Here is a 57,671-nt window from a genome sequence, read left to right as displayed (position 1 = left end):
AGGCGTCCGAGGCCGGCCAGAGCCAGCCATAATTGAACAGTGCCACGCCTTCCACGTGGTGGAATGCCCCTTCGACCCGGCGCCCCTTCAGGTAGGCTACCTGCGCGCTGACCGGCCAGTGGCGACGCGGTGGTTGGACGCGCGGGGTACCGGGCTGCGGTTCGGCTGCCAGGGCCACAACCAGGGCCGGACGTCGCCCTGGCAGGGCAGCCAGATGGTCATCGACCGAGGCCAGTTCCTTGTCGATGGTGGAGCGAAGCTGGCTCGCGTCGACCGGATCCAGTTCTGGATCGAACGCATAGCACATCGGTGCGAGTTCATCGAACAGCGGCGTCCAGGCCAGGGCGTCCTGGGCGCGAACGTCGTGACCGCGCATGTAGCTGCTGGGATGAAACACCAGGCCGTACTTCACCGACGCCGGTAGGCGGGTCCGCAAGTTGGCGATCAGGTCCCGCAGTTCGTCACTCAAAAAGCCTCGCCAGGCCGTCAGCCAGCGCTGGCGGGTCTGTTCGCTCGGGGCATCACCATCGGTCAGGAAGTGTCGGAACTCAGCCGTGTCAAGGTCCTTGCGCTTGCTGCGTAACGCCGTCACCGTGGCTGGCGAGTACCCCCAGAAGTCTCTCGGATCCGGATGACCGGTGCGGGATTTGGCTGCCACCGGATAGCGCATATAATCCAGCCAGACCCCATCAAAATAGCCCAGCTGTCCCACTTCCTCCAGCAGCGCCCCCAGCCGCTCCCCCACCTGCGGGGACGAGGGCGAGACGAAGGCAGAACCGGGCCCTTCGGCGGCCAGAGGGGTGTCCCCATAACCGTTGGTCACGCCCTCGACCCAGCCGCTCTGAATCTGGTCTTCGCCCCAACGCAAGGCGTGCAGCCACGCGTAAATTTTCATGCCGCGGTGGTGAGCTTCGCGCGCATAGACCCGAGCCACATTCAGCTTGGGCCAGCGCGCTGGGAACACCTGGCTGCCGAGGTAGGACACGCGGCCGTGATAGAAGGTCTCGAGGTAGATCTCGGTGATGCCCATCGCTTGCGCGCGGTCCAGGACCTCCAGCACCCGCAGGTCGATCGCATCCGCTGCGTAGGGACGAACCCAGATGGCTTTCCGCCTGAAATAGGGGTCGCCCGGGTCCCCCACCTGCGCGGTCTGGGCCGTTTCCTTTACCAGCGTCTCATAGTCGGCCAGCGGCCCTTGCGGGGGGGCTTCCCAGAACCAGCGCGGGGCGCGATAGCGGGCCTCCCAGTCCTGAGCGCTGATCGGACGCGGCAGGCTGGCCAGGTACGATTCGCGTGCCTGCTCCAGCTTGCGGACCTGGGCAGGCGCGATCGAGGCGCCGAGCGCTGGGGCCGCGAGAAGGGTAAGTGCCACGGCGGCAATCAGAAGTCGCATGAGGCTATGCTACCCGATGACCGTCGCGGATGACGGTGACGGGGCCTACTTTGCCACGAAGGAGCAAACCGAGGAATGCGCCATCCCCATATCGGTTCGGGTTTCCACGCGAAAGTAGTAGCGGACACCAGAATCAAGGTTTTTCAGGGTCGTGCGCTGGGCGTCGGTCGGACTGGTCAGGATGGGCTGTTCCAGGCTCGCCTGGCGTGACACCCGAATCACGCTCTGCCCCTGCCAGGGTGAATACCAGGAGATCCGGGCCGTTTGGGGACGGCCAGGCTCCACCACGACGGGCCCGAGGCCGGGGCGCAACATTTTGGATGCGCCGCTGGCCTGACTGCCGCCTCCAGAGGCGTGGGAACCGAACCAGGAGCAACCCACCAGGAGTGCCCCCAGGATGGTTGCCCCCATCAGACGTCTGGCCCGGCGGATCATCCGTTTTCCTCGCTTGCTGAGCTTGCGTGGAACTGCGCGCGTCACGGCGCCTTGCGAGCGAGCCGCATCGACGAACCGTGACGTTCTTCGTTGAGACAGATGGACGGACTGCACTGCCACAAGGATCCCCTGTTGTCGACTTACCCGGGGCTTGGAGGCGACAAACGTGAGAGTGGACAGTTGCCAGGAGTCCATTCCAAGCGGCGTGGTGCGCCATACGCTTCGTCAAGGACGACGGTGAGGAGCCTCCCGCGGGTGAGATGCAGGCTGAAAGCGAGAAGTTTTAACCAACTTTAACCCCGATTCTCCCTTTTTGACGCCACCTGAGGCCGAACATGGCCGATAGTATGCGCAGGATCCCCTTCGACCCGCCGCGGGAGAGATGGCTTGCGCGCCCCGTTTTTGATCCCCCTATCCCTGCTGGCCAGTCTGCTGCTCTCCGCCTGTGGGCGTGTGGCGAACCTGGAGGCCGGCATTCCGCCAATCGACTCGGTGCTCGTCAGGACGCCAGCGCGCCATGCGATCGCTGACGCCAGGCATCAGGACCAGCAACGGCGCGACCAGGAATCGGACGGGCCGGAACAGAGCCGCGTGAGTGTCCCCGTGCCAGAGCGGAAATCCCCGTGAGCGCAGCGGCTGACGCGCTGCAGGAAGCGGTCGCGGCCCTCAAATCGGCCATCGCCTCGGCTCCTAGGGCCCAGATCCCCCTGATGGAAGCAGTGGATGCGGTTTATGACCAGCTCGATACCTGGGGTGAACACCTCAGCGACGATCAGGTGCTGGAGGCCCAGTTGATGATCGGGCATGCCGAGAGCATTCTGACACGTTACTTCGGGATGTGAGACGCGAGGCCCGAAAGGGCCTCAGCCCCTCTGTTTGGCCTCGCCCCGAGGCGTCGGTGGCGTGCCCTACATGCCCACGTAGACCGGGCCACCGCCCCCTTCCGGCGCGACCCAGGTGATCAGCTGGTAGGGGTCTGCGATGTCGCAGGTCTTGCAGTGGACACAGTTGCTCGGGTTGAGTTTCAACTCGGTCTGCCCGTTACCCTTGAGGTCGACCATCTCGTAGACGGCGGCGGGGCAGAAGTGCTGGCAGGGATTGCCGTATTCCTCTTTGCAGCGGGTGTTGCAGATGTTCCAATCGGCGATGCGCAGGTGAGGGGGCTGGTTTTCCTCGTGCTTGGTGCCGCTGCGGTAGACATCATCCAGTTTCGAGAAGGTCAGCTTGCCGTCGGGCTTGAAGTCACTCTGGGGCTTGCGGCCATCAGGAAACTTGTCCTTCAGCTTGCGCATGCGGCGGTAGCCAGGCACCGCGGCGTAGCGATCGTGCAAGCCACGCCCACCGGTCACCATCTGCAGGGGAATATGGAAGAACATGGCCGGGTAGAGGCCGTCTTCGAACGATTGGTGGAAGTTGCGGGCGGCGTAGAGTTCCTTGCCGACCTCGCCATTGAGGATGCGCTGCTCGTAACCGGCCAGCAGGCTGGCGGGCATGGGAGCAGGGTCCTGCCCGGCTTGGGCCAGCAGGCCTTCGAAAATGGTCTCAGCAGCTTGGATCCCGGATTCGATCGCCGTGTGAATGCCTTTCAGGCGCATCGGGTTGAGCAGGCTGCCCGAATCACCCACCAGCACCACGCCGTCGTCATACAGTCTCGGAATCGACCAGTAGCCGCCCTCCGGGATGGTCTTGGCGCCATATCGCACCAGTTCGGCGCCGTCGAGCAGTTCGGCGATCGCCGGGTGGGTTTTCAAGCGCTGCAGCTGCAGGTGTGGGTCAAAGGTCGGATCGTGGGTATCGAGCCCGCCGACCTGTCCCACGTAAACCAGGTTGTGGTCGAGGTGGTAGATGAAGCCGCCGCCGAATTCATCGGCTTTCAGGGGGAAGCCCATGGTGTGGATCACGCGACCCTTCTTGAACTTCTCGGGCTTGACCTTCCAGAGTTCCTTGACGCCGCAAGCCCAGACCTGGGGGTTCTTGCCGGCGTCGAGTTGCTTCTTCTGAATCAGCGCCTTGGTCAGCGTGCCGCGCGTGCCCTCGCCCAGCACCACGCAGCGGGCCAGGAAGTCCATGCCCGGCTGGAAGTTTCCTTTGGGTTGACCGTGGTGGTCGAGCCCCTGGTCCGTCGTGCGCACCCCGGTCACGCGGTCCTGGTCATCGTAAAGCAGCTCAGCGGCCGGGTAACCAGGTGCGACCGTCACGCCTTCTTCTTCCGCTTTCTGCGCCAGCCAGGCCACCAGTTTCTGCAGCGAAACGACGAAGTTTCCGTGGTTTTGCAGTGGTGGCGGCGTGATCGGCAGCTTGAGCTTGCGGCTGGCCGTCATGAACCAGACTTCGTCCTCGGTGACGGGGCTCTCGACCGGCACGCCGGCGGCGTCGAAATCCGGGAAGAGCTTGCGCAGGCTCTTGGGGTCCATGACCGCGCCGGAGAATCCGTGATACCCCACCTCGGCGCTCTTTTCGAGCACCGCGATCATGGGATCGTCCAGCTTTGCGGCAGGATTCTTGGCGTTGTGGGCCTTGACCAGACGCGCCAGGTGGATCGCCCCGGCCAGGCTGGCCGGACCGGCGCCGACGAACAGGACGTCGACTGGATTTTGCTCGCGCGCGATGGTCATGGCGACATATCTCCGAGGGGGCGTCCGCGTGGTTCAGGCACCGGTCGGACCGCCGTGGGGCTGGAAAACGCGTTCTTTAGATAACACATGGCCCCCCTGGCTGTCATTGCACCGGGTTGGCGGCCGTGCTACACTGGGCTTTGGTTAAAATAAAATTAAGTCGCTTAACCTTTTGGCATACCCCCGAGGCGCCCTGACCGAGCAACGAGACGTGAGCGAACCCCTCATGCGAGTGAAATCCAAGTCGTGGATGGCCTTGCTGGCCTTGTTGTTGGCGACCGCGTGCGCCCGGACCCCGGGGACGCTGGGAAGCCTGCCGGGCAACTCTGGCTCCAAGCCCGTGCAGGCCCGAGGCATGTCGTCGACGGCCTCTCTGCCGAAGGGCTTCCTGTGGGGCGTTTCCACCGCCGGTTACCAGTGGGAGGGGTACGACAAGTCCTCGCAGTGGGCCGCCTTCGACGCGGCCGGCAAGACCGCTGAACGCAACCTGTACGGGGCCGACGGGCTCAATCGCTACGCCGAAGACCTGGACCTCACCAAAGGAATGGGCTGCAACGCCTTTCGCACGAGCCTGGAGTGGGCGCGCCTGGAACCCCAGGAGGGCCGCTATGACCCTCAGGCGATCGCCCACTACCATCGCCTGCTCGACGCGATGCGCGCGCGCGGCCTCGAGCCGATGGTCACCTTGATGCACTTTTCCTATCCCGCCTGGCTCGACCGCTACGGCGGCTGGGAGAGCCCCGAGGCCCCCAAGGCGTTTGCTCGCTTTGCGGCGTTTGTCGCGAAGGAGTTCGGCAGCCAGATCAAATGGTACATGACCTTCAATGAGCCCAACATCTTCCTCATGGGAGGTTGGCTCACGCCGATGACCCCGCCTGGCAAGGTCGACCCCGTGGCTGGCTTGAGGGCCATGCGCCGCATGATCCAGGGTCACGCCGCTGCCTACGAGGCGCTGCATGCCAACGACGCCGATGCCCAGGTGGGCTTCAATATGTACACCGCCCAGTGGGCCCTGGGGGCTCCCACGGCGCCCCTCTCGGCCAAAGATGCCTCGGACGTCGAGAAATTCGCGGAGCACGAGGTGTGTTCCGACACGGCCTTCCTCGATGAACTGCAGAAGCGGGGCAAGACGCTCGACTACGCGGCGCTCGACTACTACTGCAAGTTTTACCTCTACCTGCCGTTCGTGTTTCCGCGTTCGGACACCTGGGAGGTTTATCCTGAGGGCCTCTACAACGCCATCAAACGCTATCATGCGCGCTACAAGCTGCCCGTCCTGGTGGCCGAGAACGGTCTGGCGACCTACGATCTGGCGCCTCGCAAGGACCGTTGGACGCGCGGTGCTTACCTGGTCTCCCACGTGCAACAGGTCCAGCGGGCGGCGGCAGAGGGGATCCCGGTGCTGGGTTACGTGCACTGGTCGATCACCGATAATTACGAGTGGGGATCGTTCTCCCCTCGCTTCGGTTTGTTCAGTGTCGATTGCCGCAACCAGAACTTCCGGCGGGTGCGCACGGAAGGCGCCTACGCCTACGAAGAGGTGATTCGCGCGCGGGGCGTGAACGAGGCGATCGCCATGCGCTACGCGCCGCCGCGGCAGCTCGACCTGCCAAAGCCCTGGTTGGGCGGGGGCCAGGGCCTGCCGGTCTCGATTTACCGATAAGTCGAGACCAGCTTGGCGCGCTGGTGCGTCACGAAGTCTCTGGCCGTTGGCGACCCCCGCCCGGCTCCATCCACGCGGGCTTGGGACTTGAACGGTGCGCTAGCCCAGGAACAGGCCGAAAAACGAGTTGACGACCGCGATCACCGCGGCGGCCAGGATGGCCCAGCCGAAATGGGCGACCGCGACGCCGGGCACCACCAGGGTCACCAGCCAGAGCATGGCCCCGTTGATCACGAACAGGAACAGGCCCAGCGTCAGGAACGTCAGGGGAATCGAGAAGAGCACGATGATCGGTCGGATCACGGCATTGGCGAAGCCCAGCACGAGCGCGCCGATCATCGCGGGCACCAGGCCACTGACGGTAAAGCCAGGGACCAGGTAAGCGGCGATGAAAAAGGCCAGGGTCGCGGCGGTCCAGGAAGCCAGCATGTATTTCATGGGCTCCATTGTAAGCCAACGCGTCGCTGCCACACGTGACAGGCACCGCTCCGGCGGGGCCCAAGCCAACGGGGCGAGGCGCGGTTGTCCGATTCCCACCAACTGGTTCGTGATCCGGTGCTTTGACACCCGCGGCGCATGCTGTTACGATAGCTTCGCGGAGTAGAGCAGTCCGGTAGCTCGTCGGGCTCATAACCCGAAGGTCACAGGTTCAAATCCTGTCTCCGCAACTGCAAAACGCGGCGTTCTTCCAAAGAGCGCCGCGTTTTTCTTTCCGAGGCCAGGCTGCGCTGTCGTTGAGCCGCCCGGCCTGCCCGCTCAGGAGGGGCCATCGCGTGACACCGCTGACCTGGCCAAGTGCCAACGTTCGGGTGGCCTGGAGTCGCTGGCTCGACCGGTTGCTCTGGGGCGCCGTGCTGGCGGTGCTGCTGGTGCGATGTGTGCTGCCCACCGCGCCCGAGCCATTACCGCCGCGCCTGCAGGCCTTGCGCTTCGGGCCGCAATCCGCGCCGACCCTGCTGGTCTTCGACGGCTCCCGTTGACCGGCCTGCCTGACCATGGGTCCCGTGGTCTCCCGCCTCGAATCCGAATTCGCCGGCCAGGTGCGCGTGCGGCGCATCGTGTTGGACCGTCTCAAGCCCGGGACGCCCGAGCACCTGCAGGGATTTGCTTGGGCCGAGGCGCTGGCGCTCGAACGGACGCCCACCTATGTCCTGGTTACCCCTCAGGGGCAGGTTCGCGCCCGATTCGAGGGTGTCACCCCCTATCTCAGTTTGCGTGCGGCGCTGGTGGCGCTTGCCACCCCCGCTCCTGCGCTCCCTTGACGCCACGATGGCTGGCGGCCTACAATACCGCCAACACGCGCTGCCGGTGTGTTGTAATGGTAGCAAACGAGCTTCCCAAGCTTGGGGCGTGGGTTCGATTCCCATCACCGGCTCTCTTGGCCGCCTTTGCCTCGCACTCCTGATGGAGACAGGCAGGCGGTCATTTTTTTTCGAACAGGTCAACGCCGCCCCTGATCCGGGCAAGACCCTTGAGGAGACCCCACCCCATGCGCATGGACGTTCTGAACCTGGGCACCGACGAGACGCAGGTGCGCTACACCCTCAACCGCCAGGAATGCGAAACCTTGATGGAGGCGTGTGCCAGCCTCCGCGAATTGCGTTTCCCTGGCGTGCTCGACAAGATGCCCCAGATGTTCGATGAGGCTGACCTGGTCAAAGCGATGGGCGCGAAGTCCGATGCCCAGGCCGTGCTGGAACTGATCGATCTGGAGCAGGCCTTTCACCAGGCGCTGCACATGTTCCCGGGCGGCCACAGTCACGGCGACGAGGACCACGGGCATTGATCATCGCCCCTCGGGCGGTCTGGGGCCACCGCCTGCTGGTGGTAGCCAAGTTCGCCTGCTCGGGCGGCCTTGCCGCAGCCGCCGGGGCGCGCTGGGTGCCGGGGGATGTCCTGTCCGTCATCTTTATCGCCCTGATCTGCACGAGGCCGGCCGTCTCCTCTGCGCTGCGAGACGCCAGGGAGCAGGTTCTGGCCAGCCTTCTGGGGTGTGCCGTGGCGGTGCTCGTCTTTGCGGCGATCGGCCACGGTCCCCCAGGCGTGGCCCTGGCCGCTGCCCTGGTCTGGGCGCTCGAGGCCCGCTTGGGCTGGGGGTTCAATGCCTTTGTGATCATGTTGCTGTCGGTGGCCTACCTGGGCTACCCCAGTGACGCCCCCTGGACGGAGCGGATCCTTCTGCGGGAAACCTCCCTGCTGCTCGGTGTGGCCGTGGCGCTGGCGGTCAACGTGCTGGCGGCTCCCTGGCTGGGCCCCCTCAACCTGCGCGTTCGCCTTGCCGAGGGCATGCAGCGCGTGCAGCGTTTCATGGAGACCCTCGCGACGGATCTGCAGCAGGCCAATCCGAGCACGCTGGGGCGGACCGCCACTCTGTTCGACCGGGAATATGCGCTGCTGGTGGAGTTGCGTGGCGAACTGGCCGACCTGAGCCGGGATGTGCGAGTGGCGCCTTTGCTGCCTGGGGCGACGGCGGCTTCCGCCGCAGAGGTCGTGCAGGTGGCCTTCGAACTCGAGCAGGTCGTGCATCACCTGCAAGACGCCACGGGCGCTGCGCGCTCCGTGATCGCGGGTTTGGAAGCCGCAAGCCCCCCCGAGGATTTCTTGCTGCTCGGAACCTGTGTGGAGACGCTGCGGGCGGGCGCGACCGCGCTGGCGGAAGTGGCGTCCGGGCGATCGGCCCAGGGCGGGGAACTGGCGCGCGCGGAGGTTCGCCGACTGCGCGAACTCGACGCGCGCATCGCGGCCCCGGAGGAGATTGATGAACGCCTCGGGCCCCGCCTGTGGATCATGCTGTCGCTGGCCGCCGCACTGGGCCATATTCTGCGTGTGGCTCAGCGTGCGGAGAGCTGGGCCAGTGGCGAAGCGCCCACTCAGGTAGCTCTGGCCCGGAGCCAGGCCGGGGAGCAGGCCTCCTGAGCGCCTGGTTCAGTTGCGTTCGGCTCAGCCGCCCGTGGCGCGGCTGGCGAGGATGGCCTCCAGTTCGTAGAGCCCCACGTCCAACCCCCGTTTCTGACCGATCACGTCATCCAGGTTCTGAACGGACACCTCATTCCCCGAGAGGCCAACCATCACGTTGGAGGTGCCACCGAGCAGCACGTCCACGGCCGCAGCCCCCAGGCGCGTGGCCAGCAGACGGTCGAAGGCCGACGGGCTGCCGCCGCGCTGAATGTGTCCCAAGACCGTGACGCGGGTGTCGTATCCCGTGCTGATGCGCAGGCGTTCGCCCACGTCGAAGCCGTGGGCAGCGCCCTCGGCCACGATCACGATGGAGTGCTCCTTGCCCTGGTTCATGCCGCGAATGATCTTGTCGGAGACGAAGTCCAGATCATGCGGAATTTCCGGCACGATCACGAACTCGGCACCACCGGCCAGCCCGCTGGACAGCGCAATCCAGCCGCTGTCACGCCCCATCACCTCGATGATGACGATGCGCTTGTGACTGCTGGCGGTGTCGCGAATCTTGTTGATGGCGTCAAGCACGGTGTTGACAGCCGTATCGAAGCCAATCGTGTAGTCCGTGCCGTAGATGTCGTTGTCGATGGTGCCCGGCACGCCCACGATGGCGATACCTTTCTTACCCAGCAACTGGGCGCCTCGGAAAGAACCGTCGCCACCAATGACGACGAGCCCTTCGATACTCCGACGCTCCAACTCGCGGATGGCCATCTCCTGACCTTCGGGGGTGGGAAATTGGGTGGACCGTGCGGTCTTCAGCATGGTGCCCCCACGCTGCAGGATGTTGCCTACATCGTGATACTCCATCAGTCGCATCTGGCCTTTCAGGAGCCCGTTGTAGCCATATTCGATGCCCCACACTTCGCAACCGGCGTGCAGCGCCTTGCGAACCACCGATCGGATGGCCGCATTCATGCCGGGGGCATCCCCACCGCTTGTCAGGACCGCAAGGCGTTTCATCTCAACCCTCTTGAAACCGACCCAGGGCCCTGAAACGCGCGTAGCGCGACGCCAGCAGCACATCTTCCGGCTGGTCGACAATCGTGCTCAGGTGGCGCCGGATGGCCTCACCCAGCCGTCGCGCCGCTTCGACCGAGTCTTGGTGGGCCCCGCCGACGGGCTCCGTAATGACTTCGTCGACGATTGATAGTCGCTTGAGGTCCTGCGCCGAGATCTTCATGGCACTGGCCGCCTCGGAGGCCTTGGCGGCGTCTTTCCAGAGAATCGCAGCGCAGCCCTCGGGGCTGATCACCGAGTAGTACGCGTGCTCCATGATCAGGACCCGGTCGGCCACGCCCAGCGCCAAAGCGCCCCCGCTGCCCCCCTCGCCCAGCACCACCGCGACGCACGGCACCGGCAGTTGGGCCATTTCGTAGATCGAATGGGCGATCGCCCCGCCCTGGTTGTGTTCCTCCGCGGCAATCCCGGGATAGGCGCCGGGGGTGTCGATGAAGGCAATCAGCGGCATCCGGAAGCGCGCCGCGTGACGCATCAACCGGATCGCCTTGCGGTACCCCTCAGGCTGAGGCATGCCGAAGTTGCGGGCGATGTTGTCCTTGGTGTCGCGGCCCTTCTGATGGCCGACGAACACCACCGAGCGCCCCATGAAGCGTCCAATCCCCCCGACCAGGGCCATGTCATCGACGCCTTGCCGATCGCCACGCAATTCCACGAAGTCCTCGGCGATCGCGCCGATGTAATCGAGGGTGGTGGGGCGTCGCGGATGACGGGCGATCTGAATGCGTTGGGCGGGCGTCAGGTTGTCGAAGATGCCCCGCCGAAGTTCGCTGGCCCGTTCCTGTAGCCGCGCCACCTCGCCGTCCAGGTTGATGCCGTTTTCCTCGGCCATGCGCTTGAACTGCGCGATCTTGTCTTCGAGTTCGACCAGCGGGCGTTCGAACTCCAGCTCGAAACGCTTAGCCATGCGAGACCGCCCCCTCATTCGAGGTCACGTCGACCAACCGATGTAACTTGAGCAGCCGGGACAGTTCCCCCTTCAGTTTCGGACGCGGGATGATCATGTCGATCAGACCGTGGCGCAGCAACGACTCGGCCATCTGGAAGTCCGCGGGGGGCTTCTGGCGGATTGTCTGCTCGATCACCCGACGCCCGGCGAATCCGATCAAGGCGCCCGGTTCGGACACCAGAATGTCGGCCAGGGAGGGGAAGCTGGCGGTCACGCCGCCGGTGGTGGGGTCCGCCATCACGGCAATATAGACCTTGCGCGCCCGGTGGAAGTGTTGCAGCGCCGCCGTCGTTTTGGCCATTTGCATGAGCGACAGGGCGCCCTCTTGCATGCGGGCGCCGCCGCTGGCGGTGACGGTGATTAACGGGAGTTGTTCGTCGCCGGCTCGCTCGATCAGGCGGGTGATTTTCTCACCCACGACCGAGCCCATCGAGCCGCCCAAGAAATAGAAGTTCATGACGCCGAGCGCCACGCGCTGGCCATCGATCGTGGCGATGCCCGTGATGACCCCTTCTTCGGGCCCATGTTTGGCGTAGGCGTCTTTCAATCGCTCGCTGTAACGCTTCGTATCAACAAAGGCCAGCGGGTCCGTGGAGCGCAGGTGGGCGTCCATCGTTTCGAAGGAGCCCTCATCGACCAGCTGTTCGATGCGTTCCCGCGCGTTCAGACGGAAGTGAAAGCCGCAGCGAGGGCACACCTGCAGGTTGCTTTGCAGTTCCTTGGTGAAGAGTGCCTCTTCACAGGCGGTGCACTTGACCCACAGGCCGTCCGGAATGTCCCGGCGAAAGGTGGCGCCCTTGACTTCGGTGCGGGCGCTGCGATTGGCGAACCAGTCTTTGAGGGTCATCGCTCACTCGAACAGGCAGGCGAGGCTGCCACTGAACCGAAGGATTATAACACACGGGGCTCGGCCAGCCGGCCGTGTCCAGGTTCGGCCCACCGCAGAACGCGAGGGGGGCGCGATGCACCGAGGGGCCGGCGCAGGCGCTTCCCGCCTGTCCGGTGATGGTGTCCTAGGAGACGCGTTCCAGCACCATGGCGATGCCCTGGCCGCCGCCGATGCAGGCGGAAGCCACGCCATAGCGGGCTTGCCGTTCCTCGAGCTCATACATCAGGGAGAGCAGGATGCGGGCGCCCGAGGCGCCGATCGGGTGCCCCAAGGCGATCGCCCCGCCGTTCGGGTTGACCTTGTCCCGGTCGAGACCGAGTTCCTTCTCCACTGCCAGATACTGGGCCGCGAAGGCCTCGTTGACCTCGATCACGCTCATGTCGGCCAGGGTCAAGCCAGCGCGCTGCAGGGCCACCTGGATGGCGGGCGCGGGCCCGATGCCCATACGGCGACCCGAAACCCCGGCCACGGACCAGGACACGACGCGCGCCTTGGGGGTGAGGTTGAGGGCCGCGACGCGTTCTTCCGTGGCCAGGACCAGGGAACAGGCCCCGTCGTTGATGCCGGAGGCGTTGCCCGGGGTGACATGTCCCCCCTTGCGAAAGGCCGGTTTGAGGGTTGCCAGTTTCTCGAGCGAGGTCTCTCGCGGATGCTCGTCACGGGACACGAGCTTGGGGCCTCCCTTGCCGGGAATCTCGACCGGCACGATCTCTCGGGCCAGACGCCCCCGTTCGATGGCCTGCCGCGCAGCTTCCTGCGAGCGCAACGCAAAGGTGTCCATGGCCTCGCGGGAAATTCCGTACTCGTCGCCCAGCACCTCGGCCGTTTCTCCCATGATCAGCCCACAGGCGGGGTCGACGAACACGGAGTGGGGCCCGAGCAGGGGGTCTTCCAGGGTCTGGTCGCCGCGCAGGCCTTCGCGGGCCCCTCGCAGGATAAAGGGGGCCCGGCTCATACACTCGGTGCCGCCCACCAGAGCCAGTTCACTTTCCTCCAGACGCATCGCCTGACACGCGCTCACGACCGCCTGCATGCCGGAGCCGCATAGCCGATTGACGGTCAGGCCGGTGATGGTCTCCGCCATGCCCACTTGCAGGCCCACGTACTTGGCCAGGTAGTAACTTTCCCGTTCGGCTTGCATGACATTGCCGAGCACCACCGCGTCGAACGCATCGGGCGCGACGCGGGCCCGGGACAGGGCCTCGCGGGTCGCGGCGATCGCCAGATCCGCGGCGGACAGGTGGCGAAGTTCTCCCATGTAGGTCCCGAAAGGGGTTCGGGCACCGTCGACCAGGTACAGGGCGCGACTCACGGGCAGTCTCCTTGAATGTGCCGGCGCCTGTCACCCGAAGGCTGGCGCGCCGGCAGGGGGGCGCAGCTCAGAAGGGCACGAGCATCTGGGCGGCGAGCAGTTCGTGGGACACGAGGGCGGCGTTGTTGAGCAGGCCGTTGTCAGTGCCGGGGTCGAACTTGCCGGAGGAATACTCCACCTGGATACGCGGCAACTGGGCGATCTGGATTTCGGTTTGCAGCGTCAGCCCCGAGCCCAGCGTGCGTTCGAGATTGGGGCCGCCTGTCTGCTGGGCCGCCAGCGTCAGGTGAGGGAAGATCGAGAAGCCAGGGATCCGCAGCGTCGCTCCGTAGCTGGCATAATCGGCTCCTGCCAGGCCTTGCATCAGATTCCGGCCACTGAACTGAAACGGCTGACCGTTGCTGAGACGGGTACCGACCACACTGCCGGCATTCAGGCCCAGACCCAGGCCGAACCCCGTGCCAAACAGGTCATTGCTGGCCAGCGTGAGGCTGGCTTGCGAAGGGTTGAAATTGCCCGTAAAGGCAGTCCGGGAAACGGTTTGAAGACTGAGACCCAAGGCCTCGCTGCCGACATCCAGTGTGCTCGTCAGGGTCTTGTTGGCCGCATCCGGCGCATCGGTCGGCAATCCCACCGTCTTGGCCGCTAGCTGAGCACGCACGACGCCGAAGTCTCCTCCCACGGTGGCCAGCATCCGTCCGCCAGGCAGCGTGCCTTCCAGTTGAGGCAGACTGTCCGCGTAGCCCAGCGTGTTCAGGCGTTCCACGTCTCGTCCGGAAAGTCCGCCCTGGTAATAGGCCAGGCCCAGCTGGAAGGGGCCCATCTGGGTGCCTGCGGCTGCCATGTAATTCCCGCGAGGGGCCAGTGGCTGCGTGGCGTTGGGGTCCAGCGCCTGCAGGGCCACATCCGTGCCCGGCAGCCACCAGGCCGGGTTGGCCGGGCGGGCCTCCCCATTCAGCTTGAGCCGGGCCACCAGGTCACCGCTGCCCAGGGCCAGGCCGGGCGTACCCACGAACCCATAGCCGCCCAGGCCATCGCGCCAGACATTCTGGGTGAAGGGGTTCTTGAAACTCGAGCCGAGGGTCAGCACGTCGCTGGCGTTCATCACGCCCGTGTGCAGGGCCCAGGTCCCGGGGGTGTAGCTCACGTAGGCGCGCGAAAGGTACGCTTCGGTGAAGGGCGTGTCCGGGCGACCGGGCGTCGCGAAGGCAGCCCCGGCTCCCACCGGCCCGTAAACGTCCCAGAACAGGCTGCTGTGAGCCGCCACGTCGTCGGCGAGGGCGGCATCCAGGTTGAGCCGGCTGCGAACGCGGGTGTCATCTGTCGGCCACTGGGCGGCCGGCATCGCGCCCAGATACGAGCGGTATTCGTTGCGAATCTCGCCGCTGAGGCGAGCGCGCTTCTCGACGGTGGAAAGCCGCGAGTCGAGGCTGTCCGTGCGGCCCTTGAGCACCTCCAGTTCGTCCCGGAATTCCCGCTGCAGGCGCGCAATCGTCCGAAGATCGTCGGTGTTGACGCTGGGGTCGAGGCTGATCGGATTGCCCGTCGCACTGGCAATTTGTTCCTCGACCTTGGCCATCACCTTGGCGAGGGCCGCAGCCAGTTCATAGCGCGTGAGGGTCCGCGAGCCCCGGAAGGTCTTGTCGCTGAAGCCATCCATGACTTCATATTTCTCGACCAAGGCCACGATGGCTTCCCGGGCCCAGTGGTCCGACCCCACGTCCTTCAGCTCACTGACCGGCGTGTACGCCAGAACGGGCGTTGCGAACCACGGCGCGAGGCCAGCCGTCAGGCAGGTGATCAAGCGAAGACGTGCGTTCAAGACGGGGACCCTCCAATCGACGGCGACGTCTGCCGGGTTGGGCTCAGGACGCGCCCAGGCAAGATAGCACGGGGGTATGCGAGCGTCAAAACGGGTTCCCGGTCGAAACCCTTTCATCGCCGTCGCTGTCAGGTGGGGGCTGAGGGGGGGGCGGGGGGGATGGCTTCGGCCGCATCGATTTCGGGCCTCGTTTCCGCGGCCGGTTCGCTCGCTGCGGCTGACGGCGGGGACCCCGCTTGGGTGCGGGCTGGTGGCGGAGCCGGCTCGATCAGGGCAGGGACGTAACCGGTCAGAGAGGGAACGACCGGCAGGGCGGCCGGCCTTTGCCGTTTGCGCATGATGGTGGCGATGATCTTGGCCACCGCCACGAACAGTTCGGGGGGAATGCTTTGCCCCACCTTGACCTGGTCATAGAGGGCGCGTGCCGTCGGGGGGTCTTCGACCGTGGGGATGAAGTTTTCCTCTGCAATTTGTCGGATCAGCAGCGCCTGGCGCCCCTTGCCCTTGGCCAGCACCTTGGGCGCCTTCATTCCGCGCTTGGGCTTGTATTCCAGCGCCACGGCAAAGTGGGTCGGGTTGGTGACCACCACGTCGGCATTGGGGACCACCTCACGCATGGCGCCGGAAGAAATTTCCATCATCTTCTGGCGTTGCTTGCCCTTGATATGGGGGTCGCCTTCCAGCTTCTTGTACTCATCCTTGATCTCCTTGTCGGACATCTTCAGGCCTTTCCACCATTGCCAGCGCTCGAACAGGTACGAGACGAAGGCGACCACGAGCATGAACAGGGCGACTTTTTTGGCCACCTCCAGTATCAGGAAGCCAATCAGGCCCAGCGCGCCGGTGACCGAGAGGGTGGCGCTCTGCAGAATCGTGGCCAGGTTGTCCCGGACCACGTCGAACACCAAGTAACCGATCACGAGGCAAACCAGCAGGGTTTTGACCAGGTTGAACAGCTGCTTGACCTTGAACGGATTGACCTTGTTTTTGAAGCCGTTGACCGGGTCGATTTTTTCGTATTTCGGCTCCAGCGGTTTGAACGTGATCAGGAAGCCCACCTGGGCATACAGGACCACCAGCACCGTCAGCAGGATCAGGACCACGAAGGGCGTGGTGCTGATGACGACCACCAGGACCACCCGCCAGAGCAACCAGCGGGCCTGGGCCACACTCAGCCCCTGATACTCCGGAATGCTGCGCAGGATCTCGACGATAAAGGCATAGACGTACTGGTAGGCGAATTCTGCCGACCACGCCAGGGCGTAAGCCGAGACGAAGATGATGGCGGCGGCGAGCAGGTCCTGCACCTTCAGGACGTTGCCCTTTTTGCGCTCCTCATCCAATTTGTGAGGCGTCGGATCGTGTCGCTTGTCTTCGTCGGCCACGGCCTCCGCTCACCTCCCGGAGCGTCCCTCGGTGCATCGCTCGGCGTGCCCTTGGACCACCCCGTTCCCGCGCGATCGCACGGCGGGGAAGACGGGGCAGGGCCAGTCAGGATTTCTATACCGCGTCCCCGAGCCTCGCCGCCACCCACGCGAGGGCTTCCTCGCGTGAGTGCAGCGCGCCGACCGCGGTCTCCTCCTCGACTGCCGTGAGCCAATCGGCGATCGCCGGCCCGGGCCCGAGCCCCGGCAGCCCCAGCAGGTCGTGTCCATTGACGTGGCGCGGCAGGGGGTGGTCGACCCGCTGCCAGTAATCCGCCAGGCATGCGCCGATGAGCTCCCGATCAGGCGGGGTGGCCGTCGCGGCCTGAAGCCAGGCCAGCCCCGGGAAATTTTCACCGCATCGTTTGAACAGACGATGCTGTGCGCGCTTGCCAAACCGCTCGCGCAGGGCCCGTGCGAAGCCCTCCGCCTCCTCGCAGAGGCAGCGGACCAGCTGGACCTCCTTGCGGCTCAGACGTAGGCGGGTCATCACGCCTGCTCGGGGCGCCTCGGCGAGCGGGGCGAGGAGAGCGGCCAGCATCACGGCCTGGAGACGGGGGCGGTCCTCGCGCACGGGGCCCTCCAGCCAGGTGCGCGTGCGGGCCCAGGCGTCGCCCGGGCGCTGGTTCCAGGATTTTTCGCCGGCCGCAATGGTCAGGATGCCGGCCTGCCAGTCGGCCTGCGGGCAGCCCAGCGCCTCGCCGAGGGTGCCGTGGGCCTGCATCAACTGGAGGGTGCAGGCCGCTCGTCCACTGGCCAGAATCTTGGCCCATTCGGCCCCCATCCGCTCCCCCGCCGGGTGTCGCAACAGGGGCGCCAGTTCGCCCGCCCAGGCAGCGAACGGTTCACTGATGGTGTAGCCGAGGGTGGCGGCGAAGCGGTAGACCCGCAGCACCCGCAAGGGATCATCTTCCAGGTTCTGACGGGCCGGTACCCGCAGCAGCCCCGCTTGCAAATCGGCGATCCCGGACAGCGGATCGTGCCAGATGCCATCGGGCAATTCCCAGGCGATCGCGTTGAGGGTCAGGTCCCGTCGGCTGAGGTCCGCGATGAGGTTCCCCTCTTGCATAGCGGCGACATCCAGGACCGTTCCATCGGCGAGTTGCAGGCGCCAGACCTGCATCGCCTCGTCGAGCAGGACGGTGGCGGTGACGGGCAGGGCGTCTCGCAGCGCGGCGACGAAACGTTGAGGCGAGTGGGAAACCACCAGGTCCCAATCCCCCGGGGTGCGCCCGAGTAGCCAATCACGGACCCCGCCGCCCACCACCAGCAGGCGCACCCCCAGACGCACCGCGACGCGCGAAAGTTCGCCCCACAAGCGGTGCTCCGCCAGCCAGACCGGCAGCGATGCGGGGGGGCGTTTGAGCGGAGCAGGGGGCAGCGACGGCTGCGAGGGGCAGGTCATGGAAACCTCAGGACACGCATTCTCGCGGGCGCAGCAGCCCGGCCGGCGACGTGTCGGGTCATATTAATGGCTGATTAATAGTTCGGCAAATCCGCATCAACGTCGTCGGGCGCGACGACACGCCAAGGTATAAAGTGCGTGTGGCCCACGGCCGTTCGGGAAATTGAAACCTGGACAGCGGCCCGCTGAACGCCCCCAACGCGATTCCGAGGTAGCATCGCTCATGCCCACCAAACGCTTGAAGTCTCCGCTCGTTGAAGCCGCACCCGTCAGCGTGGTGGTCTCTTCCCGCGTCACGAGCTTTCAGTTCGACGGGGTGGAGGGCGACTTGCTTCCACTCTTTTACCGCCGTGCGGAGTATCAGTTGCCTGCCTACGTGGTGCGGATGCCGATGCCGACGTTAACCTGCCGCCACCTGGAAAAGGCCACCTTTCACGTCTTGCAGGGAAATGCCGAGCAGGCTTTGCTGGCCTTTCGTCGGGCCGTGGCGAGTGCGATCGAACCGATGACCCTGATCAAAGTGGCACTGGCCTGTCACACCGAAGATCACTTCGAGGCGGCGGGTGGGGCCCTGCGTCGTGCCTTGAAATACGCCGGTCGTGATGGGCGCAGCGCCTCCCTGGTGCGGGCAGTGGCGGAACACCTCGCGTACGACCTGTCCTCCGAAGTCTGAGCGGGCCCGTCCCGCCTCTTGTGAAGCCTGCCCCCAACCCCTTGCTTCGGGGTATAATCCGAGGGCAATGCCCGGCCAGGCGCGTCGGGCGATTCACGAGACGAAATGGCTGACATGAACAAGGGTGCCCGCAAGCTTGCCCTCCCGCTCTCCCAGGCACTGGGCGCGGCTTTGGTCGCCGTGTTGGCCTGGGCCGGGCCTGCGCAGGCGTACACCCCGAAGGTGCTGCGGGTGGGCTTTGTGCCCTCCGAGAATCTGCAGAACATCTTGAAAAAGACGCGTCCCGTCATCGATGCGCTGCACCGTGAGCTGAAGCTCCAGGTGGTGCCCTTCGTCGCGACGGATTACACCGGCATCATCGAGGCCATGCGGGCGAACAAGCTTGATGTGGCTTTCTTTGCGCCCGGTGCCTACGTGCTGGCTGAGAAAAAGGCCAACGCCCTGGTCATTCTGAAGGCCCAGCGAAAAGGCAAGTCGTTCTTTTATTCCTCGGTGATCACCCATCGGGACAGTGGCATCAAGCGGCTCACCGATCTGAAAGGCAAGACCTTCGCGTTTGTCGACCCTGCCTCCACCAGTGGCGGCGTGTATCCCAAGGTGATGTTCTTGAATGCAGGCCTCAATCCCGACCGGGATTTCACGCGCGTGATTTACGCCGGTGGGCACGATGCCGCAGTGCTGGCGGTTCTGAACAAGAAAGTGGATGCCGCGGCCACCTTCTCCAACGACACCCGCGGGGAAGACTCCGCCTGGACTCAGTTCCTCACCAAGCCGGGAGAGGCCGCTGCGATCCAGGCGATCGCCTTCAGCAAGCCCATTCCCAGTGACCTGATTGCCGTGCATCGGGAGATGGAAGCCCCCTTGATTCAGCAGGTGCGCAAGGTGTTCACCGGCATGAGTGCCACGCCACAAGGTCGCAAGCAATTGTGGGACCTCTATCGTATCGATGCCTTCGTCGACTCCACCCCTGAGGACTTCGAACCCGTTCGCGAAGCCTTCAGCAAGGTGGGATTGCCGATCAAGTAGCCCTCGGAGCCCCCCATCGTGTCTGTCACCCCGGTCGTCATGCCTGTTGCGGCCCCGTCCTTGCTGGAGATCGAGGGACTGCACAAAGCCTACGGGGCGGGGCCGGCCATTCTGTCGGACATCAACCTGCAATTTCGGCCCGGTGAGTTCGTCGTCATCCTTGGCCTGTCCGGGGCCGGTAAGTCCACCTTTTTGCGCTGCTTGAATCGCCTGGTCGCCCCCACGGCGGGCCGCATTCAGGTGCCGGGCGAACTGGTCGGCAATTCCGGAGCGGCTCGCGCGGATGTGGCCTTGATGTCGGCGGGCGAACTTCGCCACTGGCGTCGACGAGTGGGCATGATCTTTCAGCAGTTCAACCTGGTGAAGCGCCTGACGGTGCTGCAAAATGTGCTCTCCGGCAGCCTCGGCTACATGGCTTTGCTGCCCAGCGTGATGCGTTTCTTTCCGGCGGTGGAACGGGAGCGTGCGCTGGTCAATCTGGCGCGGGTGGGGTTGCTGGAACAGGCTCATCAACGGGCTGACCGGCTCTCGGGGGGGCAACAGCAGCGGGTGGCGATCGCCCGGGCCCTGATGCAACGCCCGGCGTTGATCCTGGCGGACGAGCCCGTCGCCTCACTCGATCCCAAGCTGTCGGTGGTGGTGCTGGATACCCTGCGTCGGGTGGCCCAGGAGGACCAGATCACGGTGCTGGTCAGCTTGCACGTGCTGGAACTGGCCCGGCGCTACGCCGATCGAATCGTCGGCTTCCAGGGGGGGCGAGTGGTGTTCGACGGTCCCCCTGACGCGCTCACGGACGAAGCCGTCGAGCGCATCTACAGCCGCGCGGGCGGACCGTCGCTGCTGGAAAGCGAGGCTTCTGATGCTTGATCTGACCTCGCCCCCGCCGGCGACCGAGGCAACCGTGGCGCCGGTGACGGCGTCGTCCTGGTTGCCCCTGCGGCGAGTCGCGCTCTGGCTGCTCGCCTTGTGGCTCCTCTGGTGGTCGTTTGCCGGCGTTCAGCTGAATCTGGCCGAACTCGCCCGGGGCACGCCGCAAATGGTGGATACGCTCGGTCGGATGGTGCCACCGGACTTCTCACGGGTGACCGACCCCGCGGTGTACGACAAGCCTGTGGAACTGTCCACGCTGGAACTTCTGACTCCCTTGCCGCTGGAGTCGGGCAAGGCCTCGCTGAAGGCCTACTGGTGGCAGAACACTTTCCCTCAAACGATCGTGGGCGCGACCCTGCAAACGATCCAGATGGCCCTGGCCGGAACGGTCCTGGCCCTGATCCTGGCTTTTCCGCTGGCGTTTCTGGGGGCGCGCAACACCACCCCGCACCCGACGGTGTATCACGCCATCAAACTGGTGACCAACTTCCTGCGCACGATCCCGGACTTCGCCGTGGCCCTTGTGCTGGTCGCGGCGATCGGCCTGGGACCGTTTGCAGGAACCCTGGCCCTGGCCTTCCACACCGCCACGGTTCTGATCAAGCTGTTCGCCGAGGCCATTGAGGGAATCGACGAGGGGGTCGTGGAGGCGTTGCGAGCCACTGGGGCTCGCTATGGTCAGGTCTTGAGTTTTGCGGTGGTGCCTCAGGTCATGCCGGCCTTCATCTCCTTCGTGCTCTACCGTTTCGAGACCAACATCCGGGCTGCGGCGGTGCTGGGCATGATCGGCGCGGGCGGCATCGGCTTCCTGATGGTGAGCGACTTCCGCATGTTCCAGTACCAGCAGGCCTCCATGACGGTGCTGGTCCTGATCGTCCTGGTGATGGCGGTGGATTACATGAGCGCCCAGTTGCGCAAGCTGGTGACGTGAGCCCAGGCGGCCTGCGGATGGAACGGCCCCTGGCGGCGAGCGCCCGGACGCGCTCGGGTGAGGGATAACGATGGCGGACGAAGAAGAAGGCCCCTCCTGGTTTGCCGCTTTCCTGACGATTCTGGTTGGAATCGGGGTGTGCGCCCTGACGGTTCACATTGTGAGAACGGCCGACCCGAAGGGGTTTGACCAGTTTGTGGCGGAAGCCCAGAAGACGCTGGGCATCCAGCCGAAAAAAGCCGAGCCCGAGGAAGAACCCGAATAGCGCGCCTTTGGCCTTGGGGGCTCCTGGCCACGGGCCCGGCCCTGGAGGCGTTCGTCAGCGGATCACGAAGCTGAACGGGATCACGCCGCTCTCGATCTGGGATTCCCCACCCGCCAGGGGCGTGAACTGGTAGCCGGTCGCCGCGCGACGGGCGGCCGCATCGAGCACGGCAAAGCCCGAAGACCCGACGACCTCCGCGTCGCGGACGCTGCCGTCGGGATTCACGTAGACGCGGATCTGGGCCGTGCCTTCCCAGATATTCCGTTGCGCCACCTCCGGGTACTGCGGAGAGGGGGCACTCAGCACCCCCCGCCCCGACAGTTCGCCCTGTGGCCTCGCCTGGCGGACGCTTGCCGTGCCTTGACGCGCATCCGGTTGACCATTGGCCACCGCCTGAGGGGTACCCTCCTCGCGCAGATTGGCCAGGCGGGTGGCCGCATCGCTCTCCGAGCGCTTGGCGCGTGCCGCCGCGGCCAGGCGAATCAATTCCTCCGGGGAGGGGGTCTGGTTCACCGGCAACTCCGGCGCCTGATGAGTCACCCGCACCGGGCGCGAGACCACGGGCTTGCTCAGCGGTTTCGGCGCGCGCCTGGGGGCTGCGGCGGTCGCAGGGGCCGGTTTGGGCGCTGGCCTGGGAGGCGCCTGGGCCTGCACCGGGTCCGGTTGAGGCGCGGCGCGCTGCGGTGCCGCGGCCTGGCGTTGGGTCACCACCACCGGCGCTTCGATGAACTCCACCTCGATCACCCGGCTGGTCTCGGGTTCCTTCTGCGCGGCGGGGGGAGCGAAGGTGCCCAGGGCCAGCAGGGCTGCCAGCAACGCGTGCAGGCTCAGCGAAGCTCCCCAGGCGGTCGTTCGCCGCGGGGTGAGGCCCAGTGGGGGGGGCGGCACCTCCCGGTTCAGCCAGCGAGGGGCCGCCTTCCGACCGGCACGCCGCCTGCCCGCTGGGGGAGCAGCGAGTGGCGATGGGCGCGGGGAGGGAGGGGGTGGGTACATGGGCAGACTCGCCAAGGGGGTCAGAACAGGTACTGGACGTGGCCCGTGAGCAGGGGAGTGGGGGCAAAATAGTTCGGGGCGCTCGGCTGGTTCAGGATCAATGGCACATCCGCAATCCGCAGTCCCAGGTGCAGGTCCTGACTGAGCGGATAGCGCAGGTCCGCCTCGGCGAACAGACCATTGGCCAGTCCGCCCCCTTGAATTTGCTCGGTGGACAGTTGGGCCTGGCGGTGGTCCAGCGAGACGGAATAGGCGATCGGCGCCGCCGGGCCGGGCAGGCTGCCCTCCGCATTGGTGGCCAGACGTAGCTCGCTGAATCCGAGCGGCTGGGTCGAGCGCACCAGGGCCTTGATGTTCTGCTGCAAGCCAGGCAGCCAGTTGATCTGCAGGCGGCCATCCAGCACCTGGGTCCATTGGTCATCGGCGTTGTTGGCCGGCTGCCAGAGGCCGTCGCCATCCTTGTCGGACCAGAAAATGAGACGCTTGCTTTGACGCAGGTCGCCACTGATGTGCGCCCAGACCTGGTCGGTCAGGCGGTGGCTGCCGCCCAGCTGAGCCCAGCCCTGGACGCGCTCGGCTTGCAGATCATCGTTGGCGGCGGTGGCTGGTCGACGCAGATAGAGTGCCTCGAAGTCGGGTAACTCACTGCGCGCTTTGAGGCCGACGAACAGGTGGGTCAGGACCGAGGGGCGCAGGTGAAAGAGCACGCTGGGATCCAGGATCGGCTCACGTCCCCAGTAGCCTCCCCCCAGCGCGCCTTCCAGTTCCAGGTGATCGGACAGAGTCCAGACGTCCGAGAATCGCACGTAACCCTCAGCGCCGTCTTGTTTGCCCCAGATTCGGTGCTGCAGCGTGAGGTCCAGCTCCGACCGATGGTCCTTGCCCCCCAGCTGGGGTCGCCAGTTGGCGACGGCCGCGGCACGCTGGGTGTAGAGCGACTGGCTCGCCCCCTCGGCCGCGCCTCGTTCATAGCGCAGCGACGCCCCCCAGGGACGCTTGGGACCCAGGTCGAGCGTGAGCCCATAGGCGTTTTGCCGACCCTCCTTGCCGCCCGCCTGCCAGAAAAACCCTTCCCCGTTGCCGCCCGCGCGCGCGACACCCGGCCAATCGAGCCATTCCCGGGCTTGCCAGCCGGACCAGCCCCAGCCTGCGCGACCCTCAATTTCCGTGACCCCCATGGCGGGGCCCCACCAGCGGGCATCATACACGCCGGCCCGGTATTGAAGCAGGGGGCCCCAGCCACCCATCACGCTCGTGTAGGGCATCTGGGCTGTCGGCAAGGGGGTGGGAGGCTCCACGGTCGTAGGGGTCACCCCCACCATCAAGGTCCGGTTGTCTTCGGCCGTGGCGCGACGCTGCGGCGTTTCCGGAATGGTTACGCGCGAATTCCACTGCCCCAGTTGAGGGGCGATGCGCAGGTTGGCATCCCCTTCCTGCTGCGACAGATCCTTGCCCTGAATGGTCACGGTGGGCAACTGGGCCGGCAGCTTTTCGTCGCCACCCTCGGCCTCCGCGAGCGCAGGAGTGGCCATCACCAGCAACCCGGGCAACCAGGCCAGACAAGAGAGGAGGCGCACCCGGGCATGCCTCATTGGCGGGCCTCCTTGGGGATATTTTTTTCGATCCAGTCAAGGCGGGCGCGCGCATCCGTGCGCTCGGTTGACGGGGGCAAGTTCGACAGGCGGTTGTACACCTCGACGGCCTCTCGCCAGCGCCCCAGTTGCTCGAGTGCCTCGCCCAGCTTGAGCGCCGCGAGGGAAGGCAGAGGTTCGGCATTGTCCGGGAATTTGAGGCCCGAGAGCTCTCGCACGGCTTCCTTGAACTGCCGCATCTCCACCAGCACGTGACCCGCCCAGTAGCCGCCCAAGGCAGCCGGCAGGCTGTTGGGGGAGCTCAAGCCGCGCGCGCCGCGATAGGCCAGCAGCGCGGGACCCCATTGCTTGGCCTGGCGGTGCAGGTCTCCCAAGTCCATCCAGGCCTGTCTGCGTCGTTCCAGCGGGAAACCGTGGTTTTCGGCCACGCGCCGGAACAGATTTTGGGCGGCTGGGAAGTCCTTTTGTTCCCGCGCCACCTCAGCGGCTTCGCGCAGGGCCAGGGCCCCGATGTCCTTGCCGGGATAGGCCTCCGAAAGGGCCACCAGGTTGTCTTTGGCGGCGGCCAGGTCCCCGGCGCCCCGCTGAGCGCGGGCCAGATCGTACTGCGCGAGCGGTTTCAACTCCTGGTCCGTCGTTTCGCGCAACGGCTGCAGCACCGCGGCCGCGTCGGCCCATTGGCGCTTTTCCAGCAGGGCTCGCCCGGCCCAGTGGCGCAGCGTGGGGGGGCAGGCCTTGCCAGCGATGCGATACGTCTCCAGCACTTCGTCCCAATTGGCCTGATCGACGAAGCCCTGGCCGATGGCCAGCAGGGTGGGCACGTCGCTGTCCGACACGGCACCGCTCCGGGAAATCTCGAGGCGTGCCTGCTTGTAATCTCCGGCCTTCAGCAGGGACTGCACGACGCCCTGCTTGATTTCCTGCTGGTGGTCAGGGGGCAGGGAGCCGGAGTTGAGCAGCGCTTCGTATGCCTTGCGGGATTCGACGAATTGGCCAATGTTGAAGTGGGCTGCGGCCAGCTGCTGACCGGCCTCCACTCGCAAGGAGGGGGAACTTTCCGGATGCTCGGTGGCCGCTTTGAGGGCCGTGATGGCTTCGGGAAATCGCTTCAAACGGAAATAGGCGCGTCCTCGCCACAGCAGGGCGCGGGGGACCAGGTCCTGAGCCGCGGGCAGATTGAGCAACGCGCCGAATGCCTCGGCCGCCTCCTCCAGACGGTCCTGTCGGTTCAGGCTCCAGGCGATCTGAAATCGAGTCTCCGCCGCCAGGTTTGGTTCGAGCGGACTTTTCAGCAGGGTTTCGAACGTCTTGCGCGCGGCTTCCCACTCGCGCATCTCCACCAGCACCAGCCCGAGTCGATAGAGGGCATCTTGTCGCATGCGGCCCTCGGGAAAGCGTCGAACGGCTTCACTGAATGCGGAGCGCGCGCCCGGCAGGTCCTTCAGCTTGTAGGAGGCCCAGCCCAGTCCGTAAAAAGCCTCCGTGAGTCGGCTGAAGTCGGGATGTTGCTGAACCAGTTTTCCGTACAAGGCCCGGGCGGAATCATACTGGCCCAGCCGGTAGCGGGCTTCCCCCTGCCAGAAGACGGCATCGGCCAGCAAGGGCCCCTGATCGACGGCCTCCAGCACGCGCGCGGCTTCCTGGTAGTTCCCGGCATAGAACTGCGCCAACCCGATCTTGAAGTCGACCTCCTCGCCCTTACCCACCAAAAAAGCCTGGTTACCCAGTACCGCCAGTTGCGAATAGGCCTTCACGGCCTCGCTGAAATTTCCCTGAACGAGGTAGGTCTCTCCGCGCATCCAGTAGACCGGCCCCAGCCAGCGACTGCGCGGAAATTGAAGCTCCATTTTCTTGCAAAGCGTCAGCACGTCGTCGTGCGTGCGCGCGGCGAACGCCTGGCGGGTCAGTTCGTAAAGCGCTTCTTCCGCCCAGATGGAGCGGGGGGCGACTTTTTGCACCTGCTCGAAATGCTTGCTGGCCTCAGCCTGGTTGCCCGCGTCACGGGCCAGTGCCCCCAACGCGAAGTACACCCCCCCGCGGTAGTTGCTGCGGGGATAGCGTTTCAACCAGGCGGTGAACATGTTCAGCGCCTCCGGTCCACGCCCTTGTTGCCAGGTGGCCCAGGCCTCTCCATAACTGGCCGGTTCCCGCAACGGGCTTTCGGGAGGGACCGCCCGATAGTGGCTCAGGGCCAGGGCATATTCCTTCGCGTCAGCGTAGGCTTCGCCGGCCAGCAACTCCGCGCGGGCCATGAGGGCGTCGTCTGCGCCATGGCGGGCAGCCTCATTGTAGAAAGTGCTGGCCGCGAGGTGCTCCCCGCGCGTGAGCATGACATTGCCCAGGGCCAGTCGGACGGCCTGGCTGTAACGGCTGGTCGGAAAGCGCTCGAGTGCCTGCTTCCATACATTGGTGGCCGCCTCCTCCTGTTTGAGCCGCAGCAGCGACCAGCCCCAGGCAAACAGTCCTCTTTCCTGCGCGGGACCGTAGGTGTTGGCGAGCACGCGGTACAGTTCCAGCGCCTTGGAATACTGTCCGCTGGTGAAATACAGGTCAGCCAATGCGGCGCGGGCGGGTGACTTGAGGTCTTCGGGCAGAATGGCGATCGCTTGCTCCAGCAAACCGATGGCCGTCTCGTCCTCGCCCAGGTCGCGCCGAATGAAGGCCCGTTCCAGCAGGGCCGGCAGAAACCAGCGGGAATCGGCAGGAACCAGCGCCAGGTGTTGCAGGGCTTCCGCATTCCTCCCATTGCGACGCTGCGCGTGGCCGAGCCAGTAAGCCAGGCGATCCGCCTCGCCGCCGCCGCGTCCCGGCAGATTGAAGGCCACGCTCAATTCGGCTTCGGCCGCCGGGTAGGCACGGCGCTCGAGCAACTGGTTGAGCTTGGTCCACCAGGCCAGGTCTGAGCCCGGTGTCCGCCCCTCTGCGGCGGGCGTGGCGCCCGAGGCCGCCAGCACCGGCAAGGCCGGCGCGGCCAGCCAGGTGGCCCCGGCCAGGAGCAGGGAAGTCAGACGGAAAAGAGAGCGGCGTCTCGGCATCGATGCGTTCACCATGGTAGCCCACGCTCAGCGCGGAGGACCGTGTGCCGTCACACGCGGGGTCCGGATTATAGCACGCAGCGTTATGTTGAAGCAGGCTGCGATCAGAGCCTCGGCGGGCCGATTTCAATTCTTTTTTGCGGGCGGGTCAGCGCTGCTCCAAGGGACACGTTGGTTCCTTGAAGAAGTAGGTCTCACCGGACTTTGGGGAGGTGGGAGGCCTGCTTGAATCAACCCTTTCTCTAAGGTTTTACCGTGTCGGGGTTAAGGAAAGGTTAAATGTGCGATCTGGTACTTGAATCACAATCGGACGGGTGCTAAAGTGGGTCCACAAGGTTAAGCTTAAATTAAACATAAGCTAACCAATGACCCTGTCCCCCGGCCCCTGGGCCCACGAGGAGAAACAAGTTCAATGAAGAACGGCATGAAGCAAGTCGTCCTGATGACTTCCGCCACTGTCACCACTCTCGCTCTGGTCGGCTGCGGCGTTTCGCCGAACGGCTTGAACCTCGCCAACACCCGCTCCGGGGACATGATGGCGCAAGCGGTGCCCGGTGAGGTCGTCGTCAAGTTCCGCGACGCCCGCGGCCGCCAGTCGGTGCTCCAGAAGATGGGCCTCAAGGCCGTCTCCAAGGTCGAGCGGATCGAAGCCGTGGTGGTGAAGACCGCCAACGCCGCTCAGACCATCAGCGCCCTCAAGGCTGACCCGAACGTGGCTTACGCGGAGCCCAACTACATTGCCCGCATCATCGACAACGGCAACCTGGCCCCGCGGATGGGCTTCGGCGTGAAGGCCGATGACGAACTGCTCGGCAAGCTGTGGGGCATGGAAAAGATTGCCGCCGCCAAGGCTTGGGCCGTCACGACCGGTTCGCCTGAGGTCAAGGTGGGCGTGGTGGACACCGGCATCGACCACAAGCACGTCGACTTCGGTGGCCGGGTCGCCAAGGGCAAGGACTTCGTCAACAACGACGACGATGCGTTCGACGACCACTACCACGGCACCCACTGCGCCGGTTCGGTCGGCGCCGGCCTGGGCAACGGTGGCGTCGTCGGGGTGGCTCCGGCGGTCTCGATGGTCGCGGTCAAGGTCCTGTCGAAGAGCGGGTCCGGGTCGTACGCCGGTGTGGCCAACGGCATCATCTATGCTGCTGACCAGGGTTGCCAGGTCATCTCGATGAGCCTGGGTGGTCCTCAGAGCTCGGCCGTGATTGATGAAGCCGTCAAGCACGCCATCAACAAGGGCTCCTTGGTGGTGGCCGCGATGGGCAACAACAACTCCGAGCGTCCCAGCTACCCGGCTGCTGCGCCTGGTGTGATGGCCGTCGGCGCCACCACCAGCGGCGACGTGCGTTCCTCGTTCTCCAACTTCGGCAAGCACATCTCGGTGGGCGCGCCCGGTTCCGACATCCTGTCGACCGTTCCTGGCGGCGGCTATCGCACCCTCTCGGGCACCTCGATGGCCTGCCCGCACACCGCCGGCCTGGCCGCTCTGGTGAAGAGCGCCAACCCTTCCTTCACGGCGGCGCAGATCCGCGAGCGGATCGAGAAGACCGCGGATGACCTGGGCGATAAGGGCTTCGACAAGTACTTCGGCCACGGCCGGATCAACGTCGGTCGCGCCATCACCCAGCAGTAAGCGGCCACGCGCGATTCGTCGCGATGGTTCTTGGGGGCGCCCTTCGGGGCGCCCCTTTCTGCTTGTGAGGCGGGCCTGGAGGGCGCGACACCAGGGCTCGGACTCGCCTCGCCTGCCCCGGAACGGCTCCGCTCACCCGCCGGCTCTGGCGCGATACCGGTGTCGCTGCCGCACCAACCCCCATAACAGCAGCAGGGCGGCGGCTTGGCCCAGGCTGGTCAACCAGACCCGGCCCCCCAGCCAGGGGGCGATCGCCTGACTCCAGAACAGCACCAGGGGGAGGTGCAGCATGTACAGCAGCAGCGCGTTTCGCCCCAGCAGCAGCAAGCCCTCATGCAGCCAGTGGGTGGATGGAAACCCCGTCAACCAGGAGAGGGCTGCCGAGAGCAGGGGAAAGTAGGTCATCACGGCCAGCAAGCGGATCGGTCCGAGCAGGCTGCGATCAGTCGCCGCAAGCCAGGTGGCCCGTTCCGGCGCCTCGAGCGGCCAGCTTCTCACATCGCTGTCGTGGAAGGAGGCCACGGCGAGGCTCAGGCCGATCACCGCCAAACTCAGCCACCAGCCGTGAGGAGGGACCCAGGCCCAGCGTCGCTTCAGGGACTCGCCGTACCAGGCCACCAGAAACCCACCGACATAGATGATCTGCCAGGATGCCAGGCTGAAATAGGTTCGCCCATCTCGATCCAGGGGGGGCGTGGACAGCGCATAGGGGTCGCACCAGTTCCAGCCCCAGGCCAGCAGGCTGGCCAGCACCAGGAAAGGCCAGTGGCCACGGGCACATCCGGCGATCAGCAGTGGGGTCAGCCCGAGCAGCCCCACGTACATCGGCAGGATGTCCAGCAACGGGGGGGCCAGCTGAAGCGACAGCGCGGCGCGGGCCAGCTCGCCCCACGCCGGTGGGGCGTCCGTGAAGGCCGGCCGGCCTGCTCCTGGCACCAGCATCGCCAGGGTTCCGACGGCCAGCAGGCTTCCGCTGGCACAACCCCAGACCACGAGGGTGCGTCGCAGCACCGGGTAGATCGCCCCCCAGTGACCCGCTTGCAGGAATCTTTCGCGGCTGCGCCAGCCAAGCGCCAGCCCCGAGCACAGCACGAAGCCCTCGGCCGCGGTGATGTAGAGGGTGCCGAGGGTGAGCATGTGGAACCAGGAATGTCCCACCAGATGGTCCAGCACCATCACCACCACGGCCAGGCCTCGCAACAGGTCGATGGCCAGCCGGCGTTCGACCGGCGCGGGGGGGCCGGCCGGCGAGGGGGGCAGCGGGGCACGCAACATGCCGCCATTGTAGCCAGCCGGAGGCCACAGGGGAACGCTTCCCGCAGCGAGGGAGCGGCGTGGTACCATCCCTGGCTATGACCACCTTTCACCAACTGGGCCTTCCTGCCGCGCTGTGCGACCTGTTGCTACAAGAGGGCATCGAAACCCCCTCCGAGCCGCAGGCGCAGTCCTTCACGCCGCTGGTGGAGGGGCGTCACCTCTTGCTCAGCGCGCAAACCGGTAGCGGCAAGACCCTGGCCTATTTGCTGCCGCTTTGGAAGCGCTTGGAGTCCCTGCCTTCTGCTCCTCCGCCAGTGCCAGGTCGCCCCGCCGCGCCGCGCTTGCTGATCCTGGTGCCCACCCAAGAGCTGGGCGTGCAGGTGCGTGACGTGGTGCGTTTGCTCTGGGGGGAGCGCCCAGGGGCCGTTCTGGCTTTGATCGGGGGCGCCAATCCAGAGCGCCAGCGCGAAGCGCTGAAACGTGCCCCGGAAGTGGTGGTGGGAACACCGGGGCGGGTGGCTGACTTTGTCAGTCGTCAGGCTTTGACGCTATCAGCTGTTCGGGCGATCGTTCTGGATGAGGCCGATCACCTGGCTGAAGCGCCCCATCGTGCCGACGTGGTGTCTCTGTTTCATGCGGCGCCCTCGGGGCGTCAGGTGGTGGCTTGCTCAGCCACCCTGAGCTCGGCCTCGCGTGATTGGCTGGCCGGTCTGTTGTCGGAGCCGGTCGTGGTCGACCTCGCCACCGAACTGACGCTGCCAGCGACGCTGAGGCACCAGGTGCTCGTGACGCCGGAGCGTGATCAGCTCCCCACCTTGCGGAAGTTGTTGCATCACCTGGCGCCCACGGGGGCGATCGCCTTTTTCAACCGGGCCGCAGACATCGACTGGCTGGTGGCGAAGCTGGTTCATCATGGGGTGCGGGCGGCCGGGTTGCACGCCGGACTGCGCAAACTCCAGCGCACGGAAACCATGCGGGCCTTCCGTGGCGGCCAGTTACAGCTTCTGGTGGCCACGGAACTGGCGGCCCGCGGCCTCGACCTGGGCGGCTGTGAACTCGTGTTCAACCTCGATCTGCCGCGTTCGGCGGAGCAGTACGTGCATCGCGTCGGACGCACGGGACGCATGGGGCGTGCTGGATTGGCGATCACCCTGGTGGACCCGACTGAAACTCGCCTGCTCAGCGTGCTCGAGCGAGCGCTCGGCTTGTCATTCGAACCGGCCGTTTACGCCTTTGGAGAGTTGCGCGCGCCCGAACCCGTCGACGAGGTCCGCGCCCGCCGGCGCGCGGCGGCCCGTGCCGAACGCGGCGCGTCCAAAGAGAAGCCTGGCAAGGCCGAGGCGTCAGGCGGGCGGGCGAAGACGGAGGAGAAGAAGGGGGCCGCCAAGAAGTCTGGCCAGAAGGCTCCCACCGCTCGGCAAGTGGCCAAGGGCAAGGCCCGCAAAGCCGCGCGAAAGTCCGCCGGGGCATGGAAGCGAAGCTCCGGTGTGGCGCGGCCTGGCGGGGGAACGGAGGGATCCAGTTCCGCGCCGAACAGCCCCTTCGATGCATCGGGAGCCAATCCCACGGCTGCCCCTCAGGCGTGAGGGAGGCCCCGGCACCGGCTCCGGTCGTCCGAACACCCGATTGCGCCCCCCACTTCCGTGGACGGCCTGAGTCCATCGAGCGGGCGAGAAGGCCTCGGCGGCCTGGGGGCGCCTCGCTCCTATCTGTGGGCGAGTTCAGGAGGCCGTGGCCGGCGTGCGTTTCCGAATCCGGCCACCGCTGGGAGCCTCCACGGCTCCGGCACGCTTTTTCATGAAACGCATGAAGGCGTCCCGCACCAGGGTGCCCGTATTGACCACCTCCGACACGCTCCGGAAGACGTCGGCGCCATCATTGCCCTGGGCCACGTAGTCGATCGTGGCCACGCGGTAGACGGCACCAGGTTCAAGGGCCTTGCCCTCCACCTGAACAGCCCTGGCGCGCTCGCCATCGACCTCGTACTGCAGCCCAGCCACCTGCAGGCTCCCGCTCTTGCCGTTGCGACTGGCCGCGAAGTCCAGAATGGCCTGCAACTGAACGCCCGTGCATGTAAACGTCACCAGGGTGTTCTCGAAAGGCAGCATCGAGAACACCATGCCGCGCGTGATATCCCCCTGGGGCAGCGGCGCGCGAATGCCGCCACTGTTCATGAACGCCACCTGAGCGCCGGTCTCCTCTTTGACAGCGTCCGCCACCAGGTTGCCAATCGGCGTGTCCCCCTCGCGTTTGCGGCTGTTGCTGAACTCGATAGCCGTCCGTCCCACCACTTCCTGCATCTGGGTCGCGATCTGCTTCGCGTAATGAGCCACGGTGGCTGCCACCGTGGGGTCCTCCGGGATTTCCGTGCCGACCGTCAGCAGGCGTCCCTCATGACGCACGATCCGTCCCCCCTCCACCTGGAGGTCGATGCGACCCATGAATTCGCCCCACTGGAAGGCCTGGGCCACCAGCGTGTCTCGCTTGGCATGTTTCACCACCACGGGCTTTTCAACCTTGGTGTGGCTATGCCCGCCCACGATCAGGTCCACGTCAGGCATCGCCTTCGCCAGGCTGACCTCCTCCTCGTGCCCGATGTGGGTCAGCAGCACGACCAGATCCACCTGGCTGCGCAGTCTCTGGACGAGGTGCTTCAATTCGGGCTCCGGGTCTTTGAAGGTGATCCCGGCGCGACGCGGCGCGGCCACCGCCTCGAAGGCGTTGCGACCGAGTGCCCCCACCACGGCGATTTTCAGCCCCCCTCGCTCGAAGATGCGATGGGTCGGGAAGTAGCGCTGACCTTTGGGGTCATAGAGGTTGATGGCCAGGGGCGGGTGATCCAGATGGCGTGACTGGGTGAGCAGGTTCTGGATGCCGTTGTCGAGGTCGTGGTTGCCCACGGCCATGGCGTCATAGCCTGCCTGCTTCATGGTGATGAAGTCCGGCTCCCCCGAGAAAAAATTGAACAGGGGCGTTCCCTGGAACACGTCTCCGGCGTCGAGCACCAGGGTGGCCGGGTTTTCCTTCTTGACCTGACGGATCAAGCTGGCGCGCCGCGCGATTCCCCCGAGCCCCTTGCCGTGCCGGGTGTCGAAGGCTTCCAGATGGTCGTGGGTGTCGTTCGTGTGCAGGATGGTCAGCGGGACCGGAGCCGCCTCTGCGGCCTGGTCCCAGGCAGGCGTGAGGCACAGCATCGACAAGCACAGGATGCGAGCAAGACGGAGTGACAAGGCCTGTCCTTTCTGGGGGAGGGGTCAACGCCAGTCCAGCGGGTGGAACCCCGAGATGTCTCGATTGGTTCCCCCCACCAGCGTCAGCGGCAACATCAAACTCTGAAATGGCGCCACCAGCTGCGGTGGGAAGGTGTTTCCGCCCACGTTGCCCGGCAGGTACTGGGTCTGAAAAATGCGCGAGATGTTGGGCGAGTTGGCCTCGGTGCGCAAGAAGTAAAGGGTATTGAGCCGGTCCACCGACCAGATCGGCGAGCTCTCGCGCCCCATCGGGTCGGTATTGGAGATGTTCAGCGGCGTGATGGCCGTGCTTTGCGCCAGGTCCTGCACAAAGATGCGCTGGAACTTGTTCGCTCCGCTCTGGTAGTTCACGACCGGACCAAAGCGGGTATAGGCCAGCAACTGACCGTTGGGATGCCAGGCCGGCTCCACCGCCCAGTTGCTGCCGTCCCCCTGCATGTCGCTGACACTCCGGGTGTAGGTTCCCCGCCGGTTCATCAGGAAGATGTTCCAGTTCTGGGTCCGGTCGCCCGGGGTGTTCATGCTATTGGCGCGGGCCGAGACGGCGATGATCCGGTCTTCCGGGGCCGTCGGCAGTGGATTCCAGGCCGGATGACGCTCATCCCAGGTGTTGCTGGTCAAGCGCGTGATGGCGCGGCCGCCGCCACTGTTCTGATCCACGTTCATCATGTAAATGTCATAGGTGCCGGCCGAGTCGTCGGCGTGGTTACTGGCGAACAGCAGGTAGGAGCCATTCGGGCTCCAGGAGGGGTCCAGGGCCAGGCCCCGGTTGAAGTTGGTCAGATACAACACCTGGCCGGCCGCGTCGCGCATGGCCACCTTGCTGGTGCCATCGCCCGGGTAGTACACGAAGGCGATGCGCTCCCCGTTCGGCGAGATCACGGGCGAGGAGCCCTTGATGGGCTGCTTGCTCAGGTCCAGCAGGGGTTGCGGCTGGCTTTGCATCTGGCCGCCGCCGCTGTCGATCGCCGTCATCAAGGTCCCGTTGGGGCCGTTGTTGTCGGTGCTGGCGAAGACCACGGTGGAGCCCGTGATGGTCACGACGCGCTGGGTGCGCGTGGTGTAGGGGCCATCTTGCGCAATGATTTCGATCGTGTCGTTTTGTCGGATGCCCTCCGCCGAGGGATAACTCGCCGTGTAGGGGGCGTGGTACCAGACCTGGTTACCCGCGCGCAGGTAGCCGCCTTGCGGTGCGGTTTCCCCATTCAGGCCGACCAGCCGGCCGCGCTCCGCGCGATAGTAAAAGAACGGTTGGCGAAACCATCCCACCTGGGCTTCGAGGCGCACCATGGTTCGCTCGCCGACCCGCAAGTTGGGATTTTCCAGGTTGACCTGGAAGATCACGATCTGCATCGGACAAGCCGTCAGGGCCAGCGAGGCAGCGGCGCCCAGCAGGGCGGTCAGGGCGAGACGAGGGGCGCGCACGGAAACTCCGTTGATGAAGCAGGCAGGTCGGTTCAACCCTATATACCCCTTCCGGCCACGTCCCATGCGGTGACGCCCGTAGCCGCTCACGGCCGACCAGCTGCCAGCGTCGGCAGCGTGACGCGCTCCACTTCGGAAACCAGTCCCGGAATCAGCCGTTCCGCCTCGGCCCGGAATCGCTGAGCGTCCCCGCTGACCGTGACGCGCAACGGGGGCACGGCCGGCCGGCAGGCGCCGATCCCGCGCGTGCTCAGCACGGATTCCACGTGGTCCGCCAGGCGAATCGCCGGATCGATCAGGGGCACGCCGGGTAGCCAGGATGCGATCAGGGGCGCCAGGTGAGGGTAATGGGTGCATCCGAGCAGCAGGGCGCGGGGCGGGGTCGCAAGAAAGGGCGCGAGGCAGTCACGCAGCGCTTCGTGGGCCTCGGGGCCGGCCCAGGCACCGGACTCCACCAGCGGCACCAGGGCGGGGCACGCCTGCGCCAGCACCGGGGCGGAGGGGGCCCGGGCGGCGATCGCCCGTTGATAAGCACCGCTGGCCACGGTCGCCTGGGTGGCGATCAGGCCGATCGGACCGTCGGGGGCGGCGTCGACGACGGCTTCCGCGCCAGCCTGGATCAGCCCCACGATCGGGACGGACACCTCATTTTCGAGCCGGGTGAGGGCCAACGCCGAGGAGGTGTTGCAGGCCACCACCAGGCACTTGGCCCCTTCGGCAACCAGCCAGTCGGCGATCTGCAGGTTGAAGGCCACGATCTCGGCGGCGGGACGGGGCCCATAGGGCACGCGAGCCGTATCGCCAAAATAAAGAAACGACTCGCCGGGCAGGCGCGCCGTCAGCACGCGCAGAACAGACAGCCCTCCGAGGCCGGAGTCATAGAGCGCAATCGGTGATGGCAACGTCACGCGCGGCTTCCTGGGGTTGGGCGAGGGCGGTCGTTCAGCGATGGGCTGGTGGCATTAGGGTAGCACGCGTCGGGCGCGCCGTGCGGTACGAGGCACACCTTCACGGTTCATGCCGGAATTGTCCGGTCGTTCGGGCATGGGCGGGTGGGGACGGGGTATAATCCTTCCGTCGCGCTTGCGTGTCACATCACCGGGGGCCGGACCGGCCCGTCGACGGAACTTCAACCCGCGCCCCGTGCTCTGATAAACGGGTTTTGGCGGCTCTCCCAGGAGGACCTTCGTGTTTTTCAATCGCCGTCCCGATTCGCCTGAGTTCGTCAGCAGCGTGCCTGATTACGATCAGGACCAGGACGAATATTACGGAGAAGAGGACGGCGAGGAGGGCGATGACGAGCACGACGAGGAGGAGGAGGAGGACGACGAGGAGGAAGATGAAGAGGGCGCTTCCGCCAAGCCCTCTGGCTCGAAAAACTGGGTCAAGAGTGCCCTGATTGGCATTGCGGCCCTCTTGTTCCTTGGTGGCGGTGGCTACTACGCCATGCTGGTGTTTGCTCCGGAGGTGGTGGACGAGATCGTCAACAGCATCTCGTCGCCCGAAGAGGCGCCAGCTGACCCCGTTGCCCAGGCGCCCGCGCCAGCCTCCGAGCCTGCCGCTGACCCCGCCAAACCGGATGAGGCAGCCCCTCCGCCGCCTTCCGAGCCCAAACAAGGGGGTGCGCCGGTCAAGACGGCGGGCAAGCCTGCGCCCGGCGAAGGGGAAGCCCCGCCTCCCAATGAAGCGCCCCCTGCCGGGGAGGGGGCGCCTGCGGCGGCCCCCCCCGCGGACACGGCGCCCGCCAAGCCTGCGCCCCGCCCCAAGCCCAAGCCAACCTTCACGATTCCGCCTGTTCCGAAGGCCGATGAAGAGCCAAAGGACATCGAACCGGTAGAACCCGTGACGCGGGTGCTCCCGAAGGCCGCCCCTCGGCCAACGGGGGGACGTGCCGCTGCTGCCATCGCGGGGGTACCCAGCCGCCATGGGTTGCAGGTGGGCTCCTTTGCCAATCCCGATAACGCCTCCCGGCTGGTCCAGCAATTGCGAGCCCAAGGGCGGCCCGCCTTTGTGCTGCGACACGCCGGTATGAGCCGGGTTTACCTTGGCCAGCCTCGCCTGGTGGCTATGCAGCGCGCTCCGGGAGGGCGCTATGCCAGGAGCCAGGCCCGGGCCTACCGCCTGTCCTCTCGCTACGCCAAGAAGCGGATGGCCCAGGCGACCCGTTACGCGCGGAAGGCCCCCGGTCGGGGTCATTGGCACGCGCGGTACACGGCGCCGGGCTATCGCAGCACCCCCTGGATTCCGGGGCATTCCTCCTACATTCCGTGGGGTGGCGGTCAAGGCCAGCCGCACAGCCGCCGTGCCCACCAGCGCTCCGCTCGCCCGCAGGGCGGCCGCTACGGCGTCCAGGTCGGCTCCTTTTCGAATCCGGACAATGCCGCCTTGCTGGTCAGCCAGTTGCGTTCCCAGGGCATTCAGTCCTACACGGGCCACAGCGCCGGGATGAGCCGGGTCTATGTCGGCAACTATCGGAACCCCAGCGCCGCCGGCGCTGCCGCCCGCCAGCTCCAGGGCCAGGGCATTCCGGCGGCCGTGACCCTTCACTGACCAGCGCGGCGTCAGCCTGGTCCGAGCGCCGAAGGCCGGCGGGTCAGCGGAAGCTTGAGGTCACCGGCCACGCGCCGAGCGAAGTCGTTGAGCCAGGCCAGCACGAAGGTCCTCAACGTCTCTGCGTCCGGCGTATCCGCGCGCAGGACCACCGCTTCACCCAGCTGGAATAACTCGGCCCCGTCGGTGTAAAGCTGGACCGTGGTGGCCTCCCAGCAGACGTGTTCGGCTCCTGGAAAGGTGAAATCCGCCGAAACCCAGTTGGCGGCAAGGGCCTCCTGGAGCTGGGCATCCGTGACCAGGAAATAAGGTCGCAAGGCATCGAGCCAATCGGCATCGGAACGCAGGTGATGAAACTGCCAGCCCCGCTGGGTGAGACCGGACAGTACGGTGTCGGCGCGAAGCGCCTCCGGCCATTCCTGCGCGTTCAGGTCTTCGGCGATGCTGGTCTCATCGGGATAGATGCGTCCTTGGTTGAGGATCGGGTCGATCACGAGAAAGAACGGATAGTCGGACACCACACGTCCGGCCTTGTCGCGAAAGCGAGGTAAATTCGCCGTCATGGAGGGGGGCCTCGAAAACCCTGGGGTGAGGGGGCGGTCAGGGGGCGAGATCACGCGCCGGGCGGTTTGCCATGGCCCCCACGATTTGGTAGGCTCGCGCAGGGCAGCTCTTCTGCCCCCGGTCTAGCACCGAATCAGTGAGGAAGCGCGACGTGGCCACGCCCTATTACATTACCACTGCGATCGACTACACCAACGCCCCCCCGCATCTGGGGCACGCTTACGAGAAGATCGCCGCTGACGTGCTGGCCCGCTGGCATCGCCTGCTGGGAGAGGACGTCTTCTTTCTGACGGGCGTCGACGAACATGGCGTCAAGATCGAGAAAGCCGCCGCTGCAGAGGGCATTTCGCCCCGCGACTTCGTGGGCCGGATCTCGCCTCAGTTCGTGTCGACCTGGGCGACGCTGGGGGTTCGCTACGATCGCTTCATTCGCACCACCGACGCCTTCCACGAGCAGGCCGTTCAAACGGCTTTCGCGCGTCTGGTGGCTCAGGGCGACGTGGACAAGGCCACCTACGAGGGCCTGTATTGCGCCGGGTGCGAGGAGTTCAAGAATGAACGAGACCTGATTGACGGCCGTTGCCCCAACCACGACGCCGCGCCACAGCCATTTTCCGAGGAGAACTATGTCCTCAGAATCTCGCGCTACCGGGACCGGATTCGCCACCACATCGACACGCATCCCGAGTTCATTCAACCGGAAAGCCGTCGCAACGAGATCCTCAACCTGCTCGACAGCTTCCCGGACGTCTCCGTTTCGCGCCAGAAGGTGCGCTGGGGAATCCCGGTTCCGGGCGATGAGTCGCAGGTCATCTACGTCTGGATCGATGCCTTGTTGAATTACCTCACGGGCATCGGCTGGGGCTGGGATGAGGCCTCCTTCCAGCGTTACTGGCCGGCGGCCGTTCACATCGTCGGCAAGGACATCATGAAGTTCCACTGCATCATCTGGCCCACGATCCTGATGGCGCTCGATTTGCCCCTGCCCAGAACCATTCACGGGCACGGCTGGGTGAGCATCGGGGACCAGAAGATGAGCAAGTCGCTTGGCAACGTGGTGGAGCCCAATGCCCTGGCTACCCAATATGGCGCCGATGCGTTGCGTTACTACCTGATGCGGGAGATCACCTATGGCAAGGACGGCGCTTACACCTTTGACCTGTTCAAGGTGCGGGTGAATGCCGACCTGGCCAATAACCTCGGCAACGCCCTGAACCGCACCCTCGGCATGCTGGAGAAGCAGTTTGACGGGGTCGTGCCGGACGACTTGCCGGCGTTGACCGCGGAGTTGGCCGCGCGGGTCCGTGACACGCAGCAGCAGGTGGCAGCCCACATGGCGGGCTACGAGATTCAGGAAGCCCTGGAAACGATCTGGCGCCTGATTGATGCGGTCAACAAATTCATCGACGTGCAGGCCCCTTGGGCGTTGGCCAAGGCGGGTGAGCGGGAAAAGCTGGCCGGCGTGCTATATGGCGTGCTCGAGTCGCTGCGAGGCGTGGCCATCCTCGTCAGTCCCTTCATTCCTGCGCTGGCGGCCCAGATGTGGGACCAGCTGGGCCTCGATAGGCCGCTGGACGAGCAGCGCCTGTCGGATCTGGCCTGGGGAGGGCTGACTTCCGGGACGCGCACGCGCAAGGCGGGGCCGGTCTATCCTCGCATCGAGGATGCGCTGGCTGAGGCCGGGGCCAAGAAGAAGTAAGCGCCCGTGGAGCTGCTGTTTGACACGCACTGCCACCTGGATGTGCCGGCCTTCGACGCCGACCGGGAGGAGATGCTGCAGCGAGCCCGGCGGGGGGGCGTGGGCACGATGCTGGTGCCTGGCATCTCCTTGCCTGACCTGCCGCGCGTGCTGGCCCTGGCCGAGCGGGAGCCTGACGTCTGGGCGGCCGTCGGGGTGCATCCGCACGAGGCGGCCAGCTGGACCCCGCAGGCCATCGACGCGTTGCGGGCCCTGGCGCTTCATCCCAAGGTCGCGGCGATCGGCGAGATGGGCTTGGATTATTACTATCCGGAGCCGCCCCGTGAGATCCAGCGTGAGGCCTTTGCCGCCCAGGTGCAACTGGCCGCGGAACTCGGCAAACCCATCATCGTGCATGACCGTGACAGTCACGCGGATGTGCTGGCCATCCTGACCAACCACTTGAATCGGGAGGTGGGTGGGGTCATGCATTGCTTTTCAGGCTCGCCTGAGTTTGCCCGGGAATGTGTCGCCATCGGGATGTTCATCTCGTTTGCGGGTCCGGTGACCTTCAAGAATGCCCATCACCTGCAGCAGGCAGCGGCCTCAGTGCCGCTGGACCGTCTGCTGGTCGAGACGGATTCGCCCTATCTGGCGCCGGTCCCTCACCGGGGCAAGCGCAACGAGCCAGCTCACGTGGTCCACGTGGCGGAAAAACTGGCCAGCCTGCATGGGCTGGCACCTGACGAGATGATTCGCCGCACGCGGGAGAACGGCCGTCGCCTGTTCGGCCTCGGCGCCTGACCTCCCGGCGGACGCCGCGCTTGGAACGGCGCATCCGAGTGTCACCCAAAAGAGCGGCCCCCTCGTAGGAGGGAGCCGCGTCTTAGAGCCTTGATTCGGGATGGGCCTGGCTCGTTGAAGGCGAGGCCTTCAGGGGCTCAGCCCGTCCGCATCAACCCAGGTCGCCCTGCCTGATCACTTGGGTGCGATCAGCGAGGACTTCAGGGTGTGGGGATAGGTGTATACCTGTCCACGCTGCAAGTTGCCCATGGCCGGATAGTTGAAGGTGAGGGTGTTGGCACTTTCCTCGAACGACAGGCTGTAGGTGCCATCTTGCGACAGGATCGTGTCCAGTTGCATGGTGTGCTTGAGCGGGTTGTTGACCGCCTCCTCGACGGGCAGGCTGAAGACCAACTTGCCGCCAGCCGGGGTCACGGAGGTGGTCCTGTTCTTGGCCACGCCACTGGAATCCGTCACGCGGTAGTTCAGGATCCAGGCCCCCTGGCTCGACCCTGCGAAGTTGATGGTCATCTTCGGCAGGTTCGCATTGATCTGCACCGGGACGTTGCCGCCGTTGACCGTGCCGGTTCCCACCCCGGACAGCGACACGCCATTGAAGGTGCGGGTCGCGGTCACACTGGTGGAGGCTCCATTGAGGCCCCAGGTGCTGGCCGTGTTGACGTTGTTGAACGACAGCTGATCGCGTCCGGCCGGTTTCTTCGAGGAGGCGGAGACGTTGTGCGTGAACTGGTAGGCCAGGTCACTGGCGCTCTGGCCATTCCACTTGATCGTCGGCTGCTGGTCGTCCGGCACCGAGGCGTCGTCCGAGGCATACGAGGCCGAGCTGCTTACGGGCTTGTTGTGGTAGACCGTCAGGTTGATGGTGTTGTCCTGGTTCCAGCCGATGGTTCCAGCCGCGTCGTTCATATCCACCTGGCCGCCGTCCATGGCAAAGTTGGCCCCCGTCAGGGTGAACCCTTCGCTGGCCGCGGTGGCCGCTTTCATGGCGATGTCCCGGGTGACGTTGCTGAATCCGCTGAAACCCTGGTCTCCGTGGCTGGTGCCGCGCGAGTAACTGCCATTGAGCGGGCTGCCGTTGTTACTGAAGGCAAAGGTGACCCGCGGCATGTTCTTGACGATAGAGAGGTTGACGGTGCCACAGTTCACGCTGTAGCCAGCGATCGTGCCATAGGAGCCGGCATCACCGGGCATCGATGCGGTCGCCGAGCCGCCGGCATTGGCCGCCCCATAAACCCAGCAGTATCCAGTGGAGCCCGCAGTGGCCGTCGAGCCTGGCGCGCGTACCGGGGTCCCGACGTGGGAGAAGCTCACGCGAGCTCCTGAGGCAGCTTGGCCTGAATAGCGACTGTCATTGGAACTGTACATCACCCGGGCGTTGATGGTGGACGACTGGTGGTAGCGCGTCCGAGTTTCGTTGGTGCAGGAGGTCACGGTGATCTCGCTGCACGACCGATTGGTGTTCATGTAGACGCAGTGCCCGTTGTTCATAGCCGGATCATGAATTTGCAACTGGCTGCCGTGGTCGACGCAATCCTGGACCTGACGAGACGTGCAAACCTGGACCGTGTAATTCTCCGGATCGTTGGGTTGGTTACAGACCGCGTTCATCAGGCGAAAGGCCTTGCTCGCCAGATCCGCCAGCGGGGGCTCGGCTGCCGGTGCGGGCACCATCATGGCGAAGTGAACGTCTCCGTTCGCGCTCACGGAGAACAGGTCCTTCATCGAAAAGCCCGTGGGGTTGTTCTTGAGCGAGGTTTGCACGAACTCCTTGAGGGGCGGCTCAGCCTTGAAGTTCACGCGCACGGACGCGCCCGGCGTGATTTCAGCCCCGCCGAGGTCCAGCGCGTACGAGTAGCGTCCCAGCGGCAGGTTGTCTCCGAATTTGGTCGTGTCGATGTGGTCAAAACCCGGGGAGACGGCCTTGACTGAACTCGGCTGCGCCTCATAGATGCGGGTGACGCGCACCTGGGCGTCTTTGTTGAGGGCGCCGGGCGAGAAGGTCACCTCGATGGTGCCGTCCGCGTTCGCGAACTTGCCCCCTTTCTCTGCCGTCACGCTGTGGATGTCTCCGTTGGCCGGATGCAAGCGCACCGAGTAGCGAGGCACGACCTTGATCCGCGAGGGCACGATACCGGTGGCCTGGGCGATGGCCACCAGGTATTCCTGGCCTTGGGGGAGGCTGGTTTGCATCGTCACGATGCCTTGGGCGTCTGACGTGAGTCGCTCCTCGCCCACCTGCAGGACCGCCCCTTCGATGGGTTGGCCCGCCAGGTCTCGCAGCTGAAACTGGTTCGCTTCCAGGGAGACGGTGGGAGATTCGAGGCCCGTATCGCGCATCAGCTGCGCCGCTTTGGCCTGAGGGTCTGCCTTGACCTTGGCGCTGCTGGTCACCTTGCCGGTGTCCTCAGAAGCCGTCGGCGGGGCGGCCTGACATGCCGCCACCGCAAGCAGCAGCATAGCGATGCTGGATCGGGTCAATGTGGCGCGGTTCATCACGATTCTCCTTTCAATCCCACGGGGGCGGGGCACACAAATGGTCAACACGTTCTCGAACGGAACGTGTGAATTCCGTTGCTCTAATGGGCTCTTACCCAAGCTTGAGCGGCTCAAGCGGAAATCTCACCCAAGCTGAGCTGGCTTAATCTTGAGATAACCTGAGCTGTGATTGTCCGGTCCGCTCAGGGCGTCTTTCGCACATAGCGCAGCCGGGCTGCGCTGCCCGAAACCCCCAGGTCATACGCGAACAGGCCCAGCATGTTGCCGTTGCTGCGGTCGATGTGTTCCGCCAACCCCAGAATCGCCCCGACCCGGGCCAGGCTGCCGCTGGCTGCATTCGTGTAGGCGGCCTCCTGGCTGCCCAGCACGGTCAGGACCCGGCCATCGGGTTCGACCCGCCGCAGGCGCGGCGTTTCGCGCTCGCCAAAATAGACATGGCCGGCCAGGTCGGCGGCCAGCGCGATCGGCGATTTCAGGCGGGCCGTGCCCGCCGGGCCATCGATGGCCCCCTCCGAACCCGGGGTGCCAGCCAGCAAGCCCACCTGGCCTTCCAGAAGGAAGGCGGTCGGCACCAGGGCGGTCGAGAACGTGACGGTGCCTGGCAGGGTGCGCAGGCAGTGGTTGTTGGTGTCTGCGACCACGATGGAACCCGTCAAGGTGGGAGAGAGCAGCAAGGACGCCAGGCTCACCTGGCATTTCAGGGACAGGGCGGTCGGGCGATTGAACCGGGCGGCGCTGGCGGAAACGGTGCCTGCCACGGCGACGCCCGGGGTGGTTGACTTCCCTCCTGCCACGAACTCCACGTTGTAGGGCGCCGCGGCCACATTGACCTTGCGGATGCTGTGATAGCCCGCGTCAGCGAAGTACAGGTCATCGTTGATGAGCAACAGGCCGTGAGGTTCCATCAGGGTGGCCGAAGCACCCGGACCGTCGAGGTAGGCCGCGTCTGGTGGGGTGTTGGCGTTGCCTGCGATGACGTCGAATTTGAGCGTGTCCGTGGCCGTTTTGGGAAAGGTGAGCCGCACGATGCGCTTCAGGAAGGAGTCTGCGATGTAGAGGGCGCCGCGCTTGGGGTCGTAGGCCAGCCCGCGAGGCTTGTTCAAGGTGGAGTTCTGCGCGTCGGGATCTCCCGTTCCTCCCCAGCCCACTGCGCCGGCTGGGTTGACGTTCATCAGCGTCTTGTAGGCCGGGTCGGTGTAGTGGACCAACACGTTGGTCGCGCCCGCCAGCGGCATGGGGGCCATGCCGATGCCCTCCGGGCTTTTGCCGATCAAGGCCGTGTCGCCTTTTGGGTTGACGATGGTTGTGGGATTGCCGTCAATCTGGCCACCAGCCAGAAACTCGATCGAAAACGCCTGGCCGGTGTAGAGAATCGGGTTCGTCTGGCTCGCGACGGGCTGCGTGCCGCTGCTCACGGTCGTTTGGGTGCCCGTGGCCGTGGAGGGTTGGGTGGTGCTCGCGATCGGGGTGGGGGTGGGCGAGGGGGGGGCGGTCGCGGAGGCGGTCGGGGTGGCGGTCACCGCCGTGTTGCTGGCCGTCGGATTGGGGGACCCCGGGGCGAAGCTGGCAGATGGCGAATCGCTTTGATTGGCCGCTGGGCTGCTCTTGGAGGCCGTTTTGGGCTTCTTCGTCGTGCCTGATAGCTCGCTGGTCTCTGGCGTGCTGGGGCTCTGGCAGGCCTGCGCGGCCATCACCACTCCCGCGAAGCTCAGAACCAGCCATCTGGCGCGCACGCTCTCGACCTCTTGCCGCACGGGCGGTCCCGTCATCCCTTGATGACCTTCGCCCAGGGTTTCATACCCAACCTTGCCCTGGTCCTCGACGTCCGCCCTGAGGCGCCCGTGACGCTCACTCTCGCGGGTGCTAGCATGAAGGCTCGGATACGCTGCGGTTTTTGCCGCGTTTGCTGGATGAGGCGCCTCGACGATGCTAGCTGCCACGCCGCAATGGGCGACCGCCTGTCTGCCTTTGGCGCAAGCGGCGCTGGACCTGGCCCGCTCGCTGGGGGCCAGCTATGCGGACGTGCGCTGCGTCGAACGGCTGGTCGACACCGTCGCCACCCGCGATGGCAGGCCGGAAGGCACCACCACGGACCTCAGCCGTGGGTTTGGGGTTCGGGTGTTGCTGGGCGGCGCCTGGGGGTTCGCCAGTTCGTCACAGCTGACCCGAGCCGAAGTCGAACGGGTCACGCGGATGGCGATCGCCACGGCCAAGGCCAGCGCCACGGTGGCCGGGCGCCCGGTTTCGCTGGGCCCGCCGCTGGTCGTGCAAGGCCGCTACGAAACGCCGCTGCAGGAGGACCCCTTCCAGGTGCCCGTGGAGACCAAGCTGGCCATCTTGATGGAGGCGGAGAGCGCCATGCGGGCCGTTCCGGGGGTGCGGGTCACCAGTGGGGTGATCACCTGTCAGCGGGAAACCAAACTGTTTCTCAGCAGTGAAGGCAGTTACCTCGAGCAGGTCCTGACGGAGACCGGCTGCGGCATCGAGGCCACGGCCGTCGGCGAGACGGAAGTTCAGACGCGCTCGTATCCCAATTCTTTCGGACGCCATCAGGCCACCCGCGGTTACGAAATGGTACGCGAACTCGACCTGCCGGGCCACGCCACGCGCATCGCTGAAGAGGCGGCCGCGCTGCTGCGGGCGGACCCGTGCCCCAGCACGGTCACGACCCTGATTCTCGATCCCACCCAGCTGGCCTTGCAGATTCACGAGTCGATCGGTCACGCCATCGAACTCGACCGGGTGCTCGGTTACGAGGCCGCCTTCGCGGGCACCAGCTTCCTGAACCCGGGCATGCGGGAAAGCTTTCAGTACGCCTCGCCGATCGTCACCGTGTCGGCCGATGCCACCCTGCCTGGCGGCCTGGGCACCTTTGGCTGGGACGATGAGGGTGTGCCGGCCCAGCGCGTGCCGATCATCGAGGCCGGTCGCTTCACGGGCTTTCTCTCTTGTCGCGAGACCGCAGCCCAGCTCGGTCTGCCGAGCGGCGGCATGGCGCGCGCGGACAACTGGAATCGCATTCCCATGGTGCGCATGACCAACGTCAACTTGGAGCCCGGCAGCGGCACCTTGGCGGACATCATCGCCGACACCGACGACGGCATTTACATGCACACCAACCGCAGCTGGAGCATCGACGACAAGCGGGTCAATTTCCAGTTCGGCGCGCAGATTGCCTGGGAGGTCAAGCGTGGTCGACTCGGGCGGATGCTGAAAAATCCGACCTACACGGGTATCACGCCGATTTTCTGGGCCGGCTGCGATGCGATTGCGGGCGCCTCGGAATGGCAGATCTGGGGAACCCCGAACTGCGGCAAGGGGCAACCCATGCAAGTGGCCCATGTGGGCCACGGCGCGAGTCCTGCCCGCTTCCGTCAGGTGCAAGTCGGCCTGGCTCGCTGAGTCCCGTTTCCCCTCCACCCACCGCGAGGCATTCCCCGTGTCGGCAGTACAAACCGAAATTCGCGACGAAGCGTCTTTACACGCCCTGGCGGAACAGGTGCTCGCCCAAGCGCGTCAGGTCGGGGATGCGGCTCAGGTGACCCTGCGCGGGGAGACCGCCCATCTGACCCGCTTTGCCGGTAATCGGATTCATCAGAACGTCAGTGAGTGTGACCTCAGCGTCAGCGTGCGCGTGGCGCTCGGGCAGAAACTGGGGGAAGCCAGCACGAATGACCTGTCCCCGGCAGGGCTTCGCGACGCGGTGGCGCGGGCCGCGGCCATTGCCCGCCTGCACGCCCCTGATCCTGATTTCCCCGGCTTTGCCCCTCGCTACGGCATCGACCCGATTCCCCTGGCCCATTCCCCCCGCACGCGGGGCTTCGAACCGGTCGATCGGGCACGCGTCGTGGCGCACGTGTGCCGCGACGCCGCGCTCGAAGGTTTGACGGCCGCGGGGGCTTTCCAGACGGGCGTTCGCCAGCTGGCGATCGCCACCAGCGAGGGGGCCTGGGCCCATCACCTCGGCACGACGGCCCATTTCAATACCGTCGTCATGGGCGAAGATTCCAGTGGCTGGGCCGCCGATACGCACCTCGACGCGGGGCTGATCGACGGCGAGGCGCTGGCCGAGGAGGCGATCGACCGGGCCATGCGCAGCCGACATCCGGTTGACCTGGAGCCGGGCGAGTATCCGGTGATCCTGGAGGAGTACGCCGTACTGGAACTGCTGAGCTACCTCGGGCGCGCTTTCGGCGCCGAAGATGTGGCCGAGGGGCGTTCCTTCCTGTCCGGCCGGAGCGGCGAGCCCTTGATTCCCTCCGCGCTGACCATCATCGATGATCCGCGTGATGTCAATGGCTTGCCGGTCCCCTTCGACGACGAAGGCGTGCCCTCTCGTCGCGTCCCGCTGTTCGAACACGGGGTGGCCGGCCACCCCGTCCATGACCGGCGCTCGGCCCTGGCTGCGGGGTGCTCCTCCACCGGCCATCACGTTGCCGGAGGCGCCTTCTGGAAGTCGGGCCCACGGGCGGCCCACGTGCAGATGCTCCCCGGTCACGCCTCGAAAGACGAGATGCTGCAGGCCACCGACCGGGGCATTCTGGTGACGCGGTTTCACTATGTGAACCAGCTGGACCCTCGTCGCACCCTGCTGACGGGCATGACGCGTGACGGGACCTTCCTGGTGGAGGGGGGCAAGGTCGTGCGTCCGCTGCGGAACTTGCGCTTTACCCAAGCTTGGCTGGAGGCCCTGCAAGGGGTCGATATGGTGGGACGGACCACCAAACTCGGACTCAACTGGGCCGGCGGTGCTTGCCGGGCGCCGGCGCTGCGCGTCGGGCGCTTTCGGTTCACGGGCAAGACGACCTTCTGATGCGTCCAGGGCGCCCCAGGCCGCGTGGGCTGGGGCATCGGAGGGAGCGGCACGCGACGTGACGGCCCGGCCGCGAGGCTCAAGCACCGGCAGGCGATGGATGGGCGGTCAGCCGCCTTGGGCCACGATCCAGCTGACCAGTCCGAGGAGCAGGGGCCGCCGTTTCGGCAACCCGGCCTGGCGAGCCTCTTGCGCCTGCCGGTGGGGGCCCAGGCTGGCTTCGATTTCGGCGAGCGCGGCCTCTTCCCGGGCCTCGGTGGACTGAAATTCCTCACGAATGAGTTGCAGTTCACCGGGGTCCAGCCAATGCCCCCCGCACTGCGGGCAGCTTTCAATTTGAATTTTCCGCTTGACGCTGAAGAAATGGCTGAACAGGGCGACCTCGTCGCAGCGTGGGCAAACCCGACGCGCGCCACTGGCAGCCGTGCCTGCCTTCGCCTCCTCGCTCGACAGCTTCAGCACCGGCGAGTCAGGATGCTCGTGGCGCTCGTCGAGGCGTTGCAACTCGAAGTGGTCGAACCACAGACCGCGGCAGCCCGTCGCACAGACGTCGACGAAGAGGCCAGGCGCCGCTTCCGTGGCCGTCAATGGGGCTTGGCAGGCAGGACAATTCAACGATCGAACCTCGCGGCGGAAGGGGGGCGAGGCACGCAGACGAGCGAGACGCCGGCGGTGGCTCTTCCCAAGATGGTGTGACGCGTGAGATCATACCCGGCGGACTGTCGCACGTTGCATCGTGTTATGTTGGAATGGGTCGTGCGCGATGCGTCACCTTCGACAGTTCGCCCCCGGGCATACCGTCGGTTTGCCCGGGCTGCGGGGAATAATGGGCCCGGATTTGCCCCCATGCGGATGGGGCCGGGGGTATCCACGGGGTGGATGCCGGGTCAGCCTCAGAGAGTCGTCCAACGTGTCCGAATTTTTCTCCAAACGACACTTTGCCTGTGGCCTGGCGGTCCTGAGTCTGCTGGCGGCCGCGTGTACGAATCCCGCCAATCCCGACCTGCCCGGCTCGACGCAACCATCGGCTGAACCCACCCCTGTGGTTCTGCCCTCGATCCCGGCCAGTCGCACGGAACGCTGGCAACTTCGCGGGCAGGTGCTGCTGCAGGGCCAACCGCTGGCGGGGGCCACGGTGCGGGCCTACGACTTTGCCTCCGGCGACCCTGTTTCATTCCAAGGAGCGGCCGAGGCGGGGCAGGCAGCTGGAACGCGCGAATTCGTCAAGGCCGATGCCCAGGGAGCCTTCGAGGCCGTGGTCGTGCGCACGCGCCATCTGCACGCGCTCAAGCTCGTGGCCGAGCAGGATGGCCGCGTCTTTGTGGCTTGCGTGGATGCGGCCGGCGCGGGGCTCGGGCTGGCGGCTCCGAGTGCCTATGGCTTGTTTCAAACGGGTGATGGCAGCGGGACCTTGCCCGTCTCCCTGCGCCTCACGGCGGCCAGCACGCTGGCCGTGAAGGCCTTCGAGGGGGCCATCAAGGCGCAGTTTCGCCTGAGTGACGGGGTGTTGCAGGCGGCACTCGGGACCCTGTTTGAGAACGCGGCCGAATCGGAGCGTTCGGCGTCGCAGCGTTTCACGGAAAAGCCGGACCTGGAACTGCAGATGGCCACTGGCCTGGACGGGCAGGGCGAGTTGAAGCAACTCTCGGCCTTTCGACGGGTGCTGCAGGACCTGGGGGTTGCCGAAGATGTCAGCCGACGCGTGGGCGAGGCGTTGACCGCCTTCATCGCCGCCTCGGCGCAACGTGAGGTCAAGGCCGGTCTGGAACCGCTCTCGATCGAAGACTTCCCCGTGGGCCAGGTGACGGTTTCGCCGACCGGAGAATTTTCTTTTACGGACGCCAGCGGAAGAGTGTTGACGGGCGCGTTTGGGCCCAATGGGTCCTCTCCTGCGCCGCTGGCACCCTTGCCTTCCCCCACCTCGACACCGGCCCCTGCGCGAGGCGGAGGCGGCGGAGGCGGCGGAGGCGGCGGGGGCCGTGGCGGTGGCTCCGTCGCACCGACTCCCACGCCTGTTCCAACCCCTGGGGTGCGCCTGCTGGCCGGTGGCCTGCCCTTCACCAATCCGCCTGAGGATGGCAACGCCATCGCCTCTGCGACCCTGTGGAGCCCCCTCGCCCTGACGCTCGATGCAAGTGGCACCCTCTATTTCATCGAGAAACGCCAAAATCCTTCCTTCGGCAGCTTCGCGGTGCGGCGTTTTACTCCCGGCGTCACCGCGGATGTGCCGGGAACGGTGGATATCCTGGCCGGAAACCACACCTTGCCCGGTACGACGGCCGGAAATGCGGTCACCGCTCGGTTTGAGTCCTTGCGGGATATTGAACTGGGTGACCTGGACGGCTATCTGTACGTGTCACAAACGCAAGCTCTGCGTCGCGTCAATACCCTGACTGGTCAGGTGGACGACCTGCTCGGCCCCGTCGCCCCGATCTTCACGGCATCAGGGGCAAGTCTGCTCGGCCTCGATGTCAGGGGCAGCCTTGCACCAGGGGCCACGGGATCACTCTATGTCGCCGACTCGACGGGGCATCGGGTGTTGCGTTACGACCAGGCCTCCGGGGTGGTGGTGATAGCCGGCAATGGGAATCAGCCCTCCATCTTCCAGGCTCAAACCGATGGGGATGCTCTGGCGTCCGCCACCTTCGTGGGCCCCTACGACGTGGCTGTGGATGCGACGGGAACGGTGTACATCATGGACCTGCTCTCGATCCGGCGCTATGACCCCATCACGCACACTGTCAGCACCCTTTGTGGGAACGAGGGCCTTGCTGGCGCCTACGTAGATGGGGTGGCGACGGCGGCCCGCTTCACCCCGATGAACAACGCTCGCTTGACCTTTGCCAGCAATGGCGAGTTGCTGGTGCGCAATCTGGACCCTGGCAGTCAGGGCGGCCGCGGTGGGTTGATTCGACGCATCAAGCTCAGCGGGGAGGTTCAGACGGAATTGCCTCTGCTGGCCCCTCTGGTGATGTTCAATGAGGTGGGGGGCCTGGCCATCGGTCCGGGAGGCATCCTCTATGTCGGGGACTATGGGAGTGACGGGGCGCGCTTGCTTCGGCTAACGGCGCCCTGACAGGCCGTTTGGTCTGGCGAGACAGCCATTGGTCGGCAGGAGTCAGGGCGGGTATAATCGGCCTCCCCAGGCCGGATGCCGGGCGGCCCGGGTGGTGCGGGGAAGGACGAAGCGAGGGCATCGTGGCAAGACTGTTCGGAACCGATGGGGTGCGGGGGCTGGCCAACCGCGAGCTGACGCCGGAACGCGCGTTTGAACTGGGGCGCGCCGGGGCGGCCTACCTGCGGGCGCAGAGCCAGGAAGCACATCCCACGGTGGTGGTGGGCAAGGACACGCGACGCTCCGGCGATATGCTGGAGGCGGCCCTCTGCGCCGGCATCTGCGCGGTCGGCGTGAATGTGAAACGTCTGGGCGTGTTGCCGACGCCCGGCGTCGCCTGGCTCACGCGTCGACTCGGCGCGGTGGCGGGCGTGATGATCTCGGCCAGCCACAATCCCTCGCCGGACAACGGCATCAAGTTCTTCGGTTCCAACGGCTTCAAATTGCCGGATGCGGTGGAGGATGCCATCGAGAGCCTGATGAACCAGCCCGGTGAGATCCCGCGCCCGGTAGGGGAAGCGCTCGGTCGCATTTCGGAGGCGCACGACCTGACGGCACGCTACCTCGACGACGTGGCGGCCCTGCTGCCGGCCGGTCTCTCGGGCCTCAAGGTGGTGGTCGATTGCGGTCACGGCGCGGCCTATGCGCTGGGCCCTGCCTTGCTCCGGCGGCTGGGCGCCGAGGTGATTCCGCTGCACACCGAACCCGATGGCGACAACATCAACCGGGAATGTGGGTCCACCCATCTGCATTTCCTGCAGGAGGCCGTGGTGGCCGCCAAGGCCGATCTGGGCCTGGCGTTCGATGGCGATGCGGATCGCCTGCTGGCTGTCGACCACACCGGGGTATCGGTCGACGGCGATCGTCTGATGCTGATTTGCCTGCGGCACGGCGTCTCGACCGGACGGTTGGCCTCGCCCTCGGTGGTGGCCACCGTGATGAGCAACATGGGCTTCGAGGATGCGATCAAGGCCATGGGGGGGGAATTCGTGCGCGCTAAGGTGGGCGATCGCTATGTGCTCGAAGAGATGCTGCGCCGCAACATTCGGTTGGGCGGCGAGCAGAGCGGCCATCTGATCTTTCTGGACGACAACACCACGGGTGATGGTCTGATCAGCGCGCTGCGCGTGCTCGAGGCGGTGCGGGCCAGCGGGCGCTCGCTGCGCGACCTGGCGGCCGACATGGTCAGCTATCCCCAACTGCTCCACAACCTGCGCGTGCAGCACCTGGCGGGTTGGGCCGAGAACGCCAGCATCGCCGCGGCCGTGGCGGAAGCTGAGCAGGAATTGCGTGGAACGGGGCGTATCCTGCTGCGGGCCTCAGGCACCGAGGCGTTGCTGCGCTTGATGGTGGAAGGGCGCGAGCAGGCGCAGATCGAGGCGATCGCCTCACGTCTGGCCAAGGTGATCTACCAGGAACTCAGCCCCGCCCCGACCGTGCTGGCCTGAGCGCGCCGAGCACGGACGCGGATTCCCCGATGCGCAACGACAAGGTGCTCGCCCGCCTGCATGAGAGCCTCGCAGCCGGCCTACCGGTGGCGTTGGCGACGGTGACCGGAATCTCGGGTTCGATTCCGACCGAGGTCGGGGCCAAGTTGTTGGTGGATGCGCAGGGGCAGATCCTCGCCGGGACGGTGGGCGGCGGCGCCTTGGAGGCCGTGGTGATTCATCGCCTGGTGCGGGCGATCGCCGAGCGGGCGCCCCTGGAACTGGAACACCACCTCACGGACGACGAGGCCTCCACCCTCGGCATGACCTGCGGGGGCAGCATCCGGTTGTTTTTGGAGCCCTATGTGGCCCATCCCCGGCTGGTGCTGGTGGGGGCAGGGCATGTCAATCAGGCCGTGGCCCGCCTGGCCAGGGACCTTGACTATGACCTCTGGGTCATCGACGATCGCCCCCAGTGGGTGACGGCCGACTATTTTCCTCACGCGCAGCGGCTGGAACTGGTGGCCTCCCTGCGGTCCCCCTTCGAATCGCTCACGCACACCGAGGAGGCTTTCCTGGTGATCGCGACCCGTTGCCACGCCACGGATCGGCTCGTTCTGCGGGAGGCTGCCCGGCGGCCGTGGCGGTACGTGGGCATGATCGGGTCGGCGCACAAGGTCGAGACGATCGTGGCCGAATTTCGGGCCGACGGTGGCCTGGGTACCCTGGACGGCCGCCTGCGGGCACCGATCGGGTTGGACCTCGGTGGCAAGTCACCGGCCTCCGTGGCGCTCTCCATTCTGGCTGAGGTGCAGATGACCCGGTATGGCCGGCCGGGTGTGCCCCTGACGGGGCGCGTGGCCGGTCCGGCGCAGGAGTCTGTATGAATCTCTCCGAGACGGCTGCCATCCTGACCGCTGCAGGACGCTCCGTTCGTATGGGTACCCCCAAGGCGCTGCTCGACTGGGCCGGGAAGCCCCTGATCGCCCATCAGGTTGCCGCCTTGGCCGGTTGCGCCCAGGTGCTCGTGGTGCTCGGCCACGAGGCGTTGGCCGTGCGTCCGTTCGTTCCGACGGGCCCTCGCGTCACGGTGCTGGACAACCCCGATTTCGAGGCGGGCAGGGCCAGCTCGATCGCGCTGGCCTGCCGCTTTCTGGCCTCGTCCCCGGCGCCGCGCGGGGTGCTGCTGGTGGCGGTGGACCAGCCCCTGCCGCCCGCCTTGCCGCGATTCTTGATGGATCGCGTCGCGGGAGACAGCCTCGCGGTCCAGCCGGTTTTCGAGGGACGTTGTGGGCATCCCGTCTGGATTCATCGTTCATTGCTGCCGGAACTGCTGCGACTGGAGGCGCATCCAGAGGGTCTGCGCTCGTTGCTTCAGCAGCACAGGGACCACCTTCAGGAGGTCCCTGTGCCGTTCCCGGAAGTCCTGCTGAACCTCAACCATCCCGAGGACTACGAGGCGGCTCGCGCCGCGTGTCTCTGAGGCTCTCTCACATCTGCACCCGGGGCCAGAAGAATTCGAACCATTCCCGCGGGCGCTGCTCCATAAAGATGCGCTCGTAGGTCTCGTGTTTCGCGGGTGTCCGGTTGATGGCCTTGAGCGAGCGCAGCGTGCGAGACTCGGTATCGAAGGTCCCCAGCAGCGTCAATGGACGCTCCTGGGATGCGTAAGGGACCGATGGGTCCCAACGCTCCGCCTTCGTGGCAAAGGCCACCAGATTATCCTTGAACGGGTGGGTCTGCAAGTCGTAGTGTCGCCCCATGACCGGGAAGCCGGCCCCGCGATCCAACAGCAGTTTCTCGATAAAGAACTTGGATTCCTCCGCGTTCGGGCGCAGCAGCCCGAGGGCCACCAGAACGCGACGCATGAAGCTGCTCTCGGCCTTGGTTGCGGTGGCGGCCGCCTGGCGGCTGAGTGCCACGGCATCGGCCGTCATGACACGCTCGGCAGCGGCCTCCACCTGGCGGCGAACGCTCGGGGCCGCGTGTTCGGCGGCTTCGACGAGGCCTTTGCGGGCGGCTTGCACGATGGGGGTGATGGCGGACATCGGGCACCTCTCAGGGCGATGCGGTGGGGACACGAGTCTTGTGCTCGCTCCATCCAACGTGTCACCAACAAGTCTCCCGGCAATAGTAATAATCGCTTTAAATTGGGGGAAAGGTGAGGTTTCAGGACTTGCCTGATCGCGGCGTCGGGATGCCTGGTCGATTGATAGCCCCGTCGTGACTGATGATGGTGTTTATCCATGATTGGCTGGGGTAAGCATGGGATAGCTGTTTTCCTGGCTGGATTCGGCTGCCGTTGAGGTCCCGCCAGGGCCGTTTCGCTTTCGCCGGAGTCATTCCATTCGGCGAGCGCTGCACCCAAGGAGCTGACGCGTGCCAGGCAATTACGAAGCGATGGGGAGTGCCCTGCCGAGCCGAGCAGATATGGTGGCGTTGCTGGTCAGCGCTGGCAAACGCACCGAGCAGCAACTCGCGGGTAAGACCCGCCAGCAGATCTATCAGCAAGATTACCTTCCCGCGTTTTCGAAGGACCAGGTGTTGACCACCGACCAGGTCAAGCATATGGGGTCGAAACTGGGTTGGGATCAGGGCCAACTCGACGCTGCCCTGAACCGAGCGCAAGGTCCTGGCAGCGGATTTCTCGGCATCGGTGGAAGCAACCAGGAAATCACGCGCGGCGAGTTTACCCGGCTGGTGGCGGAGATGGGGGGCAACTCCCCCAAGGTCATGCTACAGACCTTGCTGACCGACCACGTGACTTTCAGGCAATGGAACTTCTCCACCCTGAACCAACGGGCCATCCGAGATGAGGCGGAGGGTCAAGGCCGAGCGCTGCTGAGGACCGCGCAGGACGTCTCGAAGTCACCAGCCGAACGCCTTCAAGCGGCGGATGCCTTGATTGAGCTGTCGCGTGGCTACGATGCAGCCACCAGGGCCACAGGGTTTTTCCCGGTGTTCAAATTCGGTGACTTCGTCAACCGTCCCCCTGCGGAACGCACACTGGCGAGCATGGCCCGTGCCGCCGAGGCCCTGAAGGCTTCGCTCGGGGCCGGCGCAGCCGTCCCAGGTGCCAGCGGCAGGCCCGCGACAGGACGTTTCGGTTGCGCCCGGACCGCCAGCTGGTCCCAAGCCGGCGGCAACGCCGCCTGCCGCGGCTACCCCGCCAGCGTCGGCGGCCCAGCTGGCGATCCCCACGACCATCTCCGTCCCAGGGATCGGAGAACTCAATCCGGTGGAGCTGCTGGTCGCGAATCTCGACCGCTCGTCCATTTCCATCCCGGGCCTGTCGTTGTCCCTTCCGGTGCCGGGGGGCGTCTCGCTGCGCACCTTCCTTGACCAGAACGCGAACCAGACGTCCCTTTCCATCCCTGGCTTTCCGGCCATCCCGCTACCGGAAGGCTTTACGGTTCGCACCCTGATGAATGAGGTGCTCACCAGGGCCGCCTCAGCGCCAGCCGCGCCGCCAGCCGCGCCGCCCGATCGGCCTGCCGGTGCCTTGGCGGCCGCCCTCCAGAACAAGGTCCCCATCCCGGTGATCAGTGCGGCACTAGGCGTGTTTCGATAGCGAATTCGACGGTCGAGTTCGCAGCGAGGCGGGAATCGAGGCGATCCGGAGCGCCACTCCGGCTCGCCTCCGCGCGCTCAGACCAGGTGTACCTCGGCGCTGACGGATTCCAAGGCTCGTTTGACTTCCTCGGCATCCAGGCGACGCACTCGGTGCATGATCGCGTAAGGAACCTGTTCCACCACCGCCTTGGTGTGGCTCAGGTCCCAGCCCGTGATGCGGCGCAGCACACTGATCACCTCCAGCACGTGGGGGCCGGTGGCGTGCAGCAGCACATCCACCGTGTCGGGATTCGCCAGGTCCACGGTGTCCCCCGGCACGTGCTCGCGAACACGGCGCACCACCACCAAGGCGCCGGCTGCCTCGACGCGCGCGCGAAGGAACTCGGCCCGCTCGGCATCGCCGGCGGTTGGGAGAGGCGCTGGCAGGTTCTCGAGCAGGCGCTTGCTATCGAGCACGCTGAGCTCGGTGGCCTGACTGATGGCTTTGATCACCTCCAGTGGTTGCTCCCCTGCGGTCAGCAGTAACACCTGCCAGACCACGTTGTCCTCCGCGCCGGGGGCCACGATTTCCCTGACTTCCTGAACCTCGATGCTGGCGATGTCCACGCCCCATCCGAGGGCCGTCTCGTTCACGGCCTTCTTGATGCCGCGCCCCAGTTGCTTGCGGTCGCTGGCCCCGATCAGGCGTTCGGGCGCCAGCGTGCCTGCCGCACTCTCGAAGGCCAGCTCGATCAGTTGCGCGATCGCCGCTTGCAGGCGTGTCTGGCGCATCACGAGCGCTGCCACGTCCGGCTGCAAGATGCTGAATTCCACATCGAGACGCGCGGCAATCCAGGCGCCGTTCCCGGCCTGAATGCCGGGGAATTCCAGCGCCAATCGCTGGGGCCTCACGGAGACCCGTTCCACCGTTTCAAAGCCAGGAATACAAAACAGCAGGCCTGGGCCCTTGATGCGCAGGTCGCCATTGCGACGCATCACCACCGCGCGTTCACCCTCGCCCACGCGCACCAGGCAGAAATGGACCAGCAGCAAGGCGGAGCCCCCGCACAGGGCCGCGGTGATCAGCAGGGAAATCAGAATCGCCCACACGGCTGCTGCCCCGCGTTTTCAGGGCGTTCGGCTGACCTGCGTCGGCCTGTTGACTGGGGATTGCGTCACACCGGCAAAGCCAACCTTGTAATTGTTCTCGGCATTCCAGAGCAGGTAGCCCGTGCCGTTGGCCTGGCTGTTGGCTTTGATCTGACGGGCCACGTAAGCGGGGCCGTAATTGCGAATGCGATAGGGGAAGGCTTGCAGCCACGGCCGAATCACCACCCCGCTACCGGCGGTCTTCTTGGCGACCTTTTTCACCCCTTCCCCGATGAAATACTCCGGGTGATCAGGGGGGTAACTCAGGTTGTCGAAGTTCTTGTAGAAGTGCGAGGGATAGAGCATCGGACTGAGCACGTCGAGGTGGTGTCCCAGGTCTTCCAGGCGTTGGCCTGTGATGCGGACGTCGATGCCCTGGTCCCAGGCCACGACCCCATAGACATCGGCCGAGATCAGGGCACCACTCGGGCTGAGGGTCTCGTAGGCGCGCTTGGCAAAAGCTGTGATGACCTGGTGCTTCAGCGGCTGGGATTTCATGCTCTGCCAGGCCACGTCGGGCGTGTCGCCTTGGGCAGGGAAACGCACGTAGTCGTACTGAAGCTCATCGACGCCAGCCGCAATCAATTCCTTGGCCAGCGCCAGGTTATAGTCCTGGACGGCGGGAATCGAGGCATCGACCCAGGCCAGCACACCGACCTCACGCCACGGTGCGCCCGTTCGCTTGGA

At 65.7% G+C, this 57,671-nt stretch carries 49 protein-coding genes and 2 tRNA genes (1 of these 51 running past the window's edge); 26 read left to right on the top strand and 25 right to left on the bottom strand.

The features are described 5' to 3' along the window. Positions 1–1,393, bottom strand: the 5' portion of a protein-coding gene (locus VKP62_01530; protein ID MEB3195861.1) for a hypothetical protein. It extends 62 nt beyond the left edge of the window; the window shows 1,393 of its 1,455 coding nt (coding positions 1–1,393); its start codon is at positions 1,391–1,393; the stop codon falls past the left edge of the window. 45 nt (positions 1,394–1,438) lie between these two features. Continuing rightward, positions 1,439–1,828: a hypothetical protein gene (locus VKP62_01525; GenBank protein MEB3195860.1), complete on the bottom strand. Its 390-nt coding sequence runs from the start codon at positions 1,826–1,828 to the stop codon at positions 1,439–1,441. 387 nt (positions 1,829–2,215) lie between these two features. Between VKP62_01525 and VKP62_01520 the strand changes: the two genes are divergently transcribed. After that, complete coding sequence (locus tag VKP62_01520) at positions 2,216–2,455, top strand: hypothetical protein (GenBank protein MEB3195859.1); 240 nt, start codon at positions 2,216–2,218, stop codon at positions 2,453–2,455. Beyond that, positions 2,452–2,670 (top strand): hypothetical protein, encoded by a 219-nt coding sequence (locus VKP62_01515; GenBank protein MEB3195858.1) that lies wholly within the window; start codon positions 2,452–2,454, stop codon positions 2,668–2,670. Before VKP62_01520 ends, VKP62_01515 begins: the two co-directional genes overlap by 4 nt. A 66-nt stretch (positions 2,671–2,736) precedes the next feature. On the opposite strand, the gene VKP62_01510 is transcribed toward VKP62_01515, so the two are convergent. Then, the gene (locus VKP62_01510; GenBank protein MEB3195857.1) at positions 2,737–4,443 is read right to left on the bottom strand and encodes an electron transfer flavoprotein-ubiquinone oxidoreductase; all 1,707 of its coding nucleotides are present in this window, start codon (positions 4,441–4,443) and stop codon (positions 2,737–2,739) included. Positions 4,444–4,669: 226 nt separating this feature from the next. On the opposite strand from VKP62_01510, the gene VKP62_01505 reads away from it, so the two are divergent. Next, entirely contained in the window at positions 4,670–6,106 is a 1,437-nt protein-coding gene (locus tag VKP62_01505; protein ID MEB3195856.1) for a family 1 glycosylhydrolase, read from the top strand. A gap of 99 nt (positions 6,107–6,205) precedes the next feature. Here VKP62_01505 and VKP62_01500 read toward each other — a convergent pair whose 3' ends face one another. Continuing rightward, complete coding sequence (locus VKP62_01500) at positions 6,206–6,535, bottom strand: phage holin family protein (protein ID MEB3195855.1); 330 nt, start codon at positions 6,533–6,535, stop codon at positions 6,206–6,208. Between the two features lie 165 nt (positions 6,536–6,700). Between VKP62_01500 and VKP62_01495 the strand changes: the two genes are divergently transcribed. From VKP62_01495 to VKP62_01470, 6 genes are all read left to right on the top strand, one after another. Beyond that, a tRNA-Met gene (locus VKP62_01495) sits at positions 6,701–6,774 on the top strand. A gap of 105 nt (positions 6,775–6,879) precedes the next feature. Continuing rightward, on the top strand, positions 6,880–7,086 hold the full coding sequence (locus tag VKP62_01490; GenBank protein ID MEB3195854.1) for a hypothetical protein: 207 nt from the start codon (positions 6,880–6,882) through the stop codon (positions 7,084–7,086). Between the two features lie 24 nt (positions 7,087–7,110). Beyond that, positions 7,111–7,368: a hypothetical protein gene (locus VKP62_01485; protein MEB3195853.1), complete on the top strand. Its 258-nt coding sequence runs from the start codon at positions 7,111–7,113 to the stop codon at positions 7,366–7,368. Positions 7,369–7,410: 42 nt separating this feature from the next. Further along, a tRNA-Gly gene (locus tag VKP62_01480) sits at positions 7,411–7,481 on the top strand. 114 nt (positions 7,482–7,595) lie between these two features. Continuing rightward, positions 7,596–7,892, top strand: coding sequence for a hypothetical protein (locus VKP62_01475; GenBank protein MEB3195852.1), 297 nt, complete (start codon positions 7,596–7,598; stop codon positions 7,890–7,892). Then, a complete protein-coding gene (locus VKP62_01470) occupies positions 7,889–9,022 on the top strand; it encodes an aromatic acid exporter family protein (protein ID MEB3195851.1) in 1,134 nt (377 codons plus the stop codon). Before VKP62_01475 ends, VKP62_01470 begins: the two co-directional genes overlap by 4 nt. Positions 9,023–9,046: 24 nt before the next feature. Here VKP62_01470 and pfkA read toward each other — a convergent pair whose 3' ends face one another. The 7 genes from pfkA to VKP62_01435 all read right to left on the bottom strand — a co-directional run bounded on the left by pfkA (position 9,047) and on the right by VKP62_01435 (position 17,879). Beyond that, entirely contained in the window at positions 9,047–10,021 is a 975-nt protein-coding gene (gene pfkA, locus VKP62_01465; protein ID MEB3195850.1) for a 6-phosphofructokinase, read from the bottom strand. Position 10,022: 1 nt separating this feature from the next. Continuing rightward, complete coding sequence (locus tag VKP62_01460; protein ID MEB3195849.1) at positions 10,023–10,985, bottom strand: acetyl-CoA carboxylase carboxyltransferase subunit alpha; 963 nt, start codon at positions 10,983–10,985, stop codon at positions 10,023–10,025. Next, positions 10,978–11,874: an acetyl-CoA carboxylase, carboxyltransferase subunit beta gene (gene accD, locus VKP62_01455; protein ID MEB3195848.1), complete on the bottom strand. Its 897-nt coding sequence runs from the start codon at positions 11,872–11,874 to the stop codon at positions 10,978–10,980. The genes VKP62_01460 and accD overlap by 8 nt, the downstream gene beginning before the upstream one ends. 166 nt (positions 11,875–12,040) lie before the next feature. After that, entirely contained in the window at positions 12,041–13,228 is a 1,188-nt protein-coding gene (locus VKP62_01450) for a thiolase family protein (protein ID MEB3195847.1), read from the bottom strand. Between the two features lie 67 nt (positions 13,229–13,295). Continuing rightward, positions 13,296–15,050 carry an iron uptake porin gene (locus tag VKP62_01445; protein ID MEB3195846.1) on the bottom strand — a complete coding sequence of 585 codons (1,755 nt, stop codon included), beginning with the start codon at positions 15,048–15,050 and terminating at the stop codon, positions 13,296–13,298. A 128-nt stretch (positions 15,051–15,178) separates the two neighbouring features. Then, complete coding sequence (locus VKP62_01440; protein MEB3195845.1) at positions 15,179–16,435, bottom strand: EscU/YscU/HrcU family type III secretion system export apparatus switch protein; 1,257 nt, start codon at positions 16,433–16,435, stop codon at positions 15,179–15,181. Positions 16,436–16,550: 115 nt separating this feature from the next. Then, the gene (locus VKP62_01435) at positions 16,551–17,879 is read right to left on the bottom strand and encodes a hypothetical protein (GenBank protein ID MEB3195844.1); all 1,329 of its coding nucleotides are present in this window, start codon (positions 17,877–17,879) and stop codon (positions 16,551–16,553) included. 223 nt (positions 17,880–18,102) lie between these two features. Here VKP62_01435 and VKP62_01430 point away from each other — a divergent pair, with 223 nt between their 5' ends. From VKP62_01430 to VKP62_01410, 5 genes are all read left to right on the top strand, one after another. Beyond that, a complete protein-coding gene (locus tag VKP62_01430) occupies positions 18,103–18,552 on the top strand; it encodes a hypothetical protein (GenBank protein ID MEB3195843.1) in 450 nt (149 codons plus the stop codon). Positions 18,553–18,666: 114 nt separating this feature from the next. Continuing rightward, on the top strand, positions 18,667–19,578 hold the full coding sequence (locus tag VKP62_01425; protein ID MEB3195842.1) for a phosphate/phosphite/phosphonate ABC transporter substrate-binding protein: 912 nt from the start codon (positions 18,667–18,669) through the stop codon (positions 19,576–19,578). 18 nt (positions 19,579–19,596) lie between these two features. Further along, positions 19,597–20,445 carry a phosphonate ABC transporter ATP-binding protein gene (gene phnC, locus VKP62_01420; GenBank protein ID MEB3195841.1) on the top strand — a complete coding sequence of 283 codons (849 nt, stop codon included), beginning with the start codon at positions 19,597–19,599 and terminating at the stop codon, positions 20,443–20,445. Then, positions 20,438–21,379 (top strand): phosphonate ABC transporter, permease protein PhnE, encoded by a 942-nt coding sequence (gene phnE, locus VKP62_01415; GenBank protein MEB3195840.1) that lies wholly within the window; start codon positions 20,438–20,440, stop codon positions 21,377–21,379. The genes phnC and phnE overlap by 8 nt, the downstream gene beginning before the upstream one ends. A gap of 70 nt (positions 21,380–21,449) precedes the next feature. After that, positions 21,450–21,644 (top strand): hypothetical protein, encoded by a 195-nt coding sequence (locus VKP62_01410; protein MEB3195839.1) that lies wholly within the window; start codon positions 21,450–21,452, stop codon positions 21,642–21,644. 54 nt (positions 21,645–21,698) lie between these two features. Here the strand turns inward: VKP62_01410 and VKP62_01405 are convergent, their stop codons facing one another. The 3 genes from VKP62_01405 to VKP62_01395 all read right to left on the bottom strand — a co-directional run bounded on the left by VKP62_01405 (position 21,699) and on the right by VKP62_01395 (position 27,264). Beyond that, entirely contained in the window at positions 21,699–22,532 is an 834-nt protein-coding gene (locus tag VKP62_01405; GenBank protein ID MEB3195838.1) for an energy transducer TonB, read from the bottom strand. Positions 22,533–22,657: 125 nt separating this feature from the next. Further along, on the bottom strand, positions 22,658–24,214 hold the full coding sequence (locus VKP62_01400) for a hypothetical protein (GenBank protein MEB3195837.1): 1,557 nt from the start codon (positions 24,212–24,214) through the stop codon (positions 22,658–22,660). An 11-nt stretch (positions 24,215–24,225) separates the two neighbouring features. After that, on the bottom strand, positions 24,226–27,264 hold the full coding sequence (locus VKP62_01395; protein MEB3195836.1) for a tetratricopeptide repeat protein: 3,039 nt from the start codon (positions 27,262–27,264) through the stop codon (positions 24,226–24,228). Positions 27,265–27,688: 424 nt separating this feature from the next. On the opposite strand from VKP62_01395, the gene VKP62_01390 reads away from it, so the two are divergent. Continuing rightward, positions 27,689–28,903, top strand: a complete 1,215-nt coding sequence (locus VKP62_01390; GenBank protein MEB3195835.1) for a S8 family peptidase — start codon at positions 27,689–27,691, stop codon at positions 28,901–28,903. 132 nt (positions 28,904–29,035) lie between these two features. Here the strand turns inward: VKP62_01390 and opgC are convergent, their stop codons facing one another. Further along, positions 29,036–30,178: an OpgC domain-containing protein gene (gene opgC / locus VKP62_01385; GenBank protein ID MEB3195834.1), complete on the bottom strand. Its 1,143-nt coding sequence runs from the start codon at positions 30,176–30,178 to the stop codon at positions 29,036–29,038. A 77-nt stretch (positions 30,179–30,255) separates the two neighbouring features. On the opposite strand from opgC, the gene VKP62_01380 reads away from it, so the two are divergent. After that, complete coding sequence (locus VKP62_01380) at positions 30,256–31,746, top strand: DEAD/DEAH box helicase (protein MEB3195833.1); 1,491 nt, start codon at positions 30,256–30,258, stop codon at positions 31,744–31,746. A gap of 135 nt (positions 31,747–31,881) precedes the next feature. On the opposite strand, the gene VKP62_01375 is transcribed toward VKP62_01380, so the two are convergent. The 3 genes from VKP62_01375 to murI all read right to left on the bottom strand — a co-directional run bounded on the left by VKP62_01375 (position 31,882) and on the right by murI (position 35,744). Further along, entirely contained in the window at positions 31,882–33,390 is a 1,509-nt protein-coding gene (locus VKP62_01375; protein ID MEB3195832.1) for a 5'-nucleotidase C-terminal domain-containing protein, read from the bottom strand. A gap of 24 nt (positions 33,391–33,414) precedes the next feature. Continuing rightward, entirely contained in the window at positions 33,415–34,836 is a 1,422-nt protein-coding gene (locus tag VKP62_01370) for a hypothetical protein (protein MEB3195831.1), read from the bottom strand. Positions 34,837–34,922: 86 nt separating this feature from the next. Next, positions 34,923–35,744 (bottom strand): glutamate racemase, encoded by an 822-nt coding sequence (gene murI, locus VKP62_01365; GenBank protein MEB3195830.1) that lies wholly within the window; start codon positions 35,742–35,744, stop codon positions 34,923–34,925. A 280-nt stretch (positions 35,745–36,024) separates the two neighbouring features. Between murI and VKP62_01360 the strand changes: the two genes are divergently transcribed. Beyond that, entirely contained in the window at positions 36,025–37,386 is a 1,362-nt protein-coding gene (locus tag VKP62_01360) for an SPOR domain-containing protein (protein MEB3195829.1), read from the top strand. Between the two features lie 11 nt (positions 37,387–37,397). On the opposite strand, the gene VKP62_01355 is transcribed toward VKP62_01360, so the two are convergent. After that, positions 37,398–37,949: a hypothetical protein gene (locus tag VKP62_01355; protein MEB3195828.1), complete on the bottom strand. Its 552-nt coding sequence runs from the start codon at positions 37,947–37,949 to the stop codon at positions 37,398–37,400. A gap of 152 nt (positions 37,950–38,101) precedes the next feature. Here VKP62_01355 and metG point away from each other — a divergent pair, with 152 nt between their 5' ends. After that, positions 38,102–39,649, top strand: a complete 1,548-nt coding sequence (gene metG, locus VKP62_01350; GenBank protein MEB3195827.1) for a methionine--tRNA ligase — start codon at positions 38,102–38,104, stop codon at positions 39,647–39,649. A 6-nt stretch (positions 39,650–39,655) separates the two neighbouring features. Then, a complete protein-coding gene (locus tag VKP62_01345) occupies positions 39,656–40,432 on the top strand; it encodes a TatD family hydrolase (GenBank protein MEB3195826.1) in 777 nt (258 codons plus the stop codon). Between the two features lie 174 nt (positions 40,433–40,606). Here VKP62_01345 and VKP62_01340 read toward each other — a convergent pair whose 3' ends face one another. Together VKP62_01340 and VKP62_01335 are read right to left on the bottom strand one after the other, a co-directional pair. Next, positions 40,607–42,925, bottom strand: a complete 2,319-nt coding sequence (locus VKP62_01340) for a hypothetical protein (protein ID MEB3195825.1) — start codon at positions 42,923–42,925, stop codon at positions 40,607–40,609. Between the two features lie 185 nt (positions 42,926–43,110). Continuing rightward, positions 43,111–44,697: a hypothetical protein gene (locus VKP62_01335; GenBank protein ID MEB3195824.1), complete on the bottom strand. Its 1,587-nt coding sequence runs from the start codon at positions 44,695–44,697 to the stop codon at positions 43,111–43,113. Between the two features lie 157 nt (positions 44,698–44,854). Between VKP62_01335 and VKP62_01330 the strand changes: the two genes are divergently transcribed. Then, positions 44,855–46,330 carry a TldD/PmbA family protein gene (locus tag VKP62_01330; protein MEB3195823.1) on the top strand — a complete coding sequence of 492 codons (1,476 nt, stop codon included), beginning with the start codon at positions 44,855–44,857 and terminating at the stop codon, positions 46,328–46,330. Between the two features lie 37 nt (positions 46,331–46,367). Further along, positions 46,368–47,741 carry a TldD/PmbA family protein gene (locus VKP62_01325; protein MEB3195822.1) on the top strand — a complete coding sequence of 458 codons (1,374 nt, stop codon included), beginning with the start codon at positions 46,368–46,370 and terminating at the stop codon, positions 47,739–47,741. A gap of 108 nt (positions 47,742–47,849) precedes the next feature. Here the strand turns inward: VKP62_01325 and VKP62_01320 are convergent, their stop codons facing one another. Continuing rightward, a complete protein-coding gene (locus VKP62_01320; GenBank protein MEB3195821.1) occupies positions 47,850–48,356 on the bottom strand; it encodes a zf-TFIIB domain-containing protein in 507 nt (168 codons plus the stop codon). A gap of 295 nt (positions 48,357–48,651) precedes the next feature. Here VKP62_01320 and VKP62_01315 point away from each other — a divergent pair, with 295 nt between their 5' ends. The 4 genes from VKP62_01315 to VKP62_01300 all read left to right on the top strand — a co-directional run bounded on the left by VKP62_01315 (position 48,652) and on the right by VKP62_01300 (position 53,766). Further along, on the top strand, positions 48,652–50,817 hold the full coding sequence (locus VKP62_01315) for a hypothetical protein (protein MEB3195820.1): 2,166 nt from the start codon (positions 48,652–48,654) through the stop codon (positions 50,815–50,817). Positions 50,818–50,939: 122 nt separating this feature from the next. Beyond that, positions 50,940–52,304: a phosphoglucosamine mutase gene (glmM, locus tag VKP62_01310; protein MEB3195819.1), complete on the top strand. Its 1,365-nt coding sequence runs from the start codon at positions 50,940–50,942 to the stop codon at positions 52,302–52,304. 29 nt (positions 52,305–52,333) lie between these two features. Next, a complete protein-coding gene (locus VKP62_01305) occupies positions 52,334–53,170 on the top strand; it encodes an XdhC/CoxI family protein (GenBank protein ID MEB3195818.1) in 837 nt (278 codons plus the stop codon). Continuing rightward, the gene (locus VKP62_01300; protein ID MEB3195817.1) at positions 53,167–53,766 is read left to right on the top strand and encodes a nucleotidyltransferase family protein; all 600 of its coding nucleotides are present in this window, start codon (positions 53,167–53,169) and stop codon (positions 53,764–53,766) included. The genes VKP62_01305 and VKP62_01300 overlap by 4 nt, the downstream gene beginning before the upstream one ends. Before the next feature lie 7 nt (positions 53,767–53,773). Here VKP62_01300 and VKP62_01295 read toward each other — a convergent pair whose 3' ends face one another. Beyond that, complete coding sequence (locus tag VKP62_01295; protein ID MEB3195816.1) at positions 53,774–54,331, bottom strand: hypothetical protein; 558 nt, start codon at positions 54,329–54,331, stop codon at positions 53,774–53,776. 331 nt (positions 54,332–54,662) lie between these two features. Here VKP62_01295 and VKP62_01290 point away from each other — a divergent pair, with 331 nt between their 5' ends. Then, positions 54,663–55,625 (top strand): hypothetical protein, encoded by a 963-nt coding sequence (locus tag VKP62_01290; protein MEB3195815.1) that lies wholly within the window; start codon positions 54,663–54,665, stop codon positions 55,623–55,625. A 306-nt stretch (positions 55,626–55,931) separates the two neighbouring features. On the opposite strand, the gene VKP62_01285 is transcribed toward VKP62_01290, so the two are convergent. Together VKP62_01285 and VKP62_01280 are read right to left on the bottom strand one after the other, a co-directional pair. Next, on the bottom strand, positions 55,932–56,945 hold the full coding sequence (locus tag VKP62_01285; GenBank protein MEB3195814.1) for a ribosomal protein L7/L12: 1,014 nt from the start codon (positions 56,943–56,945) through the stop codon (positions 55,932–55,934). A gap of 18 nt (positions 56,946–56,963) precedes the next feature. Continuing rightward, the coding region (locus VKP62_01280; GenBank protein ID MEB3195813.1) for a putative glycoside hydrolase at positions 56,964–57,671 on the bottom strand (708 nt) is incomplete at its 5' end.

Source organism: Candidatus Sericytochromatia bacterium (genome assembly GCA_035285325.1).
Taxonomy (GTDB): Bacteria; Cyanobacteriota; Sericytochromatia; order S15B-MN24; family JAQBPE01; genus JAYKJB01.
This window is presented reverse-complemented; position numbering and strand designations above follow the sequence as displayed.

Excerpts from the sequence above, each read along its gene's own strand:
- VKP62_01380 (MEB3195833.1), top strand. The coding sequence starts at position 30,256 with ATGACCACCTTTCACCAACTGGGCCTTCCTGCCGCGCTGTGCGACCTG.
- VKP62_01335 (MEB3195824.1), bottom strand. The coding sequence starts at position 44,697 with ATGACGGGACCGCCCGTGCGGCAAGAGGTCGAGAGCGTGCGCGCCAGA.
- VKP62_01460 (MEB3195849.1), bottom strand. The coding sequence starts at position 10,985 with ATGGCTAAGCGTTTCGAGCTGGAGTTCGAACGCCCGCTGGTCGAACTC.
- VKP62_01425 (MEB3195842.1), top strand. The coding sequence starts at position 18,667 with ATGAACAAGGGTGCCCGCAAGCTTGCCCTCCCGCTCTCCCAGGCACTG.
- VKP62_01295 (MEB3195816.1), bottom strand. The coding sequence starts at position 54,331 with ATGTCCGCCATCACCCCCATCGTGCAAGCCGCCCGCAAAGGCCTCGTC.
- VKP62_01430 (MEB3195843.1), top strand. The coding sequence starts at position 18,103 with ATGCCCACCAAACGCTTGAAGTCTCCGCTCGTTGAAGCCGCACCCGTC.
- phnE (MEB3195840.1), top strand. The coding sequence starts at position 20,438 with ATGCTTGATCTGACCTCGCCCCCGCCGGCGACCGAGGCAACCGTGGCG.
- VKP62_01475 (MEB3195852.1), top strand. The coding sequence starts at position 7,596 with ATGCGCATGGACGTTCTGAACCTGGGCACCGACGAGACGCAGGTGCGC.
- accD (MEB3195848.1), bottom strand. The coding sequence starts at position 11,874 with ATGACCCTCAAAGACTGGTTCGCCAATCGCAGCGCCCGCACCGAAGTC.
- opgC (MEB3195834.1), bottom strand. The coding sequence starts at position 30,178 with ATGTTGCGTGCCCCGCTGCCCCCCTCGCCGGCCGGCCCCCCCGCGCCG.
- VKP62_01330 (MEB3195823.1), top strand. The coding sequence starts at position 44,855 with ATGCTAGCTGCCACGCCGCAATGGGCGACCGCCTGTCTGCCTTTGGCG.
- VKP62_01340 (MEB3195825.1), bottom strand. The coding sequence starts at position 42,925 with ATGAACCGCGCCACATTGACCCGATCCAGCATCGCTATGCTGCTGCTT.
- VKP62_01410 (MEB3195839.1), top strand. The coding sequence starts at position 21,450 with ATGGCGGACGAAGAAGAAGGCCCCTCCTGGTTTGCCGCTTTCCTGACG.
- VKP62_01390 (MEB3195835.1), top strand. The coding sequence starts at position 27,689 with ATGAAGCAAGTCGTCCTGATGACTTCCGCCACTGTCACCACTCTCGCT.
- VKP62_01305 (MEB3195818.1), top strand. The coding sequence starts at position 52,334 with ATGCGCAACGACAAGGTGCTCGCCCGCCTGCATGAGAGCCTCGCAGCC.
- pfkA (MEB3195850.1), bottom strand. The coding sequence starts at position 10,021 with ATGAAACGCCTTGCGGTCCTGACAAGCGGTGGGGATGCCCCCGGCATG.
- VKP62_01505 (MEB3195856.1), top strand. The coding sequence starts at position 4,670 with ATGCGAGTGAAATCCAAGTCGTGGATGGCCTTGCTGGCCTTGTTGTTG.
- VKP62_01355 (MEB3195828.1), bottom strand. The coding sequence starts at position 37,949 with ATGACGGCGAATTTACCTCGCTTTCGCGACAAGGCCGGACGTGTGGTG.
- VKP62_01395 (MEB3195836.1), bottom strand. The coding sequence starts at position 27,264 with ATGCCGAGACGCCGCTCTCTTTTCCGTCTGACTTCCCTGCTCCTGGCC.
- VKP62_01510 (MEB3195857.1), bottom strand. The coding sequence starts at position 4,443 with ATGACCATCGCGCGCGAGCAAAATCCAGTCGACGTCCTGTTCGTCGGC.
- VKP62_01500 (MEB3195855.1), bottom strand. The coding sequence starts at position 6,535 with ATGCTGGCTTCCTGGACCGCCGCGACCCTGGCCTTTTTCATCGCCGCT.
- VKP62_01435 (MEB3195844.1), bottom strand. The coding sequence starts at position 17,879 with ATGACCTGCCCCTCGCAGCCGTCGCTGCCCCCTGCTCCGCTCAAACGC.
- VKP62_01525 (MEB3195860.1), bottom strand. The coding sequence starts at position 1,828 with ATGATCCGCCGGGCCAGACGTCTGATGGGGGCAACCATCCTGGGGGCA.
- VKP62_01300 (MEB3195817.1), top strand. The coding sequence starts at position 53,167 with ATGAATCTCTCCGAGACGGCTGCCATCCTGACCGCTGCAGGACGCTCC.